Annotated in this window: 48 protein-coding genes (3 of these 48 running past the window's edge); 28 read left to right on the top strand and 20 right to left on the bottom strand. The window is 68.3% G+C overall.

All coding sequences use genetic code 11. From position 1 onward, the window contains the following. On the bottom strand, nucleotides 1–521 hold the 5' portion of the coding sequence (locus tag HZI36_RS10055; RefSeq protein WP_179402499.1) for a fumarylacetoacetate hydrolase family protein. It extends 253 nt beyond the left edge of the window; only the first 521 of its 774 coding nucleotides appear in the window; it begins with the start codon at nucleotides 519–521; its stop codon lies off the left edge, out of view. 246 nt (nucleotides 522–767) lie between these two features. Between HZI36_RS10055 and hpaR the strand changes: the two genes are divergently transcribed. The 3 genes from hpaR (at nucleotide 768) to HZI36_RS10040 (ending at nucleotide 3,017) form a co-directional block, all read left to right on the top strand. After that, nucleotides 768–1,169 carry a homoprotocatechuate degradation operon regulator HpaR gene (gene hpaR, locus HZI36_RS10050; RefSeq protein WP_179402517.1) on the top strand — a complete coding sequence of 134 codons (402 nt, stop codon included), beginning with the start codon at nucleotides 768–770 and terminating at the stop codon, nucleotides 1,167–1,169. A 238-nt stretch (nucleotides 1,170–1,407) separates the two neighbouring features. Next, nucleotides 1,408–2,220, top strand: coding sequence for a MoaF C-terminal domain-containing protein (locus HZI36_RS10045; RefSeq protein ID WP_179402498.1), 813 nt, complete (start codon nucleotides 1,408–1,410; stop codon nucleotides 2,218–2,220). Further along, nucleotides 2,217–3,017 carry an SDR family oxidoreductase gene (locus tag HZI36_RS10040; RefSeq protein WP_179402497.1) on the top strand — a complete coding sequence of 267 codons (801 nt, stop codon included), beginning with the start codon at nucleotides 2,217–2,219 and terminating at the stop codon, nucleotides 3,015–3,017. Before HZI36_RS10045 ends, HZI36_RS10040 begins: the two co-directional genes overlap by 4 nt. Before the next feature lie 200 nt (nucleotides 3,018–3,217). On the opposite strand, the gene HZI36_RS10035 is transcribed toward HZI36_RS10040, so the two are convergent. The 9 genes from HZI36_RS10035 to HZI36_RS09995 all read right to left on the bottom strand — a co-directional run bounded on the left by HZI36_RS10035 (nucleotide 3,218) and on the right by HZI36_RS09995 (nucleotide 12,600). Next, nucleotides 3,218–4,003 (bottom strand): SDR family NAD(P)-dependent oxidoreductase, encoded by a 786-nt coding sequence (locus HZI36_RS10035; protein WP_179402496.1) that lies wholly within the window; start codon nucleotides 4,001–4,003, stop codon nucleotides 3,218–3,220. A gap of 194 nt (nucleotides 4,004–4,197) precedes the next feature. Then, nucleotides 4,198–4,980, bottom strand: coding sequence for a TetR/AcrR family transcriptional regulator (locus HZI36_RS10030; RefSeq protein WP_179402495.1), 783 nt, complete (start codon nucleotides 4,978–4,980; stop codon nucleotides 4,198–4,200). A gap of 81 nt (nucleotides 4,981–5,061) precedes the next feature. Further along, nucleotides 5,062–6,327 carry an MFS transporter gene (locus HZI36_RS10025; RefSeq protein ID WP_179402494.1) on the bottom strand — a complete coding sequence of 422 codons (1,266 nt, stop codon included), beginning with the start codon at nucleotides 6,325–6,327 and terminating at the stop codon, nucleotides 5,062–5,064. A gap of 67 nt (nucleotides 6,328–6,394) precedes the next feature. Continuing rightward, nucleotides 6,395–7,150, bottom strand: a complete 756-nt coding sequence (locus HZI36_RS10020; RefSeq protein ID WP_179402493.1) for a maleate cis-trans isomerase family protein — start codon at nucleotides 7,148–7,150, stop codon at nucleotides 6,395–6,397. Nucleotides 7,151–7,170: 20 nt separating this feature from the next. Beyond that, nucleotides 7,171–7,623 carry an acyl-CoA thioesterase gene (locus tag HZI36_RS10015; RefSeq protein WP_179402492.1) on the bottom strand — a complete coding sequence of 151 codons (453 nt, stop codon included), beginning with the start codon at nucleotides 7,621–7,623 and terminating at the stop codon, nucleotides 7,171–7,173. Beyond that, nucleotides 7,620–8,777, bottom strand: a complete 1,158-nt coding sequence (locus HZI36_RS10010) for an FAD-dependent monooxygenase (protein ID WP_179402491.1) — start codon at nucleotides 8,775–8,777, stop codon at nucleotides 7,620–7,622. The genes HZI36_RS10015 and HZI36_RS10010 overlap by 4 nt, the downstream gene beginning before the upstream one ends. Next, nucleotides 8,774–9,646: a VOC family protein gene (locus HZI36_RS10005; protein ID WP_179402490.1), complete on the bottom strand. Its 873-nt coding sequence runs from the start codon at nucleotides 9,644–9,646 to the stop codon at nucleotides 8,774–8,776. Before HZI36_RS10005 ends, HZI36_RS10010 begins: the two co-directional genes overlap by 4 nt. 4 nt (nucleotides 9,647–9,650) lie before the next feature. Then, nucleotides 9,651–11,360, bottom strand: coding sequence for an AMP-binding protein (locus HZI36_RS10000; protein WP_179402489.1), 1,710 nt, complete (start codon nucleotides 11,358–11,360; stop codon nucleotides 9,651–9,653). Nucleotides 11,361–11,412: 52 nt separating this feature from the next. Then, on the bottom strand, nucleotides 11,413–12,600 hold the full coding sequence (locus tag HZI36_RS09995) for an alpha/beta fold hydrolase (protein ID WP_179402516.1): 1,188 nt from the start codon (nucleotides 12,598–12,600) through the stop codon (nucleotides 11,413–11,415). 312 nt (nucleotides 12,601–12,912) lie between these two features. Between HZI36_RS09995 and HZI36_RS09990 the strand changes: the two genes are divergently transcribed. From HZI36_RS09990 to HZI36_RS09960, 7 genes are all read left to right on the top strand, one after another. Continuing rightward, entirely contained in the window at nucleotides 12,913–13,668 is a 756-nt protein-coding gene (locus tag HZI36_RS09990) for a response regulator transcription factor (protein ID WP_179402488.1), read from the top strand. A gap of 304 nt (nucleotides 13,669–13,972) precedes the next feature. Next, nucleotides 13,973–15,472, top strand: a complete 1,500-nt coding sequence (locus HZI36_RS09985; protein WP_179402487.1) for an aldehyde dehydrogenase family protein — start codon at nucleotides 13,973–13,975, stop codon at nucleotides 15,470–15,472. Between the two features lie 48 nt (nucleotides 15,473–15,520). Then, the gene (locus HZI36_RS09980; protein ID WP_179402486.1) at nucleotides 15,521–16,852 is read left to right on the top strand and encodes an aspartate aminotransferase family protein; all 1,332 of its coding nucleotides are present in this window, start codon (nucleotides 15,521–15,523) and stop codon (nucleotides 16,850–16,852) included. A 213-nt stretch (nucleotides 16,853–17,065) separates the two neighbouring features. Beyond that, nucleotides 17,066–18,004, top strand: a complete 939-nt coding sequence (locus HZI36_RS09975) for a helix-turn-helix domain-containing protein (RefSeq protein WP_179402485.1) — start codon at nucleotides 17,066–17,068, stop codon at nucleotides 18,002–18,004. Between the two features lie 266 nt (nucleotides 18,005–18,270). After that, nucleotides 18,271–19,719: an APC family permease gene (locus HZI36_RS09970; protein ID WP_179402484.1), complete on the top strand. Its 1,449-nt coding sequence runs from the start codon at nucleotides 18,271–18,273 to the stop codon at nucleotides 19,717–19,719. Nucleotides 19,720–19,815: 96 nt separating this feature from the next. Next, entirely contained in the window at nucleotides 19,816–21,117 is a 1,302-nt protein-coding gene (locus HZI36_RS09965) for an NAD(P)/FAD-dependent oxidoreductase (protein ID WP_179402515.1), read from the top strand. A gap of 41 nt (nucleotides 21,118–21,158) precedes the next feature. Then, nucleotides 21,159–21,518 (top strand): cupin domain-containing protein, encoded by a 360-nt coding sequence (locus HZI36_RS09960; protein ID WP_179402483.1) that lies wholly within the window; start codon nucleotides 21,159–21,161, stop codon nucleotides 21,516–21,518. A gap of 55 nt (nucleotides 21,519–21,573) precedes the next feature. Here the strand turns inward: HZI36_RS09960 and HZI36_RS09955 are convergent, their stop codons facing one another. Beyond that, on the bottom strand, nucleotides 21,574–22,491 hold the full coding sequence (locus tag HZI36_RS09955) for a LysR substrate-binding domain-containing protein (protein ID WP_179402482.1): 918 nt from the start codon (nucleotides 22,489–22,491) through the stop codon (nucleotides 21,574–21,576). Nucleotides 22,492–22,705: 214 nt separating this feature from the next. On the opposite strand from HZI36_RS09955, the gene HZI36_RS09950 reads away from it, so the two are divergent. Next, nucleotides 22,706–24,010 (top strand): MFS transporter, encoded by a 1,305-nt coding sequence (locus HZI36_RS09950; RefSeq protein ID WP_179402481.1) that lies wholly within the window; start codon nucleotides 22,706–22,708, stop codon nucleotides 24,008–24,010. Nucleotides 24,011–24,081: 71 nt separating this feature from the next. Continuing rightward, a complete protein-coding gene (locus tag HZI36_RS09945; RefSeq protein WP_179402480.1) occupies nucleotides 24,082–25,119 on the top strand; it encodes a porin in 1,038 nt (345 codons plus the stop codon). Nucleotides 25,120–25,162: 43 nt separating this feature from the next. Here the strand turns inward: HZI36_RS09945 and HZI36_RS09940 are convergent, their stop codons facing one another. From HZI36_RS09940 to HZI36_RS09920, 5 genes are all read right to left on the bottom strand, one after another. Continuing rightward, complete coding sequence (locus HZI36_RS09940) at nucleotides 25,163–26,317, bottom strand: hypothetical protein (protein ID WP_425485216.1); 1,155 nt, start codon at nucleotides 26,315–26,317, stop codon at nucleotides 25,163–25,165. Between the two features lie 100 nt (nucleotides 26,318–26,417). Continuing rightward, nucleotides 26,418–27,179 (bottom strand): hypothetical protein, encoded by a 762-nt coding sequence (locus HZI36_RS09935; RefSeq protein WP_179402478.1) that lies wholly within the window; start codon nucleotides 27,177–27,179, stop codon nucleotides 26,418–26,420. A gap of 17 nt (nucleotides 27,180–27,196) precedes the next feature. Then, nucleotides 27,197–28,276 (bottom strand): YaiO family outer membrane beta-barrel protein, encoded by a 1,080-nt coding sequence (locus HZI36_RS09930; RefSeq protein ID WP_179402477.1) that lies wholly within the window; start codon nucleotides 28,274–28,276, stop codon nucleotides 27,197–27,199. A gap of 10 nt (nucleotides 28,277–28,286) precedes the next feature. After that, on the bottom strand, nucleotides 28,287–29,294 hold the full coding sequence (locus tag HZI36_RS09925; protein WP_179402476.1) for a bactofilin family protein: 1,008 nt from the start codon (nucleotides 29,292–29,294) through the stop codon (nucleotides 28,287–28,289). Continuing rightward, nucleotides 29,291–30,973, bottom strand: coding sequence for a glycosyltransferase family 2 protein (locus tag HZI36_RS09920; RefSeq protein WP_425485215.1), 1,683 nt, complete (start codon nucleotides 30,971–30,973; stop codon nucleotides 29,291–29,293). Before HZI36_RS09920 ends, HZI36_RS09925 begins: the two co-directional genes overlap by 4 nt. Nucleotides 30,974–32,098: 1,125 nt before the next feature. On the opposite strand from HZI36_RS09920, the gene wecB reads away from it, so the two are divergent. From wecB to HZI36_RS09875, 9 genes are all read left to right on the top strand, one after another. Beyond that, nucleotides 32,099–33,316, top strand: a complete 1,218-nt coding sequence (gene wecB / locus HZI36_RS09915; RefSeq protein ID WP_179402475.1) for a non-hydrolyzing UDP-N-acetylglucosamine 2-epimerase — start codon at nucleotides 32,099–32,101, stop codon at nucleotides 33,314–33,316. A gap of 190 nt (nucleotides 33,317–33,506) precedes the next feature. After that, nucleotides 33,507–35,033 (top strand): histidine ammonia-lyase, encoded by a 1,527-nt coding sequence (gene hutH, locus HZI36_RS09910; protein WP_179402474.1) that lies wholly within the window; start codon nucleotides 33,507–33,509, stop codon nucleotides 35,031–35,033. 4 nt (nucleotides 35,034–35,037) lie between these two features. Continuing rightward, a complete protein-coding gene (hutC, locus tag HZI36_RS09905) occupies nucleotides 35,038–35,733 on the top strand; it encodes a histidine utilization transcriptional repressor HutC (RefSeq protein WP_179402473.1) in 696 nt (231 codons plus the stop codon). Between the two features lie 39 nt (nucleotides 35,734–35,772). Then, entirely contained in the window at nucleotides 35,773–37,461 is a 1,689-nt protein-coding gene (hutU, locus tag HZI36_RS09900) for a urocanate hydratase (RefSeq protein ID WP_179402472.1), read from the top strand. Nucleotides 37,462–37,464: 3 nt separating this feature from the next. Further along, a complete protein-coding gene (locus tag HZI36_RS09895) occupies nucleotides 37,465–38,127 on the top strand; it encodes a HutD/Ves family protein (protein WP_179402471.1) in 663 nt (220 codons plus the stop codon). Nucleotides 38,128–38,164: 37 nt separating this feature from the next. Then, nucleotides 38,165–39,388 (top strand): imidazolonepropionase, encoded by a 1,224-nt coding sequence (gene hutI / locus HZI36_RS09890; RefSeq protein WP_179402470.1) that lies wholly within the window; start codon nucleotides 38,165–38,167, stop codon nucleotides 39,386–39,388. Between the two features lie 11 nt (nucleotides 39,389–39,399). Then, nucleotides 39,400–40,785 (top strand): formimidoylglutamate deiminase, encoded by a 1,386-nt coding sequence (locus HZI36_RS09885; protein WP_179402469.1) that lies wholly within the window; start codon nucleotides 39,400–39,402, stop codon nucleotides 40,783–40,785. A gap of 92 nt (nucleotides 40,786–40,877) precedes the next feature. Next, nucleotides 40,878–41,675 (top strand): N-formylglutamate deformylase, encoded by a 798-nt coding sequence (hutG, locus tag HZI36_RS09880; protein WP_179402468.1) that lies wholly within the window; start codon nucleotides 40,878–40,880, stop codon nucleotides 41,673–41,675. A gap of 498 nt (nucleotides 41,676–42,173) precedes the next feature. Beyond that, nucleotides 42,174–43,508, top strand: a complete 1,335-nt coding sequence (locus tag HZI36_RS09875; protein WP_179402467.1) for a glutamine synthetase family protein — start codon at nucleotides 42,174–42,176, stop codon at nucleotides 43,506–43,508. Nucleotides 43,509–43,555: 47 nt separating this feature from the next. On the opposite strand, the gene cysC is transcribed toward HZI36_RS09875, so the two are convergent. Next, complete coding sequence (cysC, locus tag HZI36_RS09870; protein ID WP_179402466.1) at nucleotides 43,556–44,098, bottom strand: adenylyl-sulfate kinase; 543 nt, start codon at nucleotides 44,096–44,098, stop codon at nucleotides 43,556–43,558. A 312-nt stretch (nucleotides 44,099–44,410) separates the two neighbouring features. On the opposite strand from cysC, the gene HZI36_RS09865 reads away from it, so the two are divergent. The 3 genes from HZI36_RS09865 (at nucleotide 44,411) to HZI36_RS09855 (ending at nucleotide 46,903) form a co-directional block, all read left to right on the top strand. After that, entirely contained in the window at nucleotides 44,411–44,848 is a 438-nt protein-coding gene (locus HZI36_RS09865) for a MarR family winged helix-turn-helix transcriptional regulator (RefSeq protein WP_179402465.1), read from the top strand. Nucleotides 44,849–44,916: 68 nt separating this feature from the next. Beyond that, on the top strand, nucleotides 44,917–45,474 hold the full coding sequence (locus HZI36_RS09860; protein ID WP_179402464.1) for an isochorismatase family protein: 558 nt from the start codon (nucleotides 44,917–44,919) through the stop codon (nucleotides 45,472–45,474). A gap of 13 nt (nucleotides 45,475–45,487) precedes the next feature. Continuing rightward, on the top strand, nucleotides 45,488–46,903 hold the full coding sequence (locus tag HZI36_RS09855; protein WP_218883777.1) for a DHA2 family efflux MFS transporter permease subunit: 1,416 nt from the start codon (nucleotides 45,488–45,490) through the stop codon (nucleotides 46,901–46,903). 81 nt (nucleotides 46,904–46,984) lie between these two features. Here HZI36_RS09855 and HZI36_RS09850 read toward each other — a convergent pair whose 3' ends face one another. Both HZI36_RS09850 and HZI36_RS09845 read right to left on the bottom strand, forming a co-directional pair. Beyond that, nucleotides 46,985–49,435, bottom strand: a complete 2,451-nt coding sequence (locus HZI36_RS09850) for a xanthine dehydrogenase family protein molybdopterin-binding subunit (RefSeq protein WP_179402463.1) — start codon at nucleotides 49,433–49,435, stop codon at nucleotides 46,985–46,987. Nucleotides 49,436–49,454: 19 nt separating this feature from the next. Continuing rightward, nucleotides 49,455–49,913 (bottom strand): (2Fe-2S)-binding protein, encoded by a 459-nt coding sequence (locus HZI36_RS09845; protein WP_179402462.1) that lies wholly within the window; start codon nucleotides 49,911–49,913, stop codon nucleotides 49,455–49,457. A 660-nt stretch (nucleotides 49,914–50,573) separates the two neighbouring features. Between HZI36_RS09845 and HZI36_RS09840 the strand changes: the two genes are divergently transcribed. Together HZI36_RS09840 and HZI36_RS26965 are read left to right on the top strand one after the other, a co-directional pair. Further along, complete coding sequence (locus HZI36_RS09840; protein ID WP_246327031.1) at nucleotides 50,574–54,794, top strand: autotransporter outer membrane beta-barrel domain-containing protein; 4,221 nt, start codon at nucleotides 50,574–50,576, stop codon at nucleotides 54,792–54,794. 211 nt (nucleotides 54,795–55,005) lie between these two features. Then, nucleotides 55,006–55,977 carry a lysozyme inhibitor LprI family protein gene (locus HZI36_RS26965; RefSeq protein ID WP_246327030.1) on the top strand — a complete coding sequence of 324 codons (972 nt, stop codon included), beginning with the start codon at nucleotides 55,006–55,008 and terminating at the stop codon, nucleotides 55,975–55,977. A 54-nt stretch (nucleotides 55,978–56,031) separates the two neighbouring features. On the opposite strand, the gene HZI36_RS09830 is transcribed toward HZI36_RS26965, so the two are convergent. Next, the gene (locus HZI36_RS09830; RefSeq protein WP_179402461.1) at nucleotides 56,032–56,427 is read right to left on the bottom strand and encodes a hypothetical protein; all 396 of its coding nucleotides are present in this window, start codon (nucleotides 56,425–56,427) and stop codon (nucleotides 56,032–56,034) included. A 232-nt stretch (nucleotides 56,428–56,659) separates the two neighbouring features. On the opposite strand from HZI36_RS09830, the gene HZI36_RS09825 reads away from it, so the two are divergent. Continuing rightward, on the top strand, nucleotides 56,660–57,240 hold the 5' portion of the coding sequence (locus HZI36_RS09825) for an SOS response-associated peptidase family protein (protein ID WP_179402460.1). It continues 34 nt past the right edge of the window; 581 of the gene's 615 nt are visible here — the first part of the coding sequence; its start codon is at nucleotides 56,660–56,662; the stop codon falls past the right edge of the window. Then, nucleotide 57,240, top strand: partial view of a hypothetical protein gene (locus tag HZI36_RS09820; protein WP_179402459.1) — a 1-nt sliver only. The gene runs 284 nt beyond the window's last position; only 1 of the gene's 285 nt is visible here; the start codon is cut by the window's right edge — 1 of its three bases falls inside, at nucleotide 57,240; its stop codon lies off the right edge, out of view. The genes HZI36_RS09825 and HZI36_RS09820 overlap by 35 nt, the downstream gene beginning before the upstream one ends.

The following is a 57,240-nucleotide window of genomic DNA, read 5'->3' as shown; positions in this document are numbered from 1 at the left end:
GCGAGGTCGTCCGGGTTCGCCACGTGATGCTTCGCGACGAGCGCGGGCCCGATCACGCAGAAGCGGTCGCGCGCGCGAAAGCGCACCGACGGACGATAGACGCTCGCATGCGGGATGCTGAGATCCGCGACGATCGTGTAGCCGGCGACGTAGTCGAGCGCATGCTCTGCCGGCACGCGGGTCGCGGTGCGGCCGATCACGATGCCGAGCGACGCGCCGACTTCGACGCCTTCCACATCGATCGGCACATTCACGCACGCGCGGTGCCCGGCGAGCGTGTTGCGCGGCTTCAGATAGAGGATCGGTGCCTTCGGCGGCGCCTTGTACGGGGCGTCGCGCATGGCGTCGCCGAGTGCGTCGAGCGCGGCGCGATCGTTGAGCAGCGTGCCGTAGACCGCGCCCGTGACGGGCGCGCGGCACGCGACGCCGTGCGCGAGCAGCGCGGTTGCGGCCTGCGCGTCGACGTCGCGCGGCAGCGGGTCGCCTTCGAGGTGGAGCAGGTGGTCAGCCAGTGCGAACATGAGCCGGGGTCCTGTCGGGTGAAAACTGGAAACGTGTCGGACAAAAACTTGCCCGACGCGAATGGGTCGGGCAAAAACACTAACATGTTAGCGATTCTGCGCTTGATATGATTCCGGGTCAACAGGGTCGTCGCATCGCCGAGGGTTTTTTCCGTTGAGGGTTTTCCCCGGTATGCGGCGCTCATTCGCCTTCCGATTGCCATGTCCGATTCCACCGCCGACCGCCTCCTTCACCGCAACCTGCCGATGCTGCTGCTGCGCGCGCGAGAGAAGATGATGGAGCGGTTCCGGCCGATCCTGACCGCGAACGGGCTGACCGAGCAGCAGTGGCGCGTGATCCGCGCGCTCGACGAGAACGGGCCGCTCGAGCCGCGGCAGATTTCCGATCTGTGCACGATCTCGAGCCCGAGCATGGCCGGCGTGCTCGCGCGGATGGAGGCGCTCGCGCTGGTCACGAAGGAGCGCTTCGAGGACGACCAGCGGCGCGTGCGCGTGTCGCTGACGAAGAAGAGCGCGAATCTGGTGCGCGTGCTGTCGAAGGATCTCGAGGCGCAGTATCGCGCGCTCGAGCGCGCGGTCGGGCCGGACGTCGTCGGGGAGGTCTATCGCGCGGTCGACGCGCTGCTCGCGGGGCTCGAGGCGGATTGAGGCCGATTGAGGCGGACCTGGGCGGAAAGGCCGACCAAGGCGGACTGAAGCGCGCGCGACGTCCGCGGCGTTCGTGGCAACCGTCCACGCGCCTTGGTGCGGCGCGGCGGACGCGTTGTCATCCTTCTGGTCGATCCCGCCGCGCCGCCGCGCTCCGTAAAGTCGCCTCATTGCGCATCGGCGCACGCGCCGCGTGCCGGATGCGCGTTTCGTCCACCGACTCCCCGGAGCGTCTCTCATGTCATCGCAACCCGTTTTCATCCCGGTCGGCGCGCTCGCCGACGGCTTCGCCCCCGACAGCAACATCCTCACGCCGGTCGCCGACCTGAACGGCCGCACGCTGGACCTCGAATTCGCCGACGGCGCGCGCGCGACGCTCGCGTTCGACACGAGCGGCAACGTGCGCACCGAAGCGGGCGAGTTCGCGTGCCGCGTGACGTCGGTGCGCGACGGCGTCTACTTCATCGACTACATCGGCGGCGGCGATGGCGCCCGGCCCGCGACGACGAGCGTCGTCGCGGACGTGAAGAAAGGGCTCGTCACGTCGGTCACGGGCAGCCTGCCGACGGAGAGCGAGGCGCGGCTCGACGCGTTCACGCGCGTCGAGCGCGGGCTGCCGCTGACGGGCGTCGTCGCGCAGATCCGCCACGGGCGGATCGCGCAGGGCGGCGCGGCCGGCGCCGGCATGCCGCTGCACGCGCCGACGGCCGACCTGATCGGCATGCGCAACCTGTACACGTACAGCCCGACCGAGCGCTACGAGCACATCTACCTGAACGAGAACTTCTATACGTGGCAGTGCCTGGCCGGCGTCGAGGCGGGGCTCGCGGACGTCGACCGCTGCTACATGATCGGGATCGCCGACAAGCTGACGCTGTTCGTCTGGTGCGAGAAGATCGTGCCGACGCTCGGCGTGGTGATGATCGATCTCGAGCGGATGAAGACGGACGGCAAGATCTTCGGCTATCAGGGCAGCAACTTCGGCGCGCTGTCGAACTTCCCGGTCGGCGCGGTCGCGCAGATCCTGAACGTCACGCGGCATCCGCAATGAGCGGCGCCACGCTGCCCGCGCGCGAGCGCGAGTTCGCGGGCCGCACGGTGCTGGTCACCGGCGGCGCGCAGGGGATCGGGCGCGGTATCGCCGACGCGTTCGCCGCGCGCGGCGCGGCGGTCGCGATCGCGGACCTGCGGCTCGACGCGGCGGAAGCGGCCGCGCGGCAGATCGCGGCGACCGGCGCGACCGCGCGCGCGTGGCAGGCGGACGTCGCGCGGCGCGAGCAGATCGATGCGCTGGTAGCCGGCGTCGAGGCCGCGTTCGGGCGGCTCGACGTGGTGATCCACAACGCCGCGTATTTTCCGCTGACGCCGTTCGACGCGATCACGCCCGAGATTCTCGGCCGCACGCTCGACGTGAACCTCGCCGCGCTGTTCTGGCTCGCGCAGGCGGCGCTGCCGGCGTTCCGGCGGCAGAGTGGGGGGCGGATTCTGGCGACGTCATCGGTGACGGGCCCGCGCGTCGCGTACCCGGGGCTCGCGCACTACGCGGCGTCGAAGGCCGGCGTGAACGGGTTCATCCGCGCGGCCGCGCTGGAGCTTGCGAAGGAGCGGGTGACGGTCAACGGCGTCGAGCCGGGCATGATCCGCACGCCGGCGATGGACAACCTCGGCGACGCCGCGCACAACGCGCGCATCGCGGCCGCCATTCCGGTCGGCCGCCTCGGCGAGCCGTCCGACATCGCGGCGGCGATGCTGTTTCTCGCGTCGGATGCGGCGTCGTACGTGACCGGGCAGACGATCGTCGTCGACGGCGGCGCGACGCTGCCGGAATCGACGGCGGTGCTGGGGTAGGGGGCGGGCCGTGATCGACGACCTGACGTACAAAGGATATTGCGCCCGGATCGACTTCGACGGGCGAGACGGCGTTTCTCGGCGATGGCGAGCGGGACGGATGACGGACGCGAGCCCGCAAAAGCGGGCGTCCGAAAATCGAGGCTGAGCATCGTCCGCATGCGCAGCGCCGGGCGCCCCTACACCGGGCGCCCTTTCCCTCACATATGATCGAACGCGATCGTCGGCACGTCGACGATCGTCGAGCCGCCGTCCGCGACGAGCGCCGCGCCGGTCACGATCGACGCGGCCGGCGACGTCAGGAACGCGCACACCGACGCGATCTCGTCGGCTTCCCCCGGCCGCCGCAGCGGCACGTCGCGGCACACGCGCGCATACGCGGCGTCGAGCGACTCGTCGTAATGCGCCATCAGCGGCTCCATCTCCGCGTCGGCCATCGGCGTGCGGACCCACCCCGGGCACACCGCGTTCACGCGCACGCCGTGCGGGCCGTAGTCGCGCGCGAGCGAGCGCGTGAGGCCGATCAGCGCGTGCTTCGCGGTCGTGTAGCCGCACACGCCGGGCCCGGCCGCGAGCGACGCGATCGACGCGACCAGCACGATCGACCCGCGCCGCGCGATCAGCCCCGGCAGGCACGCGCGCGCGCTGACGAACGCGGTGTCGAGGTTCGCGCGCATCGCGGCGGCCCAGTCGGTGTCGGTCATGTCGGTGGCGGTGCCGACCCCGTGGCCGCCCGCGCACGCGACGAGCGCGTCGATGCCGAGCCCGTCGGCCTTGAGCCGCGCGACGATGCGCGCCCAGTCGTCCGCGCTCGCGGCGTCGGCGGCGAGCGCGATACCGCCCGTTTGCGCGGCGATGCGCTCGAGCGGCTCGCGGCGGCGGCCGATCAGCACGACGGTGTCGCCGTTCGCCGCGTAGCGCTTCGCGCAGGCTTCGCCGATGCCGGTGCCGGCGCCGGTGATCAGGATGGTGCGTGACGTAGACATGCGGTGCGTTCCTTGTCGATGTAGGTGCCCCAGTCTAGGTCGGTTTGCGCGGCGCGCGGAATCGGGCAAAAGGATGACAGCGCGACCCGCGAAGGCAACGCCTGTCGAGGCGGGATTGTTTGCGCAGGCGGGCGCGATCAGGCGCAAGCAGGCGCAAGCGGCCGCACGCGAGGCGCGCGCGGCGGCGACCGCGATCAGCCTGCCTTTGCCTTGCCCTTCCTGGCCTGACGCCACGCGTCGATGCCGTCGAGCGTGATGCGCAGGCCTTCCTCGAAAGAGGTCTCCGACGACAGGTGCGAGAACGCCTTGCTGACGAAGCGCGCGCCGGGGTATTGAGCGGCCGGCGCCTGGCCGAGCTTTTCCTCGATGAACGCCTGATGGTAGGCCGGCAACTGGCGAGACGTCTCCGCCATGCTGGTCGACACCAGATACTGCGCGATCAGGTGATAGGCGAGCGCCACCTGGTCCGCCGTGAAGCCGCCCTGCATGATGGCGGAGGTCATCAGGTTGAAGAACTCCATCCCGTAGTCGGTCTCGCCGGGCTCGACGTCCTGAAACAGGCGATAACGGTTGTGAGACGCGACATAGAGGCTGACGCCGGGGTTCTCTATCGCGACTTCGAAGCTGTTCCGCGCAATGCGTTCGACGTCGCGCCGCCAATCGCCCGTCAGGTTTTCGGCGCGGGCCATGCGCATCCGGTAGTACGCGTTCAGCACGCCGGACACCAGCTTGTCCCGGCCGCCCAGGTAGTAGTGGATCAGCCCCGGTGCCACGCCGAAGTCCTTGGCGAGCTGCACCATCGAAATCTGGTCCAGCGGCACGGTTTTCGTCAGTTCGATCGCATGCTGCAGAATGGCAGCCCGGCTGAGCGTCGGTTCGGTCCCGATGGGCGAGTCGTTCCTGGGCGGGCGTCCTCGCCCGCGAGGGGCATGCTTGGGTTTCTCTGCAACGGCAACGGGCTTGCGAGCGGCTGTCATGGACGGAGGTGGCGGTAACCGGCGAGGTTGTGCACAAAATTGCGACCGCGATAATTCTACCCGTTCGCCTCGCCGGCGCGCTCACGCCGACAGGGTCACCGGGTCGCTCGTGCCGGGTTGAATGCCGGAACGGCGGTATCTTCCCAGGGACAGCACGAGCAGCCCCGCCGCGAGCAGCATGCACGGCATCACCACAAGCGGCAGCCCATAGTCGCCGTGCCGGTCGAACCAGGCGCCCAGGCCGATCGGGCCGACCACCGCGCCGAATCCGTAGCCGGAAAACGCGATGCCGAACAAGGTGCCAAACGAACGCAGGCCGAAATACGAGCGAACGAGATACGAGATCAGATCGCCCTCGGCGCCGATCGTCAAGCCAATCAGCGCCGTCGATATCAGCAGCGTGGGGTAGTCGGTGGCGCCGCGCAGAAGAAAGATGCCGATTGCGCCGCCGATGAAGAACGCGCAAGCGACGAACGGTGCGTGAACACGATCGAGCGCGATGCCGGTGACGAGGCGACCGATCAAGAGCCCGATGCCCACGGTCGATGCGCTGCGCGCGGCGTCGGCTGCGCTGAAGCCGCGATCCGCGAACATGGCGGGCAGATGCGGGCCCAGCGAAAGCGTCGAAGCCGATGCGAGAACGAACACCAGCCAGATCGCCCAGAGTCTGTAGCTGCGCAGTGCGGCGCCGAGCGCGACGCCGTCGGTATGCTGCGCCGCTTGGGCCGCCACGAGACGGTCCGCGCGCGGACGTTCCTGCAACAGGGCGCACGCGACGAGCGAGAAGACGACGGTTCCGCCGCCCAACGCCACGTAAGCAGTGCGCCATCCATGTGCCGAGACGAGATATTGAGCGGTCATGGGCATCAACACGGTGCCCGCGCCGAGTCCGCACATGGCGATCCCCAGCGCCAGACCCAGGCGACGGTCGAACCATTGAGGCAGGACGGACAGATATCCCAGCACCGAAGTCGCGGCGCCGGACAGGCCGATGACGATCGACAGGGCGACCCACCCGGTCTTGCTGCCGTTCTGCAACGCCATCGCCGCCGTGGCGAGACCGAACGTCACGGCCGACATGGCGATGACACGCCGGATGCCGAAGCGGTCCATGAGCGAGCCGATCAGCGGGCTGACGACCGCCAGGCCGAACATCGACGCGGCGTAGGACAGCGAGGCTTCGGATCGTCCCCACCCGAATTCGGCCGCCAATGGACGGGCAAACACGCCCGCCGTGGCGTTGAACAAGGGCGCGTAGCCGACCATCATGCCCAGTGCGGCTCCGAAAACGACGGCGATATAGGTCCACTTGCCGGCGGCCGGCAAGACATCATTGGGGCGCTGCATGGATTGTCTCCTGGGTTGTCGCAGCCGCTTCTTCGAGCGGCTCGCATCGAAAGCGGACGTATCGGCTTCAGTCGAGTCCGGCCTGGCTGCCGAGATAGGCGCCGGCTTCCGGCGCCACGGCCTCGAGGTTCAGGCGGCGCATCATTTGCCGTGCCGTGCACACCGCCGTCGACGTCACCGGAATGCCCAGCATCCTCTGTGCGCGCTCGACCGCCGCGAGCGACGGCATCTGCACGCAGGCGGACAGCACGACGGTATCGACCCCCGCCACGTCCAGTCGCTTGACGTCGTCGAGCAGCTGCAGCGGGTTCCGTGCGCCGACGGCCAGGTTGTCGAGGATGGAAAAGTTGATCGCATCCTTGACCTCGATGCCTTCGTCTTCGATATAAGCGACGACGGTGCGGGTCAGTTCGTCGCTGTAGGGCGCGAGCAACGAGATCCTGCGCGCGCCGAAGTCTTTCAGCTCTTCGACCAGCGCGCCGGCCGAGGTCATGATCTCGGGCCGATAGGGCGCGTCCTCCAGCACGGCGTTCAATTCGCCGATGGCCTTGCGGTGGTAGCCGGTGCCCATGCACATGGTCGCGACCAGGCAGGCCGTGCTCATGACGTCGACGCGCGCGTCGGCGAGCTCCAGCGCGCAGCGCCCCATGTCGCGGTTCATCCGCTCCAGCTCTTCGGCCACCACGCGGTGCATGCGCACCCGGCTGGAATGAAACGAGAAGCGCTCGGGACGTTCACGCATGCGCCCGGCGAAGATCGCGGGCACTTCGGCTTCCATGGTGACGTTGGAGCTCGGAACAATCTGTCCAATTCTGTAGTGCATGATCGTGGAATAGACGGGTTTCAATGGGCGGCGGCGTTCGCCGTATGGGCGCCGAGCGCTTCGCGCAGCGCGTCGGGAATCGGCGTGCCGATGCGCTCGTCGAGGCGCACGCAGATCGGCGAGAACGTCGCGTCGAAGACCGGCGCGCCGTCCGGGCGTCGCGCCATGCATCGGATGTCGAACGAGCGTGTGCGGATGCCGTCGATCGTGCAGGTGATGTCGATCACGTCGTCGGGCCACAGCGAGCCGATGAATTCGAATCGCATCGCGCGGCACGGCAGTCCGACGCCGAATGCGCTTTCCAGGCGGCGTCCTCCTGCGATGTGGCCGGTGAAGAGTCCGACGGCGCCCAGCAGATAGTCCGTGAAGCGTCCGGTGTAGACGACGCCCGCCGGGTCGCAATCCCCCCAGCGGACGGTTCGGCGCACGACGAACGGGCGTTCGCCGACCACGTACTCGGTCGCGTGCATCATGGCTTCTCCCCGGTCAGTTCGGGAACGCCACCCGTGGACAGTTCCGCGATGAGCTCGGGAAACTGCTGCTTCATGCGCTCGAGATTCACGCGGCCGGTACGCGTCATGAAGCGGAACACGAATTCGTGCGCGCTCGGCAGTTCCATCCATTCCCGGATGCGCTCGTACCACATATACGAAGCTTCGGACGCGCTGATCAGCTTCGCTTTCTGGGGGCGGCGCTCGACGTCGTATTGCTGCAATGCAGCCGGCACGTCGTCCGGATGCGTGACGATCGCATCGGCGAGCGCCATCGCGTCTTCCATCGCGATGCGGGTGCCGGAGCCGATCGAGAAGTGCGCGCTGGTCAGCGCGTCGCCGATCAGCACCTTGTTGCCGACATGCCACGTCGCGTTGACGATGACCGGGAACTGGCGCCACACCGAGTTGTTCGACACGAGGCTGCAGCCCGCCAGCTCCGGCGCGAACACGGTTTCGAACAGCGCCCGGCGCGCGTCGTCCGGCATGCGATCCATGCCGAAGTCCTGCCACGTCTCATGGTCGCACTCGGCCACGAACGTGCTCATCGTTTCGGAGTACGGGTAGTAGTGCGCGACGAAGTACCCGCCCTCGTGCTTGCGGAACACCAGCGCCGGTCCGTCGAACGGCTTCTCGACGCCATACCAGGCGAAGTGATTCGTCAGCGAACGGCGCGTGGTGCCGAACTCGGTCTCGTAGGCGCTGCGCAGCCTGGAGTTCACGCCGTCGGCGCCGACGATCAGGTCGGCGTCGATGGCCGCGAAGTCGTCGATGCGGTGGTTGAACGCGATGCGCACGCCGAGTTCGCGCGCCCTCGCCTGCAGGATCGACAGCAGGCGGATGCGAGGAATCGCGCCGCCCCCCGCGCCGGGGCGCTTCATCGTGATCGGGTGCTCGTGAGAGACGATCGAGTGCTGATGGTTGAAGCGCATCGCACGCGCCAGCTCGTCGACCACGGCGGGCGACGCCGCGCGCAGATTCGACAGGCCCGTATCGGCCAGCACCACGCCGAAGCCGAACGTCGCATCTTCCGCGTTCTGCTCGAAGACGTCGATGTCGACGTCGGCCATGCGCTCCTTGAGGAGGATGGAGAGGAACAGGCCGGACGGCCCGCCCCCTATGATGGCGATTTTCATGCGGACTCTCCCGCCGTGATCACGAGGGCATCCATGTCGAACTGCCGGATCGTCCCGCGGAAACCGCCGGTCAGCGCGCCGTACCAGACCGCCGGCTTGAACCCGAGCGCCTTGCGCCCGAAACGCAGGTCGGGATTCCCGTCGATGCGCACGTAGCCGTTGCCGAGCCGGGTCGCGGTGCAGCCTTCGCTCCTGTCGGCCAGCTCGGCCAGCGCCGCGAATTCCGGCACGTCGAGCACGTAGACCGACGCCTTGCCCGGCGCGACCGGCTGCGGTTCGAGGCGCGCGGCCTTGTGCCGCCACACCGGCTCGATCGACGTGAAGTCCGTGCCGTGTTCCCGCGCCTGTTCGAGTTCGATGGCGGACTCGATGGTATGGGCGGCGTCCGTCTTGTCCGCGTCCGTGAACGGGCGCATTTGCCAGGTGATCTCGATCGGGTAGCCGTTGGGATCGTTGAAGTAGATCGACTCGATCACCTCGTGGCGGATCTGGTAGCGCACCGCAATGCCGGCGGATTCCGCGCGCCCGCGCCAGGCGAGCAGCTCCGCCTCGTCGCGCACCTGCCATGCGGTATGGGTCGCGCGGTCCTGGTAGTGCTCGCGCACGGTCAGCCAGTCCGGCCGCTCGGTGCCGATGTAGTAGAAGAAGGCGATCGTGCTGCCGAGGCCGCTGTCGAAAAAGAAATGCAGGAAGTCGGCGTGCCCGTCCGGTCCCCAGCCCTTGGCCGAAATGGCGTGCACCAGCGGCAGGCCGAGCAGGTCGCGGTAGAAGTGCACGGTCTCGGCGAGCTTCCAGGTCGGGCGCGCGGTGTGATGCACGCCGTGCAGCTCGAGTGCCGGGGCAGCGAAGGAGAGAGAGGCGTCGGTCATGATGTCAGTTTCCTTGGGATGCTTCGGTCGCGGCGGGCGCGGCGACTTCGGCGGCCAGCGTCCGGATGATCCGTTCGCGCAGCAACGCCTTGCTGAGCTTGCCGGATGCAGTGAGGGGGAATTCGGCGGTCACTTCGAGGCGCTCCGGCCACTTGAACTTGGCCAGGCCGGTTTCCTCGAGAAACGCGTTCAACACCGGCAGGCTCAGTTGCGTGCCGCCGGACTTCGGAATCACGAACGCACAGACCCGCTCGCCGTACACCTTGTCGGGCATGCCGACCACGGCGCACGCGAGTACGTGCGGGTGCTGGTTGATGACGTTTTCCAGCTCCTCGGCATTGATCTTCTCGCCGCCACGGTCGACGACGTCCTTGATCCGGCCGCAGAAGAAGTAATAGGGCTTGCCTTCGACGGTGCACGAACGCATCAGGTCGCCCGAGCGGTAGAAGCCGTCCGGCGTGAAGCGCTGGCCGTCTTCTTTCTCCGACTTGTAATAGCCGCGAATGGTGTACGGTCCGCGAAACAGCGCTTCGCCGGCTTCTCCTTCGGCCACCGGGTCTTCGGTGCCCGGTTGCACGATCCTGACCTCGTCGTACGCCGAAACCGGCCGCCCGACCGAACTCTCGCGGAGGTCCGGCGCATCGTCGGGCCCGGTGAACATGATGGTGCCCTCGGTCATCCCGAAGATGTGCCATGTCGGCGAGCCCGTCAGGCGCTCGAGATTCGCGCCGTTCTTCGGGGCGATGAAATTGCGGCGCGCCTTGGCGTTCGCGTCGGCCTTGGCCAGCTCCGGCGCGATGCGGGCGAGGATCGGCCCCGCGACGCCCAACCACGTCGGCGCGTAGTCGCGCACCAGTCCCTGCAGGTTGGCCTCGCTCAGGTCGGGCGAGACGGTCACGGTCGCGCCGGTCAACAGGAACGGGCCGAAGAAGCAGCCCATGTTGAGGTTGTGCATGTACGGCGTCGGGAAGAACAGCACGTCTTCCGGCGTGTAGCGGTTCCGTGCGGCCACCGCGCGCATGTTGTAGAGGTACTCGTTCTGAAAACGGGGGATGATCTTCGGCACGCCCGTGGAGCCGCCCGAGAGCTGGAAAACCGCCACCTGAAAGGGCTCGTGCCGGACCGCCGCCAGGTGCTCGCGGGCGGTGTCGAGCGGCATGTCGCGAATCAGGTCCGCCAGCAGCACGGCTCGCCCGCGGCGTTCTCCGCGGGCCTGCAGGATGAATTCGAGACTGCCCACTTCGTCCTGCATGGACTCGGCGAACGCGACGTCGTCGAATTTGGCGTCGTCGCCTTGCACGACATGCAGGCGCGCGCCGCAGAGGTTGCCGAGATAGCCGATCTCCAGCTTGCGGAAGGACTGAAGCGAGCACAGCGGGACGATCCCTGCCTTCAGGCACGCGAAGAATGTCATCAGCAGTTCGTTGCTGTTGCCGCACTGGAAGATCGCCCGGTCGAGCGGCTGCATGCCGAGCGCCAGCAGCGCGGCGCCCAGCCGGTCGGTGGCTTCGTCCAATTCCGCGTACGTATAGTGGCCCTCGGGGCCGGCCAGGGCCAGGCGGTCGGCGTGAAGCCGGAACGCCGCGCGAAACGCGCCGATCAGCGTTTCATGCGTCAGGACGCCTGCTGCAACGTAGCTTCGCAGACGGTCTTCATCGGGATAGCGCACGCCTTCCAGCAACCGGGAAGGGCGCACACGGGTGATCTGCTGCATGTCTGTCTACCTGTGGTGACGGTGTGGTGGTGGATGGCGATGGGGCGTGGCCCTAGACCATCGTCTCGCGCAGCCACTCGACGATGTGGCGCCCGGCGACGCGCTGACCGGGTTCCTCGTCCCGGCTCAACGCCATGCCGTGATGGTTGCCGCGCACGCGGATGTGGCGCTTGTCGGCGCTTGGAATCCCGGCGTGGATCGCGCGGATGTCCGATGGGAACGTGCACTGGTCGCCCGTGTACTCGATCAGCAGGGTCGGCTGGGTGACGCTCGGCAGCGTCTTGTCCAGCGACGCATGGGAGGACAGCCCGGACCAGGTGGACAGCCACGATTCGGGCGTCACCACCCGGCCGAAACCGACGCTGCCCCAGTTCGAAACGAACGGGTCCTTGCCCCACAGCGATCCTGTTTTGCGGTCGGACGGATCGAGGCTGATGTCCCAGGAGCGCAAGTCCGCGTCGGTGCGCCAGACGTTGAAGATGGGCGCATGAGCCGCGACCCGGCGATCGAGCGCGGTGGCCGTGCCGGCCTTCACACGCGCCCGCGCTTCCTGCTTGCGTTGCAGCAGCGCGCGCGCATGGGCGTCGATGCGGGCCACCCGCTGCTCCTGAGCGGCGCGGTAGCGGGCGACGAATTCCGGCGAGTAGCGCCCGCAGCCGCGTTCGGCATCGAAGCCGTTTGCGCTCGAGAACGGATCGAGCGACGCGTCGCTCTGCATGGGATCGGTCTCGTCCGTGACCGACGGGTCGATCCCGCTCATCAGCAATTTGCCCTGTCCGGGATGCGGCGAAACCATGATCAGCCCATCGACGGCGGGCATAGGCACGTCGCCCAGATTGGTCGGGCGCCCGGCAGGCGTCCTGGCGATCCGCATGTCGGGCGGCGTCAGCGCCTGCTGGTTGTAGAACGTGTAGAGCCCCGCGCCGCCGGAGTTGCCGAGGAGCACGATCCGCTCGTAGCCGAGGTCGCGCAAGTGCGACATGCCGGCCGCGACGTCGAGCAGTGCGATCTCGTGCTCCAGCCGCAGGTCGTTGCCGATCGAGCGCGGCCCTTGCACCCAGCAAGCGCAGCCGGCGTCCAGCACGAAGGGTACGAGGTAGTGCGTGATCGCCATTTCCCTCGGGTGCATGATCGACACGACGGTTTTTTCCCGGCCTGTCGCGGTGAACAGAAAGCCGAGCGTGCGCTGGCCGTCCGCCGTCTCAAGCGCATACGGCACCATCTGGTAGGGGCGAGCCATGAGCCGGCCATCCCAGGTTGCGCCACGCATTCCCGCAGTGACTGTTGCCTTGTCCGCGTTCGCCACGGTGTCTCCTCGTCGATAAATGTCAGGGTATCAATAATCTAGGATATATTTGAGACCGTGGCAATAAAATGAAGTGCAGGGTATACCCCGTGTGGATGTGTCCCGGTGATTCGAGCTTGTCCGCGACTGCCGTCATCGGGTGCCGCGCACGGCCCGTCGCCCGGCGAGGCATTGCCGATTCGTGCTACCGGCAGTTTTTTCGCGTCGGTACGATCGGCCGGAATGCATGCCTTGCGGGAGGCCACGATGTCGACCCCATTTGCCGAAGCCGCGCACGAAGCGGCCCGCAACGAAGCGGCCCGCACGCGCGCGTGCGGCACCGCCGCTCACGCGAGCGCGTCGCCGGCCGCGCTCGACGCCGCCGTCAGCGCGCTCGCGCAGCTCGTCCGGCCGTCGGCGACGGTGTTCTACTGGATCGGCGCCGATCAGGAGCCGTCCGGCTTCGAGCTGTACGGAATGGCCGAGACGATGCACCGCACGTATCTGCAGCGTTATTGCCGGCTCGATCCGCTGCACCCGTCGCGCTTCGCCGCGCAGCGCGGCAGCGTGCTGACGCTCGACAGCGAGCTGCCGGCCACCGTGCGCGACGGCTCGATCTACTGGCAGCGCTTTCTGAACGCGTATCAGGTGGTCGACGTGATGGAGGTGCTGCTGCGCGACGGCGAGCGGCCGGCCGCCGCGTTCTCGCTGCTGCGCATGGCGCCCGCGGAGCCGTTCACCGCCGACGATCTCGCCCGCGCGCGCGCGGTGCAGCCGCTGCTCGAGACCGCGCTCACGCCCGCGCTGCGCGACGAGCGCCCGCTGCGCGCGGCGGCCGACGGCGCGCGTCTCACGCACCGCGAGCAGCAGATCGCGCGCCTCGTGCGCGACGGGCTGTCGAACAAGGAGATCGCGCGCGCGCTCGACCTGTCGCAGCCCACCGTGAAAACCCATCTGCTGCGGATCTTCCGCAAGCTCGGCGTGTCGAGCCGCACCGAGCTGATCGGCGCGCTGTTCCTGTGACGGACGGCGCGCGCGATGCCGTCGTCCGCTTCCCCGATGCTGCTGCAATGTGAGCCGTGGACGAGCGGGCAGACACCGGCCACGCGCACCGCCCACGCTCGCCAACCACGCCGCCCGCCCGCTCGTGCGCTGCTCCCCGCGCGTTACAGGTTTACCCGCAACCCCCCAGCCGCTGCCGATTTGCGCTAACGCCGCCGCGCGGCGCCGCTTAGAGTCGATCCGACGCGATCGGCAGCGCACGCTGCGCGATCGGATCGACCAACCGTGGGTGCGTTGCGCACCCGTCAGCCGAGAGAGCAAAGCCATGAGTCAAGATGCGAAGGTCGCGGTCAGCGACGCCGTCCGTACGTTTGTGCGCCGCGAGCACGGTCTGTTCATCGACGGCGCGTCGCAGCCCGCGCATTCGCCGCGCCGCCAGGACGTGTTCGACCCGGCCACCGGCGAGATCCTCGCGAGCGTGCCCGATGCGGATGCGGCCGACGTCGACCGCGCGGTCGCGAGCGCGCGCGCCGCGTTCGACGCGCGCGTGTGGCGCGGGCTGCGTCCGGCGGACCGCGAGCGCATCCTGCTGCGCTTCGCGGACGTGCTCGAAGCGCACGCGGAAGAGCTCGCGCAGCTCGAGACGCTGAACCAGGGCAAGTCGATCAACATCTCGCGCGCGATCGAGGTCGGCGCGACGGTCGAGTACGTGCGCTACATGGCCGGCTGGGCGACGAAGATCACCGGCGAGACGCTCGACGTGTCGATCCCGTTCCCGCCCGGCGCGCGCTACACCGCGTTCACGCGCAAGGAGCCGGTGGGCGTCGTCGCCGGCATCGTGCCGTGGAATTTCCCGCTGATGATCGCGGTGTGGAAGCTCGTGCCGGCGCTCGCGGCCGGCTGCACGATCGTGCTGAAGCCGTCGCCGGAAACGCCGCTAACCGCGCTGCGCCTCGCCGAGCTCGCGATCGAGGCCGGCATTCCGGCCGGCGTCGTGAACGTGGTGACGGGCGGCCGCGAATGCGGCGCCGCGCTCGCGTCGCATCCGCGCGTGAACAAGATCTCGTTCACGGGCTCGACGCCGACCGGCAAGCTCGTCGGCGCGGCGGCGGTGCAGAACATGACGCGCTTCTCGCTCGAGCTCGGCGGCAAGAACCCGGCCGTGATGCTTGCGGACGTCGACGTCGACCAGGCGGTGCAGGGCGCGCTTGCCGGCGGCTTCCTGAACCAGGGGCAGGTGTGCGCGGCGGTGTCGCGCATCTACGTGCACCGCAGCAAGTACCAGCAGATCGCCGGCGCGCTCGCCGACGTCGCGAACGCGATGACGCTCGGGCCGGGCCTCGATCCGTCCGCGCAGGTGAACCCGCTCGTGTCCGCGCATCACCGCGACAAGGTCGAGGCGCACATCGCGCGCGCGAAGGCGGACGGGCTGCGCTTCCTCGCGGGCGGCACGCGCGTCGACGAGCCGGGCTACTACGTGCGCCCGACCGTGATCGCCGACGTGCCGCACGACGCCGCGCTGATCCGCGACGAAGTGTTCGGCCCGGTGCTCGCGCTGGTGCCGTTCGACGATCCGGCCGACGCGCTGCGCCTCGCGAACGACACGCCGTACGGCCTCGCCGCGAGCCTGTGGACCAACGACCTGCGCGCGGTGATGAACCTCGTGCCGGAGATCGACGCGGGCACCGTGTGGGTGAACTGCCACGTGCCGCTCGACCCGGGCATGCCGTTCGGCGGCTACAAGCAGTCCGGCATCGGCCGCGAGTTCGGCAAGCACGCGATCGAAGGCTTCACCGAGACGAAGTCGGTCTGCATCGCGCACTGACGCCGCGCGCCGCAGCCTCTCATCGACCCGATACACGGAAGACGACTCATGCAAAACGAAACCTCGAAATTCTGGCACCCGATGATCCATCCGGCCGAGATGCAGCAGCGCACGCCGATCCGCATCGTGCGCGGCGACGGCTGTTACGTGTTCGACGACGCGGGCAAGCAACTCGTCGACGGCGTTGCGGGACTGTGGAACGTGAACATCGGCCACAATCGTCGCGAGGTGAAGGACGCGATCGTCCGTCAGCTCGACGAGCTCGAATATTTCCAGCTGTTCGACGGCATCTCGCATCCGCGCGCGGAAGAGCTGTCGCGCGTGCTGATGGAGTTGCTCGCGCCGGAAGGGATGCGGCGCGTGATCTACAGTTCCGGCGGCTCGGACGCGATCGAGTCCGCGCTGAAGCTCGCGCGGCAGTACTGGAAGGTGCTCGGCCAGGCCGATCGCACGAAGTTCATTTCGCTGAAGCAGGGCTATCACGGCACGCACTTCGGCGGCGCGTCGGTGAACGGCAACACGGTGTTCCGCCGCAGCTACGAGCCGAACCTGCCGGGCTGCTTTCACGTCGAAACGCCGTGGCTATACCGCAACCCGTTCACCGACGATCCGGAGAAGCTCGGGCAGATCTGCGCGGAAATGCTCGAGCGCGAGATCGTGTTCCAGGGGCCGGACACGGTCGCCGCGTTCATCGCGGAGCCGGTGCAGGGCGCGGGCGGCGTGATCGTGCCGCCGGCGAACTACTGGCCGCTGATCCGCGAGGTGTGCGACCGGCACGGCGTGCTGCTGATCGCCGATGAGATCGTCACCGGCTTCGGCCGCTCGGGCAGCCTGTTCGGCAGCCGCGGCTGGGGCGTGAAGCCGGACATCATGTGCCTCGCGAAGGGGATCACGTCCGGCTACATTCCGCTCGGCGCGACGGTGTTCAACGAGCGGATCGAGCAGGCGTTCATGAACAACGCGAGCTTCGCCGGCGCGCTGATGCACGGCTACACGTATGCGGGCCATCCGGTCGCGTGCGCGGCGGCGATCGCGAACCTGAAGATCGTCGTCGACGAGGATCTCGCCAGCCGCGCGGCCACGCAGGGCGACTATCTGCTCGAATCGCTGCGGCCGTTCGCGCGGCGCTACGCGGCGGTCGGCGACGTGCGCGGCAAGGGGCTGATGATCGCGCTCGATCTCGTGAAGGATAAAGCAACGCGGGAGCCGATCGATCCGACCGACGGCTACGCGAACCGCGTCGCCGAGATCGCGCGCGCACACGGCGCGCTCGTGCGGCCGGTCGGCACGAAGATCATCCTGTCCCCGCCGCTCGTGATCGAGCGCGAGCAGCTCGACGCGCTCGTGTCGGCGCTCGCCGCGGGCTTTGACGGCGCGTGAGCCGGCGCGCACCGCAATGTAAGCGAAACGTAGGTCGGCGGGCAGCCGTTCGGCCGAATTGTGCATCGGCGGTGCTGCCGTTATCCTGATCGTTCGTATTCCGGCGGCATTCCGGCTCCGGCGGGCTGGAATCCGAACGATCGGCCGGCGTCCGGCCGGGGGCGATGCACGTTCGATGCCCGTCCGATGCACACCGTTTCGCAGGAGAGGGAGATGGAATTTCGGGTCGCTGCGCTGGCCGACACACACGACCTGTCGCACGCGGTCAACGGCTGGGAGCAGATCTACCGTCAGATCACGCCTGGCCGGTTCGAGTGCACGCTGTTTCAGGCGAACGGCCCCGATTTCCAGTTCTTCCGGGAAGTGACGAACCGGCGCGTCGTGCAGGCGGGCGTGTCGCCGGACGGGCTCTGGTCGCTCGCGGTGCCGCTGAACGCGCCGATGCAGGGGACGTTTCAGGGTCAGCTCGTCGACGGCTACGCGATCATGTCGCTCGGCGAGCACGAGGAGTTTCGTCTCTATACGCCCGAGTCGATGCATTACGTCGGCGTGAGCCTGCCGACCGGCACGATGGAGGAACTCGTCGGCCTCACGGTCGGCGACGACGCGGTGCGCCAGCTTCGGCACAACGTGCTGCCGATTGCCGGCGAGCGAGGCGCGGACCTGCGCGCGCGTCTCGCGTTCTTTCTCGACGCGGCCGAGCGGAATCCGGCCGGCTTCGCCGATCCCACCGGCACCGTGCGCTTTCAGGACGAGGTCGTGAGCCTGCTGCTCGGGCTGCTCGACTGCGCGGCCGGCGGCACGCGCGATCTCACGCACAGCACGTACAGCGACATCGTCAGGCGTTGCGAGCGCCTCGTGCAGGAGCACGCTGATCGTCCGTTGACCGTGCTCGATCTGTGCACGCATCTGCGCTGCAGCCGCCGCACGCTGCAGACAAGCTTTCAGCGCGTCGCGAACGTGACACCCGTCGAATACCTGCGCTCGATCCGGCTGAACGCGGTGCGTCAGCTATTGCGCTCGACGAACGCGGGCGAACTGCTGATCGGCGACGCGGCCGCGCACTGGGGCTTCACGCATCTGAGCTATTTCGCCCGCGAGTATCGCGACCTGTTCGGCGAGCTGCCGTCGCAGACGCAGCGCAAGAGCTGAGCCGCGCGGCGCGCATCTCCTTCCTTTCCTCCGTTCCCGTTTCGCCCTCGTCGCACGCGATGCCGTCGCGCATTCGGGCATCCGCGCACCCGGGTTTTCCCGCGCCCGTCGACACGTTGCCGATTCGTGCTGCCGTGTTTCGTTGTGACTCCCTACGATGCACGCATCGGCTTCGCACAGGCACGCCGCGTTTCGACGAAACGCGTGCCGCGCAAAGCGAACGGCAGTCAGAACGCCTGCCGGAAACCGGAACTGGAGCGAGCCCCATGAACGTTGCGGTAGAACCCTCGCCGTCGACCGAGCTGCGCAAGGATGCGCTCGGCCTCGGCTTCATCGTCTTCTTCGTCATCTCGGCGGCGGGGCCGCTCGTCGCGATCGCGGGCGGCTTCCCGATCGGGATCATGCTCGGCAACGGCGCGGGCACGCCCGCGCTGCTCGTCGCGACCGTCGTGATCCTGCTCGCGTTCGCGGCCGGCTATACCGCTATGGCGCGCCACATCACGAACGCGGGTGGCTTCTACGCGTTCACCGCGCGCGGCCTCGGCGGCTCGGCCGGTGGCGCCGCCGCGCTGCTCGCGCTGCTCGGCTACAACACGATGCAGATCGGCCTGTACGGGATGTTCGGCGCGGTCGCGTCCGGGTTTCTCGGCGCGCACGCGGGTGTCGCGGTGCCGTGGTGGGTCTGCTCGCTCGTCGCGATGGCGAGCATCGCGGTGCTCGGCTACCGGCAGATCGACCTGTCCGCGAAGGTGCTGTCGATCCTCGTGATGGGCGAGTACGTGGTCGTGCTGATCCTCGACGTCGCGATCCTGAAGACGGGCGGCGCACACGGAATCGACGCGTCGTCGTTCACGCCGCGCGTGTTCCTCGGCGGCACGCCGGCGATCGGCTTCCTGTTCTGCTTCGCGAGCTTCATCGGCTTCGAGGCGACGACGATCTACAGCGAGGAAGCGAAGGATCCGAAGCGCACGGTGCCGCTCGCGACGTATATCTCGGTGTTGCTGATCGGCGGCTTCTACGCGTTCTCGGTCTGGTGCATGGTGATCGGCGCGGGCAGCGCGCAGATCGTGAAGACGCTCGCCGCGCTGTCCGATCCGACGACGTTCCTCTATTCGTTGTCCGACCATTACGCGAACGGCACGCTGACCGCCGCGATGAGCGTGCTGTTCATCACGAGCGTGTATGCGGGGCTGCTCGCGTTCCATAACTCCGCGTCGCGCTACTTCTTCGCTTCGGGCCGCGAAGGGCTGCTGCCGGCATCGCTCGGCCGCACCCATCCGGCGCACAGCAGCCCGCACGTCGGCTCGCTGTGGCAGAGCGGTATCGCGGCGGTCGTCGTCGTCGCGTTCATCGCCGCGCATGCGGACCCGGTGCTCACGCTGTTCTCGTGGCTCACGAACGTCGCGACGCTCTGCATCATCGCGCTGATGGCGCTGTCGTCGGCCGCGGTGTTCCGCTTCTTCGGCCGGCACGGCACGCGCGAAGACGGCGCGTGGCGCGTGCGCGCGCTGCCGCTCGTGGCGGGCGTCGCGCTCGCCGTGGTGCTCGTGCTCGCGGTCGTCAACTTTCCGGTGCTCACCGGCGCGAGCGCGGGACTGTCGTATGCGCTGACCGCGCTGCTGCCCGTGTTCGCGATCGTCGGCGTGATCGCGGCCGCGCGGCTCAGGCGGCGCGATCCGCGCGCGTTCGACCGGCTCGGCAGCTCGAAGCTCTGAACGCATCGGGCACGAATCAGGCACGCATCGGACACGCATCGGACACGTATCAGGCACGCATCGTACGCATCACTCAGGCAGGAATTCATCGTGGAAATGAACAAGCTCGATTCACTGAACTACTACTCGGCAACGAAGAAGTACGACTTGCGGTTCCCGGCGCTGGCCGTTGACATCGACGCGGACGTCGTCGTGGTCGGCGGCGGCTTCTCCGGGATCAACACCGCGCTCGAACTGGCCGAGCAGGGGGTCACGAACATCGTCGTGCTCGAAGGGCGCCATCTCGGCTACGGCGGCACTGGCCGCAACGGCGGGCAGATCATGGCCGGCATCGGCCACGACCTCGATGCGATCGAGAAGCACGTTGGCCCGCAGGGGATCGAGGAAATCTTCCGGATCAGCAACCTCGGCGCGGGCATCATCCGCGACCGGATCGCGAAGTACGGGATCGACGCGGACTTCCGCAATGGCTACGCGTATCTCGGCTTCAACAAGCGCCAGGAGAGCACGCTGCGCGAATGGGAGAAGAGCTTCCGCGCGGTCGATCCGGACGTCGACGTGCGCCTGTTGACCGGCGGCGACGTGCGGCAGGTCGTCGGCTCCGACGTGTACGGCAGCGCGCTGCTGCACATGGGCGGTGGGCACGTGCATTCGCTGAATCTGCTGCTCGGCGAGGCGAAGGCGCTGACCGGCTACGGCGCGCGGATCTTCGAGAACAGCGCGGTGGTCGACGTCGAGTACGGCGGCGAGCGCGTGACCGTGCGCACCGCGATGGGCTCGGTGCGTGCGCAGAAGATGCTGTGGGCGTGCAACGGTTTCCTGAACGGGCTCGAGCCGGAGATCTACAAGCGCACGGTCAACACGTACGCGTTCCAGCTCTGCACGGAGCCGCTGCCCGACGAACTGATCGAGCGGATCAGCCCGATTCGCGGCGCGTACAGCGACATCCGCCCGATCATCGACTACTACCGCGTGACGAACGAGAACCGCCTGCTGTTCGGCAGCGCGACCGCGCTCGTCGACTACATTCCGTCCGACCTGAAGGCGTGGAACCGCGACCTGATGCTGAAGGTGTTCCCGTACCTGAAGGACGTGAAGATCGACATGGCGTGGGGCGGGCCGCTGTGCTGCGGCGCGAACCTGTTCCCGCAGATCGGCACGCTGACCGGCCGGCCGAACGTGTTCTACGTGCAGGCGTACGCGGGCTTCGGCGTGACGCCGAGCCACATCGTCTGCAAGGTGCTCGCGGAGGGGATGAACGAAGGCTCCACGCGCTACGACCTGCTGAGCTCGATCCCGCACGTGAACATTTTCGCGAAGGACCGGCTGCGCGCGGTGATGACGACGGGCGGCAAGGCGTGGAACCAGCTGAGCGGCTTCTGGAAGGGGCGCCGCTGAGCGTGCGCGATTCGACAATTTTTCAACGCAAGGAGAACTCTATGCACAGCATCAAGGCAGGCGCGGCGTTGCCGCAGCTCGACTCGTGGGGCACGGTCGCCGATCTCGGCTCGACGATCACGGAAGGCGAAGCGAAGGCATCCGGCCACGTGCACTTCGGCACGCCGACGTCGCCGGTCAGCGCCGGCTACTTCGCCTGCACGAAGGGCAAGTTCGAGATGGTCTATCCGTTCAGCGAGCATGCGACGGTCGTCGAAGGCGAGTGTACGCTGCTCAATCGCACGACCGGCGAGGCGGTGCACTACAAGGCCGGCGACGGCTGGTTCATCGAGAAGGGCACGCCGATCGCGTGGGACATCCAGAGCGAGCGCTTCGTCAAGCATTACATGGCGGTCGCCTGAAGCGCGCTTAATGCACGCGGTGCACGCGGCGCACGCGAAGCACGCGGCCGCGCCGCTACGACCAGAGCAGGTCGGCCTTGCTGTCCTGCCGCACCGCTTCGACGAAGCAGTGGATCAGATAGTCGCACGCGGCCGTGTTCAGTGCGTCGCGTCGTGTCAGGATGCCGACCGACACCGCCGGAATCGCTTCGCGCACCGGAATTTCGACCATGCGCTCGCGGATCCAGTCGACGTCGAGAAAGCCCTTGGGCACGCACGAGATCGTATCCGTATGGACCGATAACGAGAACGCGGCCGTAAACGACGTGCACTCGACGATCGGCTCCGGCGCGTGGTAGCCCTGCGCGACGAAGAACTTCTGCAGCATCCGGCCGATGCTGTCCGGCGACGTGTTGAGCACCCACTGCGCGTGCTGCAGCTCGGCGATCGAGCCGGCGGCGTGCAGCGGGTTGCTCGCGCGCGTGACGAGGATCAGCTCGGATTTCAACAGCGGCCGGAACGTGAATTCGAACGGTTCGTACTCTGAATCGATCACCGCGACGACGAAGTCGAGCGTGCCGTCGCGCAGCCGTGGCAGCGCGGTATCGAGAAATCCTTCGCGGATGTCGAGCCGGATGCTCGGCATCCGCTTTCTGAACGCATCGAGCGCGCCCGGCAGGAAGCCGAGCGCCATCAGCGGCGTCAGCGCGCATGCGACGCTGCCTTCCATTCCGCCGGACAACTGTTGCACGTCGTCGCGCACGCGCTGCATTTCGGCGAGGATCAGCTTTGCCCGCGCATAAACCGTTTCGCCGAAGCGCGTGAGCTGCGCGCCGCGCGCGCTGCGCACGACGAGCGGCACGCCGAGATCCTGCTCGAGCTCGCGCATCGCCTTCGTCAGCGCGGGCTGGGACAGATGGATCGAGCGCGCGGCGGCGCGCAGGCTGCCGTGTTCGGCAATGGCGGCTAACGCCCGGAGCTGATGGTATTTCACGGCGAACGATGAGGTGTCGAAGGCGTGTTGGGGGGACGCTCGTATGCTACACCGCCGCGTTCGGCATCAGCGATAACCGGACGTTATCGCGATCGAAAAAAGTCGCGGCGCGTGCTTATTTTGATTGCCTATGCTGGCGATGCACTTCGATGCATACGCATCGACCATCGACAAAAAAACATCGCACTACGCACAGTTACGGAGACATGTTCCCATGAAGGCAACCCAGGCCGAAGCCCTGTACGGCCACCGCGTGTCGTCGCGCGCGGCGCCGTCGAACCGGCAGCTCATCTTCGCGATCACGATCGGCAACGGTCTCGAGTTCTTCGATCTGACCGTCTACAGCTTCTTCGCGGTGCTGCTCGGCAAGCTGTTCTTTCCGGCGGCGTCCGCGCAGCAGCAGTTGCTGCTGTCGGTCGGCACGTTCGGCGTCGGCTTCGTCGCGCGGCCGATCGGCGGCGTCGTGATCGGCATGATCGCGGATCGCTTCGGGCGCGTGCCGGCGATGAACCTGACGCTCGCGTCGATGGCGGCCGGCACCGCGATGATCGGCCTGATGCCGACCTACGCGCAGATCGGCATGCTCGCGCCGGTGCTCGTCGTGCTCGCGCGCCTGCTTCAGGGTTTCTCCGCGGGCGGCGAAGTCGGCGTGTCGACGTCGATGCTCGCCGAGCGCGCGCCGCAGGGGCGGCGCGGGTACTACACGAGCTGGCAGTTCGCGAGCCAGGGTGCGGCCGCGCTCGCGGGCTCGCTGGTCGGCTTCGTGCTGTCGCACTACCTGAGCGACAGCGCGCTGCAGTCGTGGGGCTGGCGCGTGCCGTTTCTCGCCGGCGTGCTGATCGCGCCGATCGGCCTCTATCTGCGTTCGCGCTTCGGCGAAAGCGAGCGCGCGGAAAACGCGAAGCGCGCGAGCGCGCCGCTCGGCACCGTGCTGCGCCGCGACGGCCGCGCGGTGCTGACCGCGCTGTGCCTCGTGATCGGCGGCACGTCCGCGCACTTCATCGTCATCTATTACATGTCGACGTACGCGATCAGGACGCTGCACCTGCCGATGGATACCGCGCTGTGGAGCGGCGTCATCGCGGGCGCGGTGATGTTCGTCGCGTCGCCGATCGGCGGGATCCTGACCGACCGCTATTCGCGCCGCGCGGTCGCGTTCTGGACGCGCCTGCTGCTGACCGTGCTGGTGCTGCCGGGTTTCCTGCTGATCCTCGCGTGGCCGTCGGTCGCGATGCTCTGCACGGTCGTCGGCGTGCTCGCCGCCGTGCATTCGGTGAACGCGGGCTCGAACGGCGTGCTGCTCGCCGAGCTGTTTCCGACGAGCACGCGCGCGACCGCGCTGTCGCTCGCGTATGCGGGCGGCGTGTCGATTTTCGGTGGGTTCGCGCAGTTCATCGTGACCTGGATGATCGGCGCGACCGGCCGCGCGTCCGCGCCCGCCTGGTACGTAATCGTCTGCGGTGTGCTGTCGCTCGTCGCGCTCGCGTTCACGACCGACCGCTCGGGGATCGACGGCTGACGCGGCCGGCCGGAACTGAAGCGTCGTCATCGGTAGCTGTTCAAAATCTAACTACGAATCGGGATGGAGATATGAAGAAAGCGGTGATCGCAGCGGCATTGGCGGGCCTGTCCGGCACGGCCGCGCATGCGCAGAGCAGCGTGACGCTGTATGGCGTCGTCGACATGGGCTTCGAGCATCTGACCAACGCGAACGCGGCGGGGCAGGCGCAGAACGCGCTGCTGTCCGGCAAGTGGCTGCCGTCGCGCTGGGGGCTGAAGGGCACGGAAGACCTCGGCGGCGGGATGAAGGCGCTGTTCATGCTCGAGAACGGCTTCAACGCGAACGACGGCTCGTTCTCGAGCCCGGGCGTCGAGTTCAATCGCTCCGCGTGGGTCGGGCTGTCGTCGAGCACGGTCGGCACGCTGACGCTCGGCCGCCAGTACAGCGTGCAGTTCGACAAGACGCTGTTCTACGATCCGACGCTGTTCGGCGCGTACTCGATCCTGTCGCTGAACCTGATTCCGGTGCAGACGCAGCGCGTCAACAACTCGGTCAAGTTCAAGTCGAACGAGTACGCGGGCTTCAGCGCGGAGGCGATGTACGGCTTCGGGCAGCAACTGCCGGGCAACGCGTCGGCGGGGCGCTACGTCGGCGCGGGGCTCGAGTATCTGAGCGGCGGGTTCGGCGCGAGCGCGTCGTACGAGCGCACGAACGGCTCGGTCGGGGCCGTCGACCAGTCGGGGCTCGTCGATCAGCGCTGGAGCGTCGCCGCGCGCTACGACTTCGGGCCGGTGATGGTGTCGGGCGGGATGGCGCGCATCACCGGCGACCTGCATCTGACGCCGGTCGGCTCCGTGTACTGGGCCGCGACGAAGTGGAACGCGACGTCCGCGCTGTCGTTGATCGGCGAAGTCGGCCACTACCGGTTCCAGCAGGCGCCGGGCCATCCGACGTTCGCGGAGGCGACGGCCCAGTACCGGCTGTCGTTGCGTTCGATCCTCTATGCGAACGTCGGCTACTACAACAACTCGGGCGGCAGCGCGTTCGGGGTCAACGGCTATACGAACGTCGGGCAGCTGGGCAAGAGCCAGGTCGGGATGTCGGTCGGCATTCAGCATCGGTTCTGACGCGGCAAGAACGCCGACGCGCCGCACCGGACCTCGACGCGTTTCAACGCGTCGGGGCCCCGGAAACCGGCTGCGCCGCCGGCTCGCTCGCGATCACCGACGTGAAGTCGCAGCGCGTCGGCGCGACCGGATCGGCGAGCCGGCTCTCGAACGAGAGATACAGCGCCTCCTCGAGCACGTTCCAGTGCGCGCCGTGCCGGTACGGCGCGGACCGCGCGTGCCAGCACGCGACCGTGTCCCAGTCATTCATCCGCAACGCGACGAGCGCGATCAGCCCCCACGGGTAGTCGCTCGACGCGAGCTGCAGCCACGTCGGACCGTTTGCGCGCATCCACTGCGTGTAGCGCGCGGCGTTCGACTCGCCGGGCGCGCGGATCCCGGACAGCACCGGGAAAATCTGCGCGACCTTCGACGGATAGAAGCTCGCGTCGCCGATCTCCTGCGTGCTCGCGCGAAAGCCGTCGCGCGAGCCGCGCCAGAACACGCGCACGATCGCGGCCGCGAGCCGGTCCGCGCGGCGGCGCCAGACGGTTGCGCGCTCGGGATTGCCGTGGCGCACGTAGTACGCGGCGGCCGCCTGGAGCGCGCTGTGCACCTCGACGTTGTCCATCAGCAGCGCGACGTGCTGCGTCGACGAGATCTGATAGACGCCGCTCTTCGCATCGAGCAGCGCCTCGAGATGCGCGTCGGCGCGCGCGAGGCTGTTCGACCAGTCGGCCGGCAGGCCGTTGGCGGGCGCGAAGCGCACGAGCAGCTCGATCCACGTGGCCACCATCGAATCGTCCGCGTCGGCGCCCGCGCACGACGCGTACTGGCCGCCTTTCGCGCAGAAGCGGTCGAAGCCGCCGTCCGCGCGCTGGCGCGGCAGCAGCCACGCGATCCACGCGCGTGCGGCGCGCGTCGCGTCGAGCTGAGCATCCTCGGCGCCGAGCAGCGCCTTCGCCGCGAAGTACGGATCGATTCCGGTTCCGTGCAGACGCACCGTGATCGCGCCGTCGCCGCGCTGGTAGAGCGGCGACAGATCGAGCTCGCCGGCGCGCACGGGTGACGCGGCGCAGGCGAGCGCGAAACAGGCCGCGGCGATCGCGCGGCATATCGGGCGAATGCAGCGAGTGCGGCGGATGCAGCGAACGCAGCGAGTGTGGCGGATGCCGCGCGGAGATTCGCGCAAGACGCGCAAGACGCGCACGACGCTCATGAGATTCGCGAAACCGGACAGATTCACGATTGCAACCTCCGCAATAGGCACCGAATGGCGCCGCCGCGCATCCGCTGCCCGCGCACGATCGCGGCGGGCGTCATCGCGCGCGCTCGGTCAGTGCGCCGGGCCAGCTCGCGCAGTACGTGTAGAGCGCGACGAGCAGGCCGATCATCAGCGGCGCGCCGAGCACGAAATAGCAGAACGGCAGCCACAGCACCGAGCCGGCGTGGATGACGAGCGCATGCAGCAGCAGCACGAACGGCAGCGCCGCGACGAAGTAGCCGAGCACGAGCGCGGACGCGGCCGCCTTCTGCGCGAACGTGAAGTCCAGCGGATAGTAGAGCGCGGCCATCACGAGCGGAATCAGTGCGATCGCCGACGCATTCAGCACGAACATGTCACGCAGATGCAACGTCGCCCGGTACGGAAACGCGCTGCCCGCGAGCCAGAAATACACGCAGACGACGAGTTGCGCGGCGCTCGCGATCCGCAGCAGATACGCGCCCGGCAGCCAGTGCGCCTGGCGCACGAACGTCGCGGCGAACGCGGCGAGGCAGCACGCGGCCGTCCCGGCGATCAGCGACGGGCCGGGCAGGCGCGTCTCGAGACTGATCGACAGCAGCGGCACGCGTGGCGAGTCCGCCGGGTAGCGGATCACGATCGCGGCGAGCGATGGATCGAGGCGGTGCGCGCCCCAGTCGAGCACGTCGTACCAGTAGCGCCAGATGTGCGGCAGCGCGAGCCACAGCGCGCCGTACAGCGTCGGCGTCAGCACGGCGATCGACGCGAGCCACTGCCGCGGATCCGCATGGATGCGCAGCGAGCGGTCGGTGTCGGATGGGGCGTAGCGCGGGTCCATCGGGTTCGTCCGGGCCGCTACCATTGATAGGTCACGCCGACTTCGCCGCCGTACCGCGAGTAGTACGGGTTGTGGTAGTAGTCGAGCTCGACCTGCGCGCTCCACTGCTTCGTGATCCAGTAGCGCCATTTCGCCGAGACCTCGTGGCTGCGGAAATCGGCGATCTGCGTGCCGGCGCCGGTGACCTGGTACGCCTCGCGGCCGATCCCGCCGCGCACGACGATCAGGCTCTTGCCGACCTCGCCATACGTGACGGCCGCGTAATACTGGGGCGCCTTGACCGAGCCCGGTGAATCGACGATGTAGTTCATGCCCGCCTCGAAGATCCACTTCGGAATCGCATACCAGATCAGGCCCGCGTGATAGAGCTGGTCGCGGTGCCCGCTGCGGCTCCACGCATAGCCGGCGCCGAGCGACGCGATGAGCGAGCGGTCGGCGAGCAGCTTGCGGTTGATCGACACGTCGACGCGCGCGCTCGGCAGGATCGTGCCGCGCGTCGTGCCGCCAAAGCCGATGCCCGTGAACCAGTCGGGGCCGAGATCCTGCAGGTACGTGATCGCGCCGAGCTGCGTGTTCTCGCCGAAGCGGTGCAGCTCCGCGAGCTCGCCGAGGAACGTGCGGCCGTTCGCCTGATACAGGCCGCGCAGATGCATGCCGTACCAGTCGCCATAGCCGTTCGTCAGGTGCGCGCCCTCGTACCCGAGCGATAGCTCCATGTGCGGCGCGGCAGGCGCGAGCGCGTGCACGGCGGCCGCCTCCGGCTGCAGCGGCGCGGTCGGCTCGTCAGGCGTCGCTTCGGCGAGCGACAGGGCGTCGGGCACCCCGTCCGCGGGAATCCGCACGAAGCGCGTGTCGTCGAGCGGGCGCGGGACGATCACCGTGTCGGGCGACGGCGGCGCGTCGGCCGCGGCGTTGCCCTGGGCGGCAGGCATGGCGATGCGTGGCGCAGCGACGGCGGATGCGGCGGACGAGGCGGAAGCCGCATCGCCCGGCATCTCGCCGGCGAGCGCGCGTGGCGGCGCGAAGGCGACGCCGCATAGAACGGCGAGCAGTGCGGCGGGCGTGAGCGCGCCGAGCGCGAACCTGGATTCGGACATGAAGCGCTCCTCAACACGTTGCGTGATAGCGGCCGCTGCGCCACGCGACGAGATCGCCGTGCACGCATGCGTGGCCGGAGACCGACACGTCGCGCCCGCAGGCGCTGACCGGATGCCCCGCGACGCCGATCCGCGCGCCGGTCACGCGCAGCAGCCCCCCCGCCGATACGACACCGTCGATCGCGCTCGCTTCGTCGAGCAGCACGTCGTCGTGCGCGATCGCCGAACCGTGCAGCGTCGCGCCGTGCTCGAGCACGACGCGCTTCGCCTTCACGCTGCCGCGCAGTGCGCAGCCTTCGCCGAGCACGAGCGTGCCGTCGACGATCAGGTTGCCGTGCAGCGTCGTGTGCTCGGGCAGATGCACGTCGTCGTGCAGCAGATAGCGGCCGTGCACGAAGCGGTGCGGCACGCCTGCGAAGCGGCGCGCGAGCGACAGCGCGCGGCGCGGCGCGGGCGGGGCGGCGCGCGGCGGCGAGCGCTCGCCGTCATCGCCGAACGCGACCGGCTCGCCGTACACGCACGCGAACGTGCATGCGCCGCGCACGGTGACGGTGCGGCCGACCACGACGCCGTCGAGCCGCGCGTCGTCGACGTCGATGCACGGCGCGTGCGCGATTCCCGTCACGGACGCGCCGGCCCGGATGGCGATCCGCTCCTCGGCGAACGCGTACGCGACCGTCGCGCCCGCATCGATCTCGATCGTGCGGTCCGCGTAGAGCACCGCGTCGTGACGCGCGTCGCGCGCGGCGACGATCGCGTCGTCGTGCCGGACCGCGAGGCCGAGCGCTCGCCATGGCGCGGCGTCGCTACCGTTGCGGTTGCCGTCGCTGTCGCCGTCATTACCGCGGCCGCGTAGCGCGTCGAGCCAGCACGACGCGAGCAGCGCGTGATCGACGAACGGGCCGTCGCCGATCGGCAGCGCGTCGACGTCGCTGCGCCGGAGCAGCTCGTGCAGCATCGGCAGGAACGGCAGGCTCAGCACGCCGACGACGGGCGCGAGCACGGAGAGCGTCGTCATCGTCCGTGCCCCGGTTTGAGCTGGCGGCGGAAGCGCTCGGTCTTGTCCCACTTCAGCTCGCGGCGCAGCAGCGCGTCGAGCGCGAGGCCCCACAGCGACGAGACGACGGCCGCGATCGTCACGCAGAAGCCGACGACGTTGACCGGCACGAGCCGCAGGCGCCGCGCGCGGCCGTCGAGGCGCACCGCGACGACGATCTCGAAGAACACGCCGAAGTTGCCGAACGTGCCGTACGCGAACAGCGCGAGCAGCGACACGAGCAGCCCGAGCGCGGTCGAGTTCACGCCGTTCATCAAATACAGCGCGAGCGCGATCGGCCACGCGAGCGCGAGCAGCGCGGGCATCACGAACACGCCGAGCAGCAGCGCGCCGTCGAGCCGGCAGCGGCGCGACACGAGCGGATTGCGCAGTAGCGGGATCAGGTAGCGCAGCAGCGCCTGGTTGTGGCCCTTCGCCCAGCGCGCGAGCTGGCGCGCGCGCACCGACCAGCGCTCGGGCACTTCCTCGTAGCATTCCGCATGGTTCAGGTACACGGTGCGCCAGTCGCCGAGCAGCAGCCGGTACGTGAGATCGGTGTCCTCGGCGAGCGTGTCGTCGCGCCAGCCGCCGACCGCGTCGAGCGCGCTCTTGCGGATCCCGCCGACGGTGCCGCCGTACTGCGGCACGAGGCCGAGGTTGTGGCGCGCCTGCTGGTCGACCTGGTAGCCGCCCGAGCGCTCGAGATCGAGCAGCCGCGCGAGCAGGTTGCGGTCCGCGTTCTGCGGAACCACGCGGCCCATCACCGCGCCGACCTCCGGATCGAAGAACGGCGCGACGAGCTCCTTCAGCAGCCCGGGGCGCGGCAGGTAGTCCGCGTCGAACACGAGCATGATGTCGCCCTCGATGTACTGCAGCGCGTCCTTCAGCGCGGCCGCCTTGCCGGGCTTGCCGCCTTCGCGGTGGAACGGCTTCACGAGCGCGGGCGCGAGCGCCTGCACGCGGTCGATCAGCGCGCGCGTGCCGTCTGTCGAGCGGTCGTTGACGGGGATGATCGTGAGCCGGTGGTGCGGATACGTGGTCGCGAGCAGCGCCATCAGGCAGTCGGTGACGACCGCCTCCTCGTTGTGCGCGGCGACGAACACCGTCAACTGCGGCCACTCGCCGTGCGTGATCGCGCGGTACGGCGCGTACTGCGGCTTGAACAGGCGGTCGATGCTGAACACGTAGTGGCGCGCCGCGTACGTGCAGGTCAGCAACGTGATCAGCCACAGATAGGCCGCGCAGATGGCGAGCAGGATCGCGGGGCCGCGCGGGGCCGGCGGCCCTTCGGCGGGCATGGCCGGGACCGGCGGCGCTTCGGTGGGCATCGTCACGGCGGTCATCTCGGCGTCGGGCATCGCCGATACGCGCATCACCGACGAGGGCATCGCCGACACGGGCATCGCCGACACGCGCATCGCCGACACGCGCATCACCGATACGCGCATCACGTCGACGGACGCCGCCGCGACGGGCGCGGCCGACGCGTCGCGCACGAGCGACGGCGTTTGCGCGCCGGCGTTCGCGGCCGAGCAGACCGGAGACGCGAACGGATCCTCTGCCGCGCGCGCGCCCGTATTGCGCAGGCCCGACAGGCAGACGATCGCGAACAGCAGTCCGATCCCCCTGAAGCAAAACGATGTCATCCGACCGTGCTTCATCTTGCGTTCCCCGGTGTCCGCTCCGCGCCCCGGATGCTGTGGGCGCCGCGCGGATATCAAGGAGAGACGGCGCGTCCGGCGGGCCCGGAGGCACGCGGGCCGTCGACCGGTTGCATCGTCTCCCGGTTGTGCTGCATCGATCGTCCCCGCGAACTTGTCTGCGCCCGAGTCGAAGCGATCGTCCTCAGTCGAAGCAAGCGCCGAGCCATCGGCCGGAACGCCCCGCGCCGCAAGGCGTGTGCGAACGCGCTCGCGCGGCGCGGTTGCGCTGGCGTGATGTTTTGATTCAGCGGCGAATCACCGGCGGTGCGAAAAACGGATCGCGCGCGCATCGCGAGCGCGGCGCGTGTCGAAGTGGCTGGCGCGCGTGCGTCCGCGCGACGTTGCACGCGTGTCGCGAATCGTCGGACGACGCGATTCGTCCGTCGAAAAGCACGGGTTTTTTCGTCGGACGAGCGATGTTGCGACGTGCGCGGCCGGCCGCGTTACAGCGACGCAACGTTTCCGCCACGCGCGGCCGCCCGCGGGGCCGGCCCCGCGGGCGTAGGGGAAAGTCCGGGGGGCATCGCGTGCGTCGTGCGCCGTCCGCGCGGGCGCGATGCACGGTCCCGATCCCGGCGCGGGCGGGCCGGGATCGGGACCGCCCGCGTGCGGTCACCCGTGGCGGGTCGCCCGTGGCACCCGGCATTTTCGCCAAGAAAGAAATTCGTAAGCTGACCGTAGCAGCAACGAAACGTTCTTGACCCCGTTCGCGCTGCGCGCCGCCGGCGCGGCGCGCGGCGCGCGAGGCCGTGCCGTGTTGCGACACCGGTGGAGTGAATATTGCAGAGATGAGCACGCCGGCGCATCGCTTGCCGGCGTCCGCCGCATCGGCGCGCGATGCGATGTTGCGTGCCGGCGGCGACCACCGATCCTACGAGGAAAAACGCATGACGCTCTCCCGATACGCCGCCGGACCGCCGCCGCGGCCGATGCGCGCGCCCGCATGCGTCCGTCGCCGGACGCTCGCGCATCGCGTGGCCGCCGTGTCGCCGTGCCGTTGTTTGTCGCGACGCGTCCGTGTTGGCCGCGACGCGGGCCGGCCACTTGGCCGGCCGAATCCGACGAAGTGAATGGGAAGGCCCTATGAAGAAGATTCTTCTGGTGTTCGGAACGCGTCCGGAGGCGATCAAGATGGCGCCGCTCGTGCGCATGCTGCGCACGCGCGCCGCGGCGGACGTGAAGGTCTGCGTGACCGCGCAGCATCGCGAGATGCTCGATCAGGTACTGACGCTGTTCGACATCGTGCCCGACTACGATCTGAACCTGATGCGGCAGAGCCAGACGCTCACCGACGTGACGACCGGCATCCTGCACGAGATCGGCACGGTGTTCGACGACCTGAAGCCGGACGTCGTGCTCGTGCACGGCGACACGACGACGACGCTCGCGGTGAGCCTCGCGGCGTTCTACCGCTATCTGCCGGTCGGGCACGTCGAGGCGGGGCTGCGCAGCGGCGACATCTGGTCGCCGTGGCCGGAGGAGCTGAACCGGCGCGTGACGGACACGGTGTCGTCGTGGCACTTCGCGCCGACCGAGCAGGCGTGCCACAACCTGTTCAGCGAGGGTGTCGCGAGCGGCAGCGTCGTGTTGACCGGCAACACGGTGATCGACGCGCTGCAGGACGTGCGGCGGATGCTCGACACCGACGCGGCGCTGCTGCGCGACGCGGCCGCGCATTTTCCGTTCCTCGATCCGGCGAGCCGCGTCGTGCTGATCACCGGACACCGCCGCGAGAGCTTCGGCGAGCCGTTCGCGCACTTCTGCGAAGCGCTGCGCACGCTCGCGCTGCGCTATCGCGACGTGCAGTTCGTCTATCCGCTGCACATGAACCCGAACGTGCGCGGGCCCGCGCACCTGCGGCTCGACGGGCTGCGCAACGTGCATCTGATCGAGCCGCAGACGTACCTGTCGTTCGTCTTCCTGATGTCGCGCGCGCATTTCATCATCACCGATTCGGGCGGCATCCAGGAGGAGGGGCCGGCGCTCGGCAAGCCGGTGCTCGTCACGCGCGACACGACCGAGCGGCCCGAGGCGATCCGGGCCGGCACCGCGCGGCTCGTCGGCACCGACACCGAGCGGATCGTGCGCGAGGCATCGCGGCTGATGGAGAACGAGTGCGCATACGACGAGATGTCGCACGCGAGCAATCCATACGGCGACGGCCATGCGAGCGAGCGGATCGCGGACGCGCTGCTCGAGCGCGAGCCGGTCGAGCAGGCCGCGATCCGGTTCTCGATGGGCGCGGCGGAGATCCCGCACAACGCGCTCGCGCTCGGGCTGCACGCGTTGCGCCAGGCTTGATGCGCACCACCGCGCGCACCACTGCGCGCACCACCCCGCGCGCCGCTCGGCGCTCGGCGGCCGGCGGCCGGCGGGCCATTCGCGACATCAGGGTAAGTCCCGAGCCGAAAATCCGGCGAAATAGCTTGTCTATACAAGTTGGGATCGCTACACTGCATCCATTCCGAACTTGTATAGACAGGATGCCCATATGATTACGCTTACCCCTGGCCATTTGACCCTCCCGCAACTGCGCCGGATCGCGCGCGAGCAGGTCAAGCTCACGCTCGACCCCGCCAGCTTCGCGCAGATCGACGCAGCGTCGAAGACTGTCGCCGACATCACCGCGAAGGGCGAGCCGGCATACGGCATCAACACGGGCTTCGGCCGTCTGGCCAGCACGCACATCCCGCGCGAGCAGCTCGAACTGCTGCAGAAGAACCTGGTGCTGTCGCACTCGGTCGGCGTGGGCGAGCCGATGAAGCTCACGACGGTGCGCCTGCTGATCGCGCTGAAACTGTCGAGCCTCGGCCGCGGCCACTCGGGCATCCGCCGCGAAGTGATGCAGGCGCTGATCACGCTGTTCAACGCGGACGTGCTGCCGCTGATCCCGGTGAAGGGCTCGGTCGGCGCATCGGGCGACCTGTCGCCGCTCGCGCACATGTCGGCCGTGCTGCTCGGCTACGGTGAAGTATTCATCCGCGGCGAGCGCGCAAGCGCGATCGACGGTCTGCGCGCAGCGGGCCTCGAGCCGATGTCGCTGCAGGCGAAGGAAGGCCTCGCGCTGCTGAACGGCACGCAGGCATCGACGGCGCTGGCACTCGACAACATGTTCGCGATCGAAGACCTGTACCGCACCGCGCTCGTCGTGGGCGCGCTGTCGGTCGACGCGGGCGCGGGCTCGTCGGCGCCGTTCGACGCGCGCATTCACGCGCTGCGTGGCCATCAAGGCCAGATCGACGCGGCCGCGTCGTACCGCACGCTGCTCGAAGGCTCGGAAATCGTCGTGTCGCACCCCGACTGCGGCAAGGTGCAGGATCCGTACTGCCTGCGCTGCCAGCCGCAGGTGATGGGCGCGGTTCTCGACCAGATGCGTCACGCGGCCGACGTGCTGCTGATCGAAGCGAACGCCGTGTCGGATAACCCGCTGATTTTCCCGGACACCGGCGAAGTGATCTCGGGCGGTAACTTCCACGCCGAGCCGGTCGCATTCGCGGCGGACAACCTCGCGATCGCCGCCTCGGAAATCGGCGCGATTTCCGAACGCCGTATCGCGCTGTTGATCGACTCGTCGATGTCGGGCGGCCTGCCCCCGTTCCTCGTGAAGGACGGCGGCGTGAATTCGGGCTTCATGATCGCTCACGTGACGGCTGCCGCGCTGGCATCGGAAAACAAGACGCTCGCGCATCCGGCTTCGGTCGATTCGCTGCCGACGTCCGCGAACCAGGAAGACCACGTGTCGATGGCGACGTTCGCCGCGCGCAAGCTCGGCGACATCGCCGACAACGTGAAGAACATCCTCGCGATCGAACTGCTCGCCGCAGCGCAAGGCGTCGATCTGCGCGGCCCGGTCAAGACGAGCCCGTCGCTCGCCGAAGCGGTGAAGACGGTTCGCGGCAAGGTCGATCACTATGCGGTCGACCACTACTTCGCACCGGACATCGCCGCGGTCGCGGAACTGGTCGCCGAACGCGCGTTCGCGAAGCTGAGCCCGTTCTCGTTCGCGTCGGAACAGTAACGCGATGAACGCACCGGTCTACCAGGAGATCAAGGATTTCATCCTGGCTCGCATCCACGCCGGAGAATGGGCGGAGGGCGACCAGGTACCGTCCGAGAACGAGCTCGCGCGCGAATTCAGCGTCGCGCGAATGACCGTCAACCGCGCGCTGCGCGAGTTGACGGCCGAGCAGGTGCTCACGCGGCAGAAGGGCGCGGGCACGTTCGTCGCACGGCCGAAATACGAGTCGACCCTGGTGGCGATCCGCAGCATCTCCGAGGAAGTCGCGGGGCGCGGGCACACGCATCATGCGCGGGTGCTCGGCCTCGAGTCGATCCTCGCGGACGACGCGCTCGCCGACGAGATGCAGGTCGCGGTGCGTTCGCCGCTGTTTCACTCGCAGATGCTGCACTTTGAAAACGACGAGCCGGTGCAGCTCGAAGAGCGGTGGGTGAATCCGGCGGTCGCGCCGGATTACGCCGGCCAGGATTTCACGAACACGACGCCGAACCAGTACCTGATGCGCGCGGCTCCGCTGCAGCGCGTCGAGTACCGGATCGAAGCGGCCGCGCCCGAACGGGCGATGCGCGAACAGCTTCGGATGGACGACGTCGAGCCGTGTCTCGTTCTACATCGGCGCACCTGGTCGCAGGGCGTCGTCGCCTCGGTGGCGAATTTGTGGCATCCCGGCAGCCGTTATCGCTTCACCGGGCATTTCTGAATTCAATCGAACTTTCACATTCCTCTCGGAGCAGCCGTCATGAACCATCCGAAACACATCGACCCCCGTCTCGACCCGACCCGCACGATCCACGCGCCGCGCGGCAACGAGAAAGTCTGCAAGACCTGGCTCGCGGAAGCCGCGTACCGGATGATCCAGAACAACCTGGATCCGGAAGTCGCCGAGCATCCGCATTCGCTCGTCGTGTACGGCGGCATCGGCCGCGCGGCGCGCAACTGGGAGTGCTACGACCAGATCCTCGCGTCGCTGAAGGACCTCGGCGAAGACGAGACGCTGCTCGTGCAGTCGGGCAAGCCGGTCGGTGTGTTCCGCACGCACAAGGATGCGCCGCGCGTGCTGATCGCGAACTCGAACCTGGTGCCGCACTGGGCGACCTGGGACCACTTCAACGAGCTCGACCGCAAGGGCCTGATGATGTACGGCCAGATGACGGCCGGCAGCTGGATCTACATCGGCAGCCAGGGGATCGTGCAGGGCACGTACGAGACGTTCTTCTCGGTCGCGAACCAGCACTTCAACGGCGACCCGTCGGGCCGCTGGATCCTGACGGGCGGCCTGGGCGGCATGGGCGGCGCGCAGCCGCTCGCGGCGACGATGGCCGGCTTCTCGATGATCGCGGTCGAATGTGACGAAACCCGCATCGACTTCCGCCTGAAGACGCGCTACGTCGACAAGAAGGCGACGACGCTCGACGAGGCGCTCGCGATGATCGAGGAAGCGAAGCGCACCGGCAAGCCGGTGTCGATCGGCCTGCTCGGCAACGCGGCCGACGTGTTCACCGAGTGCGTCGAGCGCGGCATCACGCCGGATTGCGTGACCGACCAGACGAGCGCGCACGACCCGATCAACGGCTACCTGCCGCAGGGCTGGTCCGTCGCGCAATGGCGCGAGACGCAGAAGGTCGATCCGCAGGGCATCGTGCATCCGGCGAAGAAGTCGATGGCCGTGCAGGTGCGCGCGATGCTGACGCTGCAAGAGCGCGGCGCGGCGACGCTCGACTACGGCAACAACATCCGCCAGATGGCGCTGGAAATGGGCGTCGAGAATGCGTTCGACTTCCCGGGCTTCGTGCCGGCGTACATCCGGCCGCTGTTCTGCGAAGGCAAGGGCCCGTTCCGCTGGGTCGCGCTGTCCGGCGATCCGGAAGACATCTACAAGACCGACCAGAAGGTGAAGGAGCTGATCCCCGACGATCCGCACCTGCACAACTGGCTCGACATGGCGCGCGAGCGCATCGCGTTCCAGGGCCTGCCCGCGCGGATCTGCTGGGTCGGCGTGAAGGATCGCTATCGCCTCGGCCAGGCGTTCAACGAGATGGTCAAGAACGGCGAGCTGAAGGCGCCGATCGTGATCGGCCGCGATCACCTCGACACCGGCTCGGTCGCGAGCCCGAACCGCGAGACGGAATCGATGAAGGACGGCTCGGACGCCGTCAGCGACTGGCCGCTGCTGAACGCGCTGCTGAACACCGCGGGCGGCGCGTCGTGGGTGTCGCTGCATCACGGCGGCGGCGTCGGGATGGGCTTCTCGCAGCACTCGGGCGTCGTGATCGTCGCCGACGGCACCGATGAAGCGCATGCGCGCCTCGGCCGCGTGCTGCTGAACGACCCGGCGACGGGCGTGATGCGTCATGCGGACGCCGGCTACGAGCTCGCGCAGCAGACCGCGCGCGAAGCGGGCCTGAAGCTGCCGATGCTCGGCCGCTGAGCGATGGACGCGCTGCAATCGACCGCGGCGCGTGCGCCGTACCGGAGCGCGACGCCGATCCGTGCGGCATCGCTCGTCGCGTCGCCGTGGAAGAACGGCGGCGGCGTGACGCGCGAGCTCGCGGCGTTCGTCCCGAAGGGGACGTCCGCCGGGGCGCCGCCGGGTGCGGCGCTCGACACGTTCGCGTGGCGCGTCAGCGTCGCGGACGTCGCGCAGCCGGGCGCGTTCTCGCGCTTCGACGGCGTCGACCGCACGCTGGTGCTGCTGTCCGGCGCCGGGATGACGTTGCATGAAGCGGGCGGCGCGCGCCACGTGCTCGACGTGCCGCTCGCGCGCGCGGATTTCGCGGGCGAGACCGCGATCGACGCGACGCTCGCGGACGGCCCGACGCGCGACTTCAATCTGATGACGCGCCGCGCGACCACGCGCGGCGCGTTGTCGTTCTGGCGCGCGGGCACGCATCGCGCGGCGCGCGCCGATACGATGCTGCTGTTCTGCGCGCAGCGCACGGTCACGGTGTCGCTCGACGGCGGGCCGGCCATCGAGCTCGCGGAGATGGACACGCTGCGGCTCGACGAGCTGCGGCACGCATTCGACGTCGTGGTGAGCGGCGACGGCGCGCTGATCGCAGTGTCGCTCGACGTGAACGTGAACGGCGCCGCGTAAGCGCGGCGAGCGTCGCACCGAACACATTGAAAAACGCATGAAACCGACTGTTTGGCATCACCTTAGGCTGTGTCCGCACGGCCATCCCGACGAGACGATCGACGACGCGGCGATCGCGGTCGACGAAACCGGCGAAATCGTCTGGCTCGGCGCGCTCGGCGCGCTGCCGGGCGACTATGCGCACTGGGCGCGCGAAGACGTCGGCGGCGCATGGGTCACGCCGGGCCTCGTCGACTGCCATACGCACCTCGTGTACGGCGGCCAGCGCGCGGACGAGTTCGCGCAGCGTCTGGCGGGCGTCAGCTATGAGGAGATCGCGCGGCAGGGCGGCGGGATCGTGTCGACGGTGCGCGCGACGCGCGGCGCCGACGAGGCGACGCTGTTCGCGCAGGCCGCCGCGCGCCTCGAGCCGCTGCTCGCCGAAGGCGTGACGGCGATCGAGATCAAGTCGGGCTACGGGCTCGACCTCGAAAGCGAGCGCAAGATGCTGCGCGTCGCGCGGCAGCTCGGCGAACGCTTCCCGGTGACGGTCTACACGACGTTCCTCGGCGCGCACGCGCTGCCGCCCGAATTCGCGGGCCGCGCGGACGCGTATATCGACGAAGTCTGCGAGCGGATGCTGCCGACGCTCGCGGATGAAGGGCTCGTCGACGCGGTCGACGTGTTCTGCGAGCGGATCGGCTTCTCGCTCGCGCAGACCGAGCGTGTGTTCGACGCGGCGACGCGCCGCGGGCTGCCGGTAAAGCTGCACGCGGAGCAGCTGTCGAACGCGGGCGGCACCGCGCTCGCCGCGCGCTATCGCGCGCTGTCGGCCGACCATCTCGAATTTCTGGACGAAGCGGGCATCGAGGCGATGAAGGCGAGCGGGACCGTCGCGGTGCTGCTGCCGGGCGCGTACTACTTCATCCGCGAGACGCAGCTGCCGCCGCTCGACCTGCTGCGCAAGCACCAGGTGCCGATCGCGCTCGCGACCGATCACAACCCGGGCACGTCGCCGCTCGCGTCGCTGCTGCTGACGATGAATTTCGCGTGCACGCTGTTCCGGATGACGGTGCCCGAAGTGCTGCAGGGCGTCACGCGCCACGCGGCCGCGGCGATCGGCCGCGCGGACCGTCACGGCGCGCTCGAAGTCGGCCGTCAGGCGGATTTCGCGGTGTGGAACGTTGCGTCGCTCGCGGAGCTCGCGTACTGGATCGGCCGGCCGCTGTGCGAGCGGGTCGTGCGCGGCGGTGCGACCGTATTCAGCCGGACGAACGGATGATGGAATCGACGATGACCGATACGACGTTGTTCGCGGCACACGCCTACCTGCCGGAAGGCTGGCGCCGCAACGTGCTGCTGCGCTGGGACGCGGCCGGCACGCTGACTGAAGTGACGCCCGACACCGACGCGCCCGCCGGTGTCGCGCGCGCGGCCGGGCCGGTGCTGCCCGGCATGCCGAACCTGCACTCGCACGCGTTCCAGCGTGCGATGGCGGGGCTCACCGAATACCGCGCGAACCCGAGCGACAGCTTCTGGAGCTGGCGCGACCTGATGTATCGCTTCGCGCTGAAGATCACGCCCGACGCGCTCGCGGCGATCGCGCGCTGGCTGTACGTCGAGATGCTGAAGTGCGGCTATACGTCGGTGTGCGAGTTCCACTACGTGCATCACTCGCAGGACGGCTCGCGCTATCCGCAGATCGCGGAACTCGGCGCGCGCGTCGTCGGCGCGGCGCACGACGCGGGGATCGGGATCACGATGCTGCCGGTCGCGTATCAGTTCAGCGGCTTCGGCAACAAGCCGCCGCGCGACGATCAGCGCCGCTTCATCAACACGCCCGACGGGCTGCTCGAGCTGCTCGACGCATTGCGGCGCGCGGCGCCCGAGCACGGCGGGCTGCGCTACGGCGTCGCGCCGCACTCGCTGCGCGCGGTGTCCGAGTCCGGCCTGCGCGCGCTGCTCGACTGCCTGCCGGACGACGCGCCGGTGCACATCCACATCGCCGAGCAGACCGCCGAAGTCGACGACTGCGTGCGCGCGTACGGCGCGCGGCCGGTGCAGTGGCTGCTCGACCGCTTCGACGTCGGCGCGCGCTGGTGCCTCGTGCACGCGACGCATCTCGACGCGAACGAGACCGTCGCGCTCGCGAAAAGCGGCGCGGTTGCGGGGCTGTGCCTGACGACCGAGGCGAATCTCGGCGACGGGCTGTTCCCGGCTGTCGACTATCTCGCGCACGGCGGCGCGATCGGCGTCGGCTCGGACAGCCACGCGAGCGTCGACTGGCGCGCGGAGCTGCGCCTGCTCGAATACGGGCAGCGGCTCGTGCATCGCGCACGCAACGTGCTCGCGGGCGGCCCGGACGGGCGGGGCGCATACGTCGCCGACCGGCTGTTCGACGCGTCGCTCGACGGCGGCGCGCGCGCTACCGGCCGCCCGGTCGGCGCGCTCGCCGTCGGCCGCCGCGCGGACTGGCTCGTGCTCGATCCCGATCATCCGGCGATTGCCGAGCACGACGCCGACACGTGGCTGTCGGGCGTCGTGTTCGCCGAGCACGGCGACACGCCGGTCTTCGACGTCTACACGGGCGGTGAGCGCGTCGTGGCGGCGCGCCGCCATCGCGACGAAGCGAATGCGTATGCCGCGTACCGCGCGGCGCTGGCCCAGCTGCTGCGCTGATCCGCCGATCTCCGGATTGGCTGATTGGCTGATTGCGCGGCGATCCGGCGCGTGCCCTCCGGCGCGCGCCGCCTGATTGATACGGTGAAGAAATGAGCGACCAACCGGCTGTATTCACGCTGAAGCAGGGCACGTTGCCGCTGCTGATCTCGATTCCGCACGCGGGAACCCATATCCCCGACGACGTCGCGGCGACGATGACGCCCGACGCGCGCTTCGTCGACGATTGCGACTGGCACCTCGAGCGCCTGTACGGGTTCGCGCAGACGCTCGGCGCGTCGGTGCTCGTGCCGTCGCACGCGCGCTATGTGATCGACCTGAACCGTCCGCCCGACAACGAGAACCTGTATCCGGGGCAGGACACGACGGGCCTCGTGCCGGTCGACACGTTCGACAAGGCGCCGCTGTACCCGGCGGGCGGCCTGCCCGACGCGGACGAGATCGCGCGCCGGCGCGATCTCTACTGGCGGCCGTACCACGACGCGCTCGCGCGCGAGATCGCGCGATTGAAGGACGCGCACGGTCGCGTGCTGCTGTGGGAGGCGCATTCGATCCGCTCGCACGTGCCGCGCTTCTTCGACGGCCGGCTGCCGGACTTCAACTTCGGCACGTCGGGCGGTGTGACCGCGGCGCCGGGGCTCGCGGAGGCGCTCGCCGCGCGTGCGGCCGCGCACGGCGCGTATACGGCGGTCGCGAACGGGCGCTTCAAGGGCGGCTACATCACGCGCCACTACGGCGTGCCCGAAACCGGCGTGTCCGCGGTGCAGCTCGAGCTCGCGCAGATCACGTATATGGACGAGACGCGCCCGTACGCGTACGACGACGCGAAGGCCGCGCACGTCGTGCCGCTGCTCGAGACGCTCGTGCGCGACGCGCTCGCGTACCGCTGATCAGTGATATAAGCTGAATGTCAGCTAGCCGTCACATTTGATGCAGTAGTGGTGCATCGTCCCCCGGCACGGCCTCCCGCGCCGGGGGCAGCCGTCGCGACGGCCGGCCGGCGTGCCGCTGCGCGGCGACATTGCGACTCGACACGTCGAATACTTTAAACAGCCAGTCGAGTACGATCGTGAAAGTCGGAAGCCCCCTCGAGCGCCGGACGCGAAGTCCGGGGGCGGGCATGCCGCATCGCGCCGGTCCGGTCCGGCGCGGCGGCGTCTGGTCAGCCCGCCCGAATCAACGTCATCCGGTCCTGTCCTGCCGCGGCCTGCGGCGCCACAACGTCGTGACCGCGCGCGCATTCAGCGCGGTGCGGTGCGATGGCAGCGCGTCGCTGCTGCCCTAGCGTCTCCCGCTCCCGATCCCCCGAACCGAACCGTTTCCCGTGTCGCAACGCACGGCGGGCCGCCGCGCGTCGCGCACCTCACGTCGTTTGAGCGAGACGCATCATGCAAGCCCTGGACGAATTCCTCAGACAGCACCACATCACCGAGGTCGAGGCGATCATCCCCGACATGGCCGGCATCGCGCGCGGCAAGATCATCCCGCGCAACAAGTTCGAAACGGGCGAAGCGATGCGGCTGCCGCAGGCGGTGATGGTGCAGACCGTGACCGGCGAGTATCCGGAGGACGGCACGCTGTCCGGCGTCACCGATCCGGACATGGTCTGCGTGCCCGATCCGTCGACGATCTGCCTGATCCCGTGGGCCGTCGATCCGACCGCGCAGGTGATCCACGACTGCGTGCACTTCGACGGCTCGCCGGTCGAAATCTCGCCGCGCTACGTGCTGCGCCGCGTGCTCGATCTGTACAACGCGAAGGGCTGGAAGCCGGTCGTCGCGCCGGAACTCGAGTTCTATCTGCTCGACATGAACAAGGACCCCGATCTGCCGCTGCGCCCGCCGGTCGGCCGCACCGGCCGCGCGGAAACCGGCCGCCAGTCGTACTCGATCGAGGCGGTCAACGAGTTCGACCCGCTGTTCGAGGACATCTACGAATACTGCGATATGCAGGGGCTCGACATCGAGACGCTGATCCACGAGGTCGGCGCCGCGCAGATGGAGATCAACTTCCTGCACGGCGATCCGCTGTCGCTCGCGGATCAGGTGTTCCTGTTCAAGCGCACGGTGCGCGAAACGGCGCTGCGCCACAACATGTACGCGACGTTCATGGCGAAGCCGATGGAAGGCGAGCCGGGCTCGGCGATGCACGTGCACCAGAGCCTCGCGGATCCGGAAACGGGGCGCAACCTGTTCAGCGATGCGAACGGCGACGTGTCGCCGCTGTTCCGCGGCTATCTGGCCGGGCTGCAGAAGTACACGCCGGCGCTGATGCCGATCTTCGCGCCGTACATCAACTCGTACCGCCGGCTGTCGCGCTTCATGGCCGCGCCGATCAACGTGCAGTGGGGCTACGACAACCGCACGGTCGGCTTCCGGATCCCGCAGTCGGGGCCGGGCGCGCGTCGCATCGAGAACCGCATTCCGGGCGTGGACTGCAATCCGTATCTCGCGCTCGCCGCGACGCTCGCGGCCGGCTATCTCGGCATCACGCAAGGGCTCGAGCCGACCGAGCCGCTCGCGTCGGACGCGTACGACCTGCCATATCAATTGCCACGCAATCTGGAGGAAGGACTCTCGCTGATGGCGGCCAGCGTACCGCTGGCGGGCATTCTCGGCGAGAAGTTCGTGAAAGCGTATCTCGCGTTGAAGGAGACCGAGTACGAGGCGTTCTTCCGCGTGATCAGCTCATGGGAGCGGCGGCATTTGCTGCTGCACGTGTGACGCGGGTCGGCGGCGGGCCGGCGGCCGGGCGGCGGCCCGTGCGCGGGTCAGTCCGCGTGCGCGAAGCGTTGCTGGTCGAGTTGGAGGATCCGCTCGACGGACGTCGCGACGTCGAGTTGCCCGGTTTCGATCACGAGGTCGGGCGACACGGGCGGCTCGTACGGATCCGAGATGCCGGTGAAGCGGCGCGTCTGGCCGGTGATCGCCTTCGCGTACAGACGCTTCGGGTCGCGCGCGGAGCAGACCGCGATGTCGGTCTTCAGATAGATTTCGACGAAGCGTCCGGCGCCGACGATCGTGCGTGCGCGCTGGCGGTCGGCCTCGTACGGAGAAATCAGCGCGACGATCACGGTGATGCCCTGATCGTTCAGCAGTTTCGCGAGTTCGGCGGTGCGGCGGCATTGCTCGGCGCGGTCCGCGCGCTCGAAGCCGAGATCGGGCGACAGGCCGGTGCGAAGCGTATCGCCGTCGAGGATGCAGATCGGCAGGCTGCGTTCGCGCAGGCGGGCGGCGATACGTTCCGCGAGGGTCGACTTGCCGGCACCGCTGAGGCCGGTCAGCCAGAGCGTATGGGAAGAAAAGGGTCTCATCGGATCAAGCGGCCTGACATGATCGACAACGTTGGAGTGCGATCCGCTCTCATTGAATGTTGGGATGGGGCGGGCTGCGTTGCGAATGCAATCGTCGGCCGGATTCTATTCGTCCACAGTTGGCAATGTGTTACACAATCGTTTCGGTATATTACAGCAATATGCTGGGTTTCTGACGATTCGAAAGAAAGTGATGTGACGTTACCGCCGGCGCAAGTCGATCAGGCGCAGCAGCCTGGGTGAATTTCGGTCATGTCGACATAATGGAAGATTGTCTTGCAAGTTTGACTGTGTAACGCTATTGTGCAGGACATGAATGCTGCTCCTGATTCCTCACTGGACGCCGTGGTTGCCGACCTGACGCTCGCGGTCGGGCAGTTCGTTCGGCGCCTGCGCTCGGAGGCCAATCCGAGCGAACTGAACCTTTCGCAGATGGGCACGCTGGCGCGCCTGGAACGAGACGGCGCGATGACGACCGCGGATCTGGCGCGCGCGGAATCCATGAAGCCGCAGTCGATGGGAACCATTCTCGCGGGCCTCGAGCAGGAAGGACTGGTCCACCGCCAGCCCCACCCGACGGACGGACGCCAGGTTCTGTTCGGGTTGACGGAGAAGGGTGTCGAAGAGCGGCGCCAGCGCCGCATCGCCAAGCGGGACTGGCTCGTCGCCGCCACGGCACGACTCGATCCGGCGGAATTGCAAGCGCTGGTCGCCGCCATCCCCCTGATTCGGCGGATCAGCGAGTCCTGATCCCTGAAAGCGCCGGCCATCCGGTCTTTCAGGGTGCCGAATATTCGAAACTGATAGGAGTACTACTCATGCCTCTGACAACACTTGACCCCAACAGCGCCCTGATCGTCGTCGACCTGCAGAAGGGAATCGCATCCTTCCCATCCGTTCATCCGATGGCGGACGTCGTGACCAATGCGAGCGGTCTGGCCGCCGCGTTCCGCCGGCACGACCTTCCGGTCGTGCTCGTCAACGTCACCGGCGGGGCGCCGGGGCGCGCCGAACAGGGCTACCGTGGAACCTTCCCGGCGGATTTCGCGGATTTGCTGCCGGAACTCGGCCGCCAGCCTCGGGATCATGTCGTCACCAAACAGACCTGGGGCGCGTTCACCGGCACCGATCTCGACGCCTATCTCCGGGAGGCCGGTGTGACCCAGGTCGTACTCTGTGGCGTCGCCACCAGCATCGGCGTCGAGTCGACTGCGCGATACGCGCATGAGCTCGGCTTCAACGTCACGCTCGCCGTCGATGCGATGACCGACATGGACGCCGACGCCCACGCAAACAGTCTCGCGCGGATATTTCCCCGGCTCGGCGAGACAGGCGCGACGCAAGAGATCATCGACCTTCTCGACCAGCGTGGCTGACAGAGGTCTTGCGTTGAACAAGGACAGTGCCCCCGTCGTGGCTGATCCCGGCGACGTCGATCGACTCGACCCGTCGGTCTGGAAGATCTGCGCGGTCGCCATCTTCGGGGCGCTGCTGTCTCAGCTCGACGCAACGATCGTCAACGTCTCCCTGTCGAACCTGGCGGTGGATCTGCACAGCGGCCTGTCGACGATCCAGTGGGTGACGAGCGGCTATCTTCTCGCGCTGACGCTGGTCCTGCCGCTGAACGGCTGGCTGGTGGACCGCATCGGCGCGAAGGCGCTCTACCTCTGGTGCTTTTCCACGTTCACGTTGTGCTCGGCGTTGTGCGGTCTGGCCTGGTCGGCCGATTCCCTGATCGCGTTTCGCGTGCTGCAAGGGATGAGCGGCGGCTTGCTCGCACCGATGGCGCAGATGATGATCGCGCGGGTCGCCGGCAAGCACATGGCGCGCGTCGTTGGTTTCGCCGCCGTGCCGGTCCTGATCGCGCCGATCCTCGGGCCGGTGATCGCGGGCGGCATCCTGCAATACGCGTCCTGGCGATGGCTCTTCCTGGTCAATCTGCCGGTCGGCGCGCTCGCGCTCCTGCTCGCCGCGCTGTTCCTGCCTCCCGACCGGGACGAAACGAAGCGGCGGGAACTGGATTGGGTCGGGCTGGCGCTGTTGTCTCCCGGGCTGGTGCTGCTGCTCTACGGATCGGAGCGTCTCGGGCAGACCGCCGGCCGTCTGGCGCTGACGGCTGGCGTCCTGCTGCTCGCGGCATTCGTCGGAACGGCGGCGCGCAAAGGCGGTCGCGCGCTGATTGATCTGCGGCTGTTCAACGGGAAAGTCTTTTCGATCGCCGTGATCGCGCAATTCCTGTCCAACGGCGTCCTGTTCGCCGGCCAGATGCTCATCCCGGTCTATCTGATCCAGGCGTGCGGCCGGTCGCCGGGCGAGATGGGCTGGTTGCTCGCGCCGCTCGGACTGGGCATGCTGGTGGCTTATCCGTCGATGGGCACGTTGACGAAGCGGTTCGGCATCCGTCGGGTGTCGGCCGCAGGCGCGTGGCTGGCGCTGGCTGCCACTCTGCCGTTTCTGTACCTGGCGAGCCGAGGCCTTGATCTGCTCGTGCTGGCGCCCGCGCTCTTCTTTCGCGGCATGGGGCAGAGTGCCGTCGGCGTCCCCGCGATTGCGGCCGCCTATGCGTCGGTCGACCGTCGCGACCTGCCGATGGCCACCACCACGCTCAACGTCGTGCAACGTCTCGGCGGGCCGGCGCTGACCACGCTATGCGCGAGCCTCCTCGAATGGCGGCTGGGTGTTCCGGCCTCCGGCCATGCGACGGCGAACGCCTATGTCTGGGCGTTCCTGCTGCTGTGCGCGCTGCACGGGCTCACGCTGGTCGCTGCGTCGTACCTGCCTGTTCGGGTCGATGCGGATCGATGAGGATCGATGAGGATCGATGAGGATCGATGATGGGGGGACGCATCGCGCATAGGGATGCGTCCAGTCCCATCGTCTTGCCCGTCACGTCGTCGGGCCTTTGAACAGATCGTCGGCGCACGGTATGCCGTCGCGCGGCTTCGCCGGCGCGTGCGCCGGAACCGGGTTCGCATGGCCGACGCCCGCATGGCTCTGGGCCGCCCTCGGCCGTAGCCAGGATGGCTTGTGCCGGTGCGGCATCCTGCAGTCGCCGGCAGCGGGATCTTCTTCGGGCGCGGCGGCGGCGGGGACGGGCGTTTCCAGCGACGCCACCTGCAGCGGAGCAAACGGCAGCGCGCGCAAACGCTGGCCGGTCAGCACGAACGCGGCATTGGCGACGGCCGGCGCGATGGCCGGCACACCCGATTCGGCGACGCCGGTCGGCGCCGCGTCCGACGGCACGAAAAACACGTCCACCGGCGGCGCCTCCGCCATTCGCACCGGCGGATAGTCGTTGAAGTTGCTATTTTGGGGCGCGCCGTGATCGACGCCGATCGCGAAGCCGGACTTCGTCATCGCGAGCCCGAACAGCGCGCCGCCCTGGATCTGCGCCTCCGCGCCCAGCGGATTGACGACGCGGTTCGCGTGCACGCCGGCCGTCACGCGGTGCACGCGCGGCTGGCCCTGCGCGATCGACACGTCCGTCACGTATGCGACCACGGTGCCGAACGACTCGTGCATCGCCACCCCCCACGCGTGCCCGGCGGGCAACGCGCGCTGGCCGTAGCCGGACCGGTCGACCGCCAGTTGCAGCGCCTGCCGATGGCGCACGTGCTCCGGGCCGGCGAGGCGCGCCATCCGGTACGCGACCGGATCCTGCTTCGCGGTGTGCGCGAGCTCGTCGACCAGCGTTTCCATCACGAACGCGGTGTGCGAATGGCCGGCCGAACGCCACCATTGCACCGGCACGTCGACGTCCGGCTGATGCGCCGACACCTGCATCGGAAAGCGGTACGGGCTGTCGGCCACGCCGGCGGTCGCGGTGGTGTCCACGCCGTTGCGGACCATCGTGCTCGCGAGCGGCGAGCCTTTCATGATCGACTGGCTGACGACGACGTGATGCCAGTCCCGCACGTTGCCGGTGCCGTCCAGGCCGATGTCGACGCGATGCAGCGCGAGCGGGCGGTAATAGCCGCCGCGCATGTCGTCCTCGCGGCTCCAGATCACCTTGACCGGGCCCTGATGGCCGGCCGCCGAATAGGCGTTCGCGACGTGGGCCGCCTCGACCAGATAGTCCGACGACGGCGTCGCGCGCCGGCCGTAGCTGCCGCCCGTCGTCATCGTGAACACCTGGACTTTGCGCGGCGGCACGTCGAGCGCTTTCGCGATCGCCAGCCGGTCGAGGGTCGGCAGTTGCGAGCCGACCCACAGCTTGACGCCGCATGCGCAGCCCGGCAGGCCGACGTCGATCGTGCAACTGAGCGGCTCCATCGGCGCGTGCGCGAGATACGGAAATTCGTAGTCGGCCTGGATCCGGCTCACGGCCGGCGGGGCGCCGCCGACGTCGGCGGTTCGCACGACGATGCCCGGCTGGCCCGCGAGTTGCCGGTATTCGGCGATCAGCGCGTCGGACGATACCGTCGAGCCGGTGTCCTGCCACGTGATCCGAAGCGCGTCGCGGCCGAGCTTGGCCGGCCAGTAGCCGTTCGCAATCACCGCCACGCCGGTGCCGCCGCGGTCGGTCGGGATCTCGACGACTGCGACCACGCCCTTGACCGCTCTCGCCGCCGCCGCGTCGTAGCTCGCGAACCGGCCGCCGAAGCGCGGCGGGCGCGCGACCAGCGCGACCTTCATGCCCGGCAACTGCCAGTCCATGCCGTACCTGAGCGTCCCGTCGAGCTGCGCGCGCGCGTCGATGCGCGGCATCGGCCGGCCGACGATGCGCCACTGCGACGGGTCTTTCAGCACGACCTGCTGCGGCACCGGCATCGCCATCGCGGCATGCGCGAGCTCGCCGTAGGTCGCGCGGTAGGCGCCCGAGGTCACGACGCCATCGAGCGTCCGGCACGTGGCGGGATCGACGTTCCAGCGTTGCGCGGCGGCCGCGACGAGCATCGCGCGGGCGCGCGCGCCGAGCTCGCGGTATTGCGTGAACGAATGCCTGATCGACGTCGACGCGCCCGTCATCTGCGTGTCGAAGACCGGATCCTTGTACGGTTCGCCGGCCGGCGCCAGCACGGTGCGCATGGTGTTCCAGTCGGCGTCGAGCTCGTCGGCGAGCGCCATCGGCAGCGCGGTGCTCACGCCTTGACCGGCCTCGAGCCGATTGACGGCCACGGTCACGGTGTTGTCCGGCGCAATGATCAGAAAGGCTTGCGGCGGCGACGCGGGCATCGGCGGCGTGATCACCGCGCGGGCCGGCGCGGGCGTGATGCCGAGCGCCAGGCAGCCGCTCGACGCGAGCGCGAGTTTCAGGAAATCGCGGCGGTCGAGCGCCGCGGCGTTCGGTTGTCGGGCGCCGGCACCGGCCGGCGTGTCGAGATCGCGGATACGCATGGGGTTTCTCCGGCGAAGGTCAGGCGAGCGCCTTCGCGGCGTCGTGGATCGCGGCGCGGATGCGCTGGTACGTCGCGCAACGGCAGAGGTTGCCGGACATCGCGCTGTCGATGTCGGCGTCGGTCGGCGCCCGGTTACCGCGCAGCAGGCCGACCGCGCTCATCATCTGGCCGCTCTGGCAATAGCCGCATTGCGCGACGTCGTGCTTGACCCACGCATCGAGCACGGCCCTGCCGACCGCGTCGTCGGCGATGTGCTCGGACGTCGTGACCTGCGCGCCGGCCACGTCCGAAATCGGCAGCGTGCAGCTGCGTGTTGGCCGGCCGTTCACGTGGACGGTGCACGTGCCGCACGACCCGATGCCGCAGCCGAATTTCGTGCCGGTCAGGCCGAGATTGTCGCGAATCGCCCAGAGCAGCGGCGTCGACGGATCGGCGTCGACGTCCTGCGCGTTGCCGTTGATGTTCAGCGTAACCATCGCGTCGTTGTCCTCGTACAGGTGCGCTTTTATGGCTCGCGAGAGGTCGCGGCATCGTGGCGCATTGAAATGCATTAAAGCAGGTCGACGCTTTTTTTTGCAGACTCGAGGGGGTGAATTTTACTTTTTTTAATGATTGAAATTTTCGGATTGCATGAATGGATATTGAAATTAATGAGATGCGAGTGAGCGGTGTATTTTGTGGTTGTCAATCGACTCGAATTGATTAGTGATGGGAAATGATGGGATTTTGAATAATTGTTGAGTTTTGAAAAAAGCCGGGGTGATCGCTGGCCATCGCCCGCCGCTGGTGCCTATATTGGCGACAACGAGGGTGCGCTTGCCGGCGCCGGATGTTCAATCGTCGAACCTTGTGCGAGATTCCCGGTTGCTGGGATTGCGGCCAAGAGTAGAAACTATAACGTGATTTTTTGCCGATTTAGATTCAGTTGATGGGTTATTCATAGGCGAAATTTGATTTAATTTTTCGTCATGGATTGCCTGAATTGCTGGAATAAGCGGTGTAAAAATTATCGATTTCGACGGGCGATCCGGACGTATTTTTTGCCAGTCTTCAGACAGGCTTGCGCAACGGCTGTCGACGTCGTCATCGCGTTGGCCGCTATCCCTGCGTTGTCGACTTCACAGGGAAGGTGTGACATGCATATGCGCAGCAACGGTTCGAAGCGGGGCGTGGACGCGCTCCCGAAGCTCCTGGTGCCGACCGGCATATTTCTCGCGCTCGCCGGTGCGGGAATCGTCCCGGTGGACGCATTCGCCGCCTGCTCCGCGGCGGGGACCACGGTCACTTGCGCCGCGAGCGCCACGCCTTACAGCTATGCGAACGGCGCGAACAACCTCGGCGTGACGGTCGAGCCCGGCGCGACGATCACCGTGCCGTCCGTGCTCGGCGGCGCCGCGCTGTCGCTCACCGGCAGCGGCGTCACGCTGACCAACAGCGGCACGATCGATCCGTCGCTCGGGGCGCCGTTCGCGATGGGGGACGGCGCCGTCGTCGGCAATGTGACGACCGCGAGCACCGTCAGCGTCACGAATACCAGCACGGGCGTGATGAGGGGCACGGCGGGCGTGCCCAACAGCGCGCCGGCGCTGTTCGTCGAAAACGGCACCGGCGGAACCACCCGCATCACGAACGCGGGCACGATCGGCTCGACCGGCATCGTTGCCGGCCCGGGCTCGCTGGTGGTCGGCACGCTGGGCGGCGCGCAGGTCGATTTCACGAATGCGACGGGCGGAATGATCGCAGGCTCGGTGTCGCTCGCGCCGGACGGCACGGCAGGCGGCGGCAACACGTTCACCAATGCGGGGACGGTGACCGGCACCGTGTCGCTGGGCGCGGCGCCCGGTACGGCCAACACGTTCAATGCGTTGACGGGGTCGTCGGCCGGCTTCGTCGACGGCGGCTTCGGCGGCAACAACACGCTGAATCTGCAGCAGAACCCGGCGGCCGGCAGTCCGGCGAACGGCACGATCGCGATCAATACGTATGGCGACTTCAACCATCTGAACGTTCAGAGCGGCACGTGGACCATCGATGGCGTGTCCAGCGCGACGAACGCGTCGCTCACGGGCGGCGCGGCCATCGTCGGCAACGCCGGTGCGCTCGGGTTGGGCTCGATCACCGCGAATGGCGGCGCGTTGCAGGCGGGTTCCACGGGCGTGAATCTGGGCAACGCCATCGCGCTGGGCGCGGGCGGCCTGACGCTGAACGGCGCGAATGCGCTCGGCTTGGGCGGCACGATTTCCGGCAACGGCGGTCTTGCGCAGACCGGCGCGGGCACGACGACACTGAGCGGCGCGAATACGTATACCGGGGGCACGACGCTGAGCGGTGGCGGACTGATCGCCGGCACCGGTTCGGCGCTCGGCACCGGCGCACTGAACGTGACCGGCGCGGGCGGCACGCTCGCGACGAGCGCGCCGGGCACGACGCTGGCCAATGCGATCAACCTGGGCGCCGGTTCGACGCTGACGGTGGGCGGCGCGAACAATCTCGGCCTGGGCGGCGCGATCTCCGGCCCCGGCGGTCTCGCGGTCACCGGCCCGGGAACCACCACGCTGACCGCCGCGAATACGTACACCGGCGGCACCACGGTCAACAGCGGCACGCTGGCCATCCGCGCGAACGGCAGTCTCGCCGCGACGAGTCCGGTGAACCTCGCCGGCACGAGCGCGGTGCTCGATCTGAGCGGCGCGGCCACGTCGCAGTCGATCGGCACGTTGTCCGGCGTGGCCGGCTCGGCCGTGAACCTGGGCGCGAACGATCTGACGCTGGACGGCACGGGCAACGGCACCTATGCCGGCAATATTTCCGGCACCGGCGGCGTGACGATGTCGGGCACCGGCACGCAAGCGCTGACCGGCTCGAACACGTATTCCGGTGGCACGACGATGAACGGCGGCAGCCTGATCGTCGACAGCGGTTCCGCGCTGGGCACCGGCGCGCTGAACGTGGCCGGCCCGGGCGGCACGCTCGCGACGAACGTGCCGGGCGCGACGCTGGCCAACGCGATCAACCTGGGCTCCGGTTCGACGCTGGGCCTGAACGGCGCCAACCCGCTAAGCTTGCGTGGCGCGATTGCCGGCAACGGCGGCCTGGCGCAGACCGGCGCCGGCACGACGACGCTGAGCGGCGCGAATACGTACACCGGCGGCACGACGCTGAGCAACGGCGGTCTGGTCGCCGGCAGCGGCACGGCGCTGGGCACCGGCGCGCTGAACGTGACCGGCCCGGGCGGCACGCTCGCGACGAACGCGAGCGGCACGGCGCTGCCCAATGCGGTCAACCTCGGCGCCGGGTCGACGCTGACGGTGGGCGGCGCGAACAATCTCGGCCTGAATGGCCCGATTGCCGGCGCGGGCAATCTCGCGGTGGCCGGCCCGTCGACGACGACGCTGAGCGGCGCGAACACTTACACCGGCAGCACGACGATCGGCCCCGGCAGCACGCTGGCGGTCGGCGCGGGCGGCGGCCTGTCGCCGGGCAGCCCGGTCGAGCTGGCCGGCGCGGGCGCCACGCTGAACGCGAGCGGCGCGACGACGCCGCAATCGATTGCGGGGTTGTCGGGGACGACCGGCTCGGCCGTGAACCTGGGCGCGACGCCGCTGACGGTCAACCCGACGGGCACCGGCGTCTTCGCGGGCACGCTGTCCGGTACCGGCCCGCTGACGCTGTCCGGCCCCGGCACGCAGGTGCTGAGCGGTACCAGCACGCTGTCCGGGCCGACGACCGTCAACGCAGGCACGCTCGAAGTCGACGGCTCGCTGGCGAAGTCGCCGGTGACCGTCGGCCACGGCGCGACCGTCGCGGGCAACGGCGTGATCGGCGGTCTCGTGGTATCGGGCGGCGGCACCGCGTCGGTCCCGCAGGTGGGGCAGCGGCTCACGGTGGCGGGCAACGCGGCGTTCCAGCCGGGTTCGACGCTGCAGGTGGCGGTGACGTCGCAGCAGGGCAGCGGCCTGAACGTGACCGGCTCGGCCACGCTCGGCGGCGGCACCGTGGAGGTGCTGGCGAGCCGGGCGCAGTACCAGCCGAACCAGACCTACACGATCCTGAGCGCGGGTGCGGGCGTCCAGGGCCAGTTCAGCGGCGTGCGGTCGACCTATGCGTTCCTGACGCCGACGCTGCAGTACGACGCATCCCGGGTTCTGCTCGCGCTGACGCCGAACGGCACGTCGTTCTCGTCGGTCGCGACGACGCCGAACGGGCAGGCCGTCGCCGGCGCGCTCGGCACGCTCGGCGCGGGCAACCCGCTGTTCAATGTGGTGCTGACGTCGGATGCGCCGACCGCGCGGACGGCGTTCGCGCAGCTCGGGGGCGACCTGTATCCGAGCACGCGGACCGCGCTGCTGCTCGACAGCCGCTTCGTGCGCGACGCGGTGCTGGACCGCGCCGATCGGGGCGGGTTTTCGGGCGTGGCGGGCGACGCGGGCGAGGCTTGCGGCGGCTGCGAAGCGCCGGTGTCCGCCGACGACGGCACGGCATCGCTCGACGCGCGTCTCGCGTCGCAGAACGGCTGCACGCCGACCGCGTCGCCGACGCGGGCGGTCTGGGGGCGTCTGTACGGCTCGCACGGCCGGCTGAGCGGCGACGACGCATCGTCGGTGAGCCGTAATCTGTACGGATTCGTCGTCGGCGCGGATGCGCCGGTCAGCGATCACTGGCGCGTCGGCATCGCGGGCGGCGCGTCGCGCAGCCTGCTCGGCACGGACTCGAACCAGTCCGCGACCGCGACCGGCGGGACGCTCGCGTTGTACGCGAGCGGTCAATACGATGCGTTAGGCGTACGTGGCGGCGTCGCGCAGGCGTGGTACCGCGTGGACAGCGAGCGCAACCCGTCGTTCGGCGGTTTCTCCGATCACGACACGGCCGGCTACAACGCGAGCGCGACGCAGGTGTTCGGCGAAGTCGGCTATTCGATGACGTTGCGCAACCTCGCGTTCGAACCGTACGTCGGGCTCGCGTACGTGAACGTGAGCACCGGCGGTTTCACCGAGAGCGGCGGCGCGGCCGCGCTGAAAGGCGATTCCGGCTCGACGGGCGTCGGCTACTCGACGCTCGGCGTACGGGCCTCGACGGACGTCGCCACGATGGCGAACGGCAAGGTCTCCGTGTTCGGCAAGATCGGCTGGCAGCATGCGTTCGGCGGCACGGTGCCGACGTCGACGCTGTCGTTCGCGAGCGGCGGCGCGTCGTTCGGCGCCGGGGGCGTGCCGGTTGCGCGCGATTCGATGTTGCTCGGGCTCGGCGTCGATGCGCGGGTGGCGAAGAATCTGACGCTCGGTTTGTCGTATGGCGGGCAGTTCGGCAGTCACGTGAGCGACAACGCGCTGTATGCGGACTTGCTGTGGCGGTTCTGATACACCCGCTCCCCATCCTTGCTGTTCCTGGCCTCGTGGCGATAAGGCCGCTGTTGGGGAAGCGGCCTGAGTTGGCATCGGGCGAGGTGATGACTCGAGAAGCATTCGACCGGCTACGCATCCATACCCACTATGAGGATCAGGGAGGATGCGCTAGATTTGCGGACTGAGAGCAAGAATACAGACCAGACCACAAAAGCCAGGGGACATCATGAAACGGTTGTTTGCAGTCGCTTTTTGCACGGCAGCGCTCGTTCTGTCGGGATGTGACAAGAACAATGCTCCGTCGGCGCCGACATCCAATTCCGCTGCGGACGCGAAAGTCGCGCTGATCAAGGACATCTCGGGTGTGTGGAATCCGTCCGACAGCTCCGGCTTATGGACGCTCAATTACTCGGACAATCGGCTCCAGACGATATTCGGCGATACGTTCATGCCCGTGACTGTCGGCGACATCGATACGACAAACGAAACGGTCAATCTGAAAGTGACCATTCCTGGCGGCGGAGAAAAAATCATGACCATCCGCAAGGTCTGGAATAGCGACCACACCTCCTACAATCTGGCGGCCACGATGTGGGACGGATCGCAGGTTTCACTTTCCTTTGTCCGGAAAATCCAGACGGACGATTTGAATCGCATCGCACAACTCGCTGCGCAATCCGGCCAGGGTGCCAACACACAGAGCGGCTCCGCGATGGCGAGTGCCGAATCACAGACGGCTGCGAAACAGCCGCAAAGTGCAACGACGAACACGACGCAAGCCACAGCCAATCCAGCGGCGGACGCCGCATCGCAAGTCGCCACGGCGGACTCGGTTGTGCCGATGGCATCCGCCGCTGCCATGGTCGGCTCCAATCCGAACGGTGCGGCTGCGCAAGCCGACAACGCGTCGGGGCAAACCTACCAGACGAGCTTCGATTGCGCGCAGGCGCACACGCTCACCGAGTATCTGATCTGCCACGATCCGGATCTCGCGGCGTCCGATCGCGAACTGGGCGGCATCTACCAGCAGGCAAAGGCCGCCGTGACCGACAAGGCGGCGTTTGCCGAGCGGGCGCGCAAGCAGTGGAACTATCGTGAAAAGAACTGCCGCGACAAGCCTTGCCTGGCGGCGTGGTACGCGTACCAGAAGGGCGTGCTGACCAAGATCGCCCAGACCGGTGATGTGAACGCGCAGTGAGTGTTCCAGATCCGCGTTTTGCGGAAGTCGTCGGGCGCGATCGGTGCCATGCCGTCAAGTCATGGCACCGCATGCCTGGAGGTACGCGCGTATGTCCGGTGCGCCCGCAATGCGTTCCAGCGACGCCGGGGAATCGCGATGCAGGCGGCGAACATACAGTTCGAGGACCTCGACCTGGATCGGCGCGTCGGTCTGAATGATCAGCGTATCTTGCACGCCTGGCGTCTGACAGAGTAACCGGGTGGCCGCGCCGATATCCAGCAGCTTCACCTTGATCACGAAACTTGCCCGTAGCCGCTTGTCGCCCCCGTGCACGAAACAGGCTTCCCAGGAATGACGGCCGAGAAATATCCGTCGGTCGTTGTCTGGGCGCAGGACGCCGGATTGCATGATGTTGAGAATCCGGTCTGCAGTGGTCCCATGGAAATAGATGCCGTGATCCGCGTGCATGGCGATTCCCCCGATCTCACGTTCTGAAAATCCAGGATGCAAAGATCATCATAGGACGCGAACGCGGCGTCCTAGGTTTTGGCGCCAGCTGCGAGGCAATCGGCAGTGAGCTGCTCATACTCGCGGGCCAATAGGTTGGGGTACCCATACGCATGACGCACTCAACACAGTGCGGCCATACCGTATATTTCGCGATAAGCTATCCGCGTCGAGTCCAGAAAGTGGGACCGCGATGTGCACGAACTATCACGCGCCGGGCGAGTACGACCTCAACGAGCTGAAGCTCATTCCGCTGAAGGATCTGTACCGCCGCACACCGTGGCGGCCCGACATCTACCAAGACTACCTTGCACCGATCGTCGCGAGCGTCAACGGTGAGCTCGAGGCGCGTTTGGCCGGCTTTGCCTTCTGGCCGCGCGACATGCTATCCGTGGTCGAACCGATGTATCCGCACGCTCGGCAAAATGACCGCGACGAGTGGACGCTCGGGCCGTGCGAGTGGCAACGGATCGGACTGACCGGATGGCGGCCGATGTGTGTCGCCGGGATCTGGCGGACAGTGAGAGACAGCAAGGGCGTCGATCGGGACGTCATGTCGATGGTGACGATCAACGCTGACGGCCACCCGTTCATGTCGCGCATGCACAAGCCGGGCGACGAGAAGCGCTCGGTCGTCATCCTGCGGCCTACCGACTGGGAGGAATGGCTCACGACCTCGAACGTCGAGGCCGCACGATCGATGCTGCAGCTCTATCCGGCTGACGAGATGGCGGCCGAATCGACGCCGAAGAGCAGTGACCAGGAGACAGGCGA

The organism is Burkholderia guangdongensis (assembly GCF_013403875.1).
GTDB classification, from domain to species: domain Bacteria; phylum Pseudomonadota; class Gammaproteobacteria; order Burkholderiales; family Burkholderiaceae; genus Burkholderia; species Burkholderia guangdongensis.
This window is presented reverse-complemented; position numbering and strand designations above follow the sequence as displayed.

Excerpts from the sequence above, each read along its gene's own strand:
- hpaR (WP_179402517.1), top strand. The coding sequence starts at position 768 with ATGCTGCTGCTGCGCGCGCGAGAGAAGATGATGGAGCGGTTCCGGCCG.
- HZI36_RS10045 (WP_179402498.1), top strand. The coding sequence starts at position 1,408 with ATGTCATCGCAACCCGTTTTCATCCCGGTCGGCGCGCTCGCCGACGGC.
- HZI36_RS10040 (WP_179402497.1), top strand. The coding sequence starts at position 2,217 with ATGAGCGGCGCCACGCTGCCCGCGCGCGAGCGCGAGTTCGCGGGCCGC.
- HZI36_RS10035 (WP_179402496.1), bottom strand. The coding sequence starts at position 4,003 with ATGTCTACGTCACGCACCATCCTGATCACCGGCGCCGGCACCGGCATC.
- HZI36_RS10030 (WP_179402495.1), bottom strand. The coding sequence starts at position 4,980 with ATGACAGCCGCTCGCAAGCCCGTTGCCGTTGCAGAGAAACCCAAGCAT.
- HZI36_RS10025 (WP_179402494.1), bottom strand. The coding sequence starts at position 6,327 with ATGCAGCGCCCCAATGATGTCTTGCCGGCCGCCGGCAAGTGGACCTAT.
- HZI36_RS10020 (WP_179402493.1), bottom strand. The coding sequence starts at position 7,150 with ATGCACTACAGAATTGGACAGATTGTTCCGAGCTCCAACGTCACCATG.
- HZI36_RS10015 (WP_179402492.1), bottom strand. The coding sequence starts at position 7,623 with ATGATGCACGCGACCGAGTACGTGGTCGGCGAACGCCCGTTCGTCGTG.
- HZI36_RS10010 (WP_179402491.1), bottom strand. The coding sequence starts at position 8,777 with ATGAAAATCGCCATCATAGGGGGCGGGCCGTCCGGCCTGTTCCTCTCC.
- HZI36_RS10005 (WP_179402490.1), bottom strand. The coding sequence starts at position 9,646 with ATGACCGACGCCTCTCTCTCCTTCGCTGCCCCGGCACTCGAGCTGCAC.
- HZI36_RS10000 (WP_179402489.1), bottom strand. The coding sequence starts at position 11,360 with ATGCAGCAGATCACCCGTGTGCGCCCTTCCCGGTTGCTGGAAGGCGTG.
- HZI36_RS09995 (WP_179402516.1), bottom strand. The coding sequence starts at position 12,600 with ATGGCTCGCCCCTACCAGATGGTGCCGTATGCGCTTGAGACGGCGGAC.
- HZI36_RS09990 (WP_179402488.1), top strand. The coding sequence starts at position 12,913 with ATGTCGACCCCATTTGCCGAAGCCGCGCACGAAGCGGCCCGCAACGAA.
- HZI36_RS09985 (WP_179402487.1), top strand. The coding sequence starts at position 13,973 with ATGAGTCAAGATGCGAAGGTCGCGGTCAGCGACGCCGTCCGTACGTTT.
- HZI36_RS09980 (WP_179402486.1), top strand. The coding sequence starts at position 15,521 with ATGCAAAACGAAACCTCGAAATTCTGGCACCCGATGATCCATCCGGCC.
- HZI36_RS09975 (WP_179402485.1), top strand. The coding sequence starts at position 17,066 with ATGGAATTTCGGGTCGCTGCGCTGGCCGACACACACGACCTGTCGCAC.
- HZI36_RS09970 (WP_179402484.1), top strand. The coding sequence starts at position 18,271 with ATGAACGTTGCGGTAGAACCCTCGCCGTCGACCGAGCTGCGCAAGGAT.
- HZI36_RS09965 (WP_179402515.1), top strand. The coding sequence starts at position 19,816 with ATGAACAAGCTCGATTCACTGAACTACTACTCGGCAACGAAGAAGTAC.
- HZI36_RS09960 (WP_179402483.1), top strand. The coding sequence starts at position 21,159 with ATGCACAGCATCAAGGCAGGCGCGGCGTTGCCGCAGCTCGACTCGTGG.
- HZI36_RS09950 (WP_179402481.1), top strand. The coding sequence starts at position 22,706 with ATGAAGGCAACCCAGGCCGAAGCCCTGTACGGCCACCGCGTGTCGTCG.
- HZI36_RS09945 (WP_179402480.1), top strand. The coding sequence starts at position 24,082 with ATGAAGAAAGCGGTGATCGCAGCGGCATTGGCGGGCCTGTCCGGCACG.
- HZI36_RS09940 (WP_425485216.1), bottom strand. The coding sequence starts at position 26,317 with ATGAGCGTCGTGCGCGTCTTGCGCGTCTTGCGCGAATCTCCGCGCGGC.
- HZI36_RS09935 (WP_179402478.1), bottom strand. The coding sequence starts at position 27,179 with ATGGACCCGCGCTACGCCCCATCCGACACCGACCGCTCGCTGCGCATC.
- HZI36_RS09930 (WP_179402477.1), bottom strand. The coding sequence starts at position 28,276 with ATGTCCGAATCCAGGTTCGCGCTCGGCGCGCTCACGCCCGCCGCACTG.
- HZI36_RS09925 (WP_179402476.1), bottom strand. The coding sequence starts at position 29,294 with ATGACGACGCTCTCCGTGCTCGCGCCCGTCGTCGGCGTGCTGAGCCTG.
- HZI36_RS09920 (WP_425485215.1), bottom strand. The coding sequence starts at position 30,973 with ATGAAGCACGGTCGGATGACATCGTTTTGCTTCAGGGGGATCGGACTG.
- wecB (WP_179402475.1), top strand. The coding sequence starts at position 32,099 with ATGAAGAAGATTCTTCTGGTGTTCGGAACGCGTCCGGAGGCGATCAAG.
- hutH (WP_179402474.1), top strand. The coding sequence starts at position 33,507 with ATGATTACGCTTACCCCTGGCCATTTGACCCTCCCGCAACTGCGCCGG.
- hutC (WP_179402473.1), top strand. The coding sequence starts at position 35,038 with ATGAACGCACCGGTCTACCAGGAGATCAAGGATTTCATCCTGGCTCGC.
- hutU (WP_179402472.1), top strand. The coding sequence starts at position 35,773 with ATGAACCATCCGAAACACATCGACCCCCGTCTCGACCCGACCCGCACG.
- HZI36_RS09895 (WP_179402471.1), top strand. The coding sequence starts at position 37,465 with ATGGACGCGCTGCAATCGACCGCGGCGCGTGCGCCGTACCGGAGCGCG.
- hutI (WP_179402470.1), top strand. The coding sequence starts at position 38,165 with ATGAAACCGACTGTTTGGCATCACCTTAGGCTGTGTCCGCACGGCCAT.
- HZI36_RS09885 (WP_179402469.1), top strand. The coding sequence starts at position 39,400 with ATGACCGATACGACGTTGTTCGCGGCACACGCCTACCTGCCGGAAGGC.
- hutG (WP_179402468.1), top strand. The coding sequence starts at position 40,878 with ATGAGCGACCAACCGGCTGTATTCACGCTGAAGCAGGGCACGTTGCCG.
- HZI36_RS09875 (WP_179402467.1), top strand. The coding sequence starts at position 42,174 with ATGCAAGCCCTGGACGAATTCCTCAGACAGCACCACATCACCGAGGTC.
- cysC (WP_179402466.1), bottom strand. The coding sequence starts at position 44,098 with ATGAGACCCTTTTCTTCCCATACGCTCTGGCTGACCGGCCTCAGCGGT.
- HZI36_RS09865 (WP_179402465.1), top strand. The coding sequence starts at position 44,411 with ATGAATGCTGCTCCTGATTCCTCACTGGACGCCGTGGTTGCCGACCTG.
- HZI36_RS09860 (WP_179402464.1), top strand. The coding sequence starts at position 44,917 with ATGCCTCTGACAACACTTGACCCCAACAGCGCCCTGATCGTCGTCGAC.
- HZI36_RS09850 (WP_179402463.1), bottom strand. The coding sequence starts at position 49,435 with ATGCGTATCCGCGATCTCGACACGCCGGCCGGTGCCGGCGCCCGACAA.
- HZI36_RS09845 (WP_179402462.1), bottom strand. The coding sequence starts at position 49,913 with ATGGTTACGCTGAACATCAACGGCAACGCGCAGGACGTCGACGCCGAT.
- HZI36_RS09840 (WP_246327031.1), top strand. The coding sequence starts at position 50,574 with ATGCATATGCGCAGCAACGGTTCGAAGCGGGGCGTGGACGCGCTCCCG.
- HZI36_RS26965 (WP_246327030.1), top strand. The coding sequence starts at position 55,006 with ATGAAACGGTTGTTTGCAGTCGCTTTTTGCACGGCAGCGCTCGTTCTG.
- HZI36_RS09830 (WP_179402461.1), bottom strand. The coding sequence starts at position 56,427 with ATGCACGCGGATCACGGCATCTATTTCCATGGGACCACTGCAGACCGG.